The organism is Nocardioides kongjuensis (genome assembly GCF_013409625.1).
Lineage (GTDB): Bacteria > Actinomycetota > Actinomycetes > Propionibacteriales > Nocardioidaceae > Nocardioides > Nocardioides kongjuensis.
The window spans coordinates 1,022,607-1,080,277 of the sequence record NZ_JACCBF010000001.1; the positions used below are offsets into that span (position 1 = coordinate 1,022,607).

The following is a 57,671-nucleotide window of genomic DNA, read 5'->3' on the forward strand; positions in this document are numbered from 1 at the left end:
TGGTACTCCGGCAGCGCGTCGACCGTCGTGCGCAGGTTCTTCAGGCCCCGCTGCTCGGCCTCGGCGTGCCACTCCTCGGAGTAGCCGTTGCCGTTGAAGACGACCGCGCCGTGCTGCTCGACGACCTTGGCCAGGACGGACTGGACGGCGTCGTTGAACGCGGTGCCCTTGGCGACAGCGCCCTCGAGCTCGGTGGCCAGGTAGTCGAGCGCCTCGGCCATGATCGTGTTGATCACGACCATCGGGGCGGCGACCGTCTGGTTCGAGCCCGCGGCACGGAACTCGAAGCGGTTGCCGGTGAACGCCATCGGCGAGGTGCGGTTGCGGTCGCCGGCGTCCTTGGTGAGGTCGGGCAGGGTGTCGACGCCGACCGAGAGGACGCCCTTCTGCTTCGACGAGGTGGCGCCGCCCTTGGCGATCTGCTCGAAGACGTCCTGCAGCTGGTCGCCGAGGAAGATCGAGATGATGGCCGGCGGTGCCTCGTTGGCGCCGAGGCGGTGGTCGTTGCCGGCGCTGGCGATCGAGAGGCGCAGCAGGCCGCCGTACAGGTGCACGGCGCGGATGACCGCGGCGCAGAACACGAGGAACTGTGCGTTGTCGTGCGGGTTGTCGCCCGGGTTGAGGAAGTTGCCCTGGAGCTCGTTGCCGAACGAGAAGTTCACGTGCTTGCCGGAGCCGTTGACACCGGCGAACGGCTTCTCGTGGAAGAGGCACTCGAAGCCGTGCGTCTTCGCGATCGACTTGAACGTCGACATGATCAGCTGCTGGTGGTCCGAGGCGAGGTTGGCGCGCTCGAAGACGGGCGCGATCTCGAACTGGCCGGGCGCGACCTCGTTGTGGCGGGTCTTGGCCGGGACGCCGAGCTTGAACAGCGCACGCTCGGTGTCGTGCATGAAGCCCAGGACCCGCTCGGGGATGGCGCCGAAGTAGTGGTCGTCGAACTCCTGGCCCTTCGGCGGCTTCGCGCCGAACAGGGTGCGCCCGGCGTTGAGCAGGTCGGGGCGCGAGTTCACGAAGGCGGTGTCGACCAGGAAGTACTCCTGCTCGGGGCCGCAGTAGGACACGACGTTGTCGATGTCCTCGTGGCCGAACAGCGCCAGGACGCGCTTGGCCTGCTCCGACATCGCGTTCTGCGAGCGCAGCAGCGGGGTCTTGTGGTCCAGGGCCTCGCCGGTCATCGAGACGAAGATCGTCGGGATGCACAGGGTGTTGCCGTTGGGGTTCTCGAGGATGTACGCCGGCGACTGGACGTCCCAGCCGGTGTAGCCACGGGCCTCGAAGGTCGCCCGGATGCCACCGTTGGGGAAGGAGCTCGCGTCGGGCTCACCCTGGACCAGGGTCTTCCCGGAGAACTCCCAGACCGCCGTGCCGTCGCCGACCGGCTCCATGAACGAGTCGTGCTTCTCGGCGGTCAGGCCGGTCAGCGGGTAGAAGACGTGGGCGTAGTGCGTCACGCCCTTCTCCATCGCCCAGTCCTTCATCGCGGAGGCGACGATGTCGGCGACCGCGGGGTCCAGCTTCTGGCCGTTCTGGATGGTCGCGAAGACCGACTTGAACACCGACTTCGGCAGGCGCTTCTGCATCACCGAGAGGGAGAAGACGTTCTCGCCGTAGATGGCGCCCGTCTTCTCGTCGACGTCGAAGAACGCCGCCGGCGCCTCGTTCGCCTCGATGTTGCGGATCGCGCCCAAGCGGGTCGGGTTCGAAGTCATGTGAACTCCCTGGTGGTGTCAACGGATGCCGTCGCGCAGACGACGCACGAGTGACGTTAGGGGGTCCAGATTTCGCAGGGTTGCCCGAATGTTTCGCCCGTGTAACAGGTTCATCGGGCGCCCGGATAGCGTTGACGCGTGATCGAGAACGCTTCCTGGGGTCGCCGGATCCTCGCCCTGATCGTGGACTGGCTGCTGAGCACCCTGGTCGTCATCGCGATCTTCGGCCTCGACGAGTACTCCAAGCCCGGCTCGTTCGCCTCCGGCGCCGTCCTCATCGTCTTCGTCATCGAGTCCGGCCTGATGACCTGGCTGGGCGGCGGCTCGGCGGGCAAGCTCCTGACCGGCCTGTGCGTCGTACCGGCCGACGGGCACCTGCGCCGCCTCAACCCGATCAAGGCGATCGGTCGCCAGGTCCTCGTCGCGCTCGTCATCCCGCCGCTCGTGTTCCGTCCCGACGGCCGCGGCCTGCACGACCTGTTCGCCGGTACGTCGACCGTCACCTTCGCGACCCTGCGCACCCTGACCAAGTAGGTCAGGACCCGACCAGCCCGGGCTCGGCCTCGATCGCGCACAGGGATCGGCCCTCACCGCAAGTGCAGCGCCCGGACCGGGGACGCGTTCGCGACGCTGTCCCGATCCGGGCGGCAGGCGCCACCGGCAGGTGGCGAGGTGGGGCGAGAGGTCAGCGGCCGCGGAGGTTGCCGCGCATCCCCTTCATCGAGGTGGGCACGGGGCCACGGGGGAGCGGGACCTTCGGGCGCTGGGCGTCGAGGGCGCGCAGGCGCTGGCGGATCTCGGTGATCTCTGCGGGCTTGACCTGGCGGCCGAGCTTCTGGACGTGGCGGACCAGCTTGTTGAGCGGGACCTGGCCCTCGTCGTTGCCGACGAGCACGTCGTGGACCGGGTAGTCGCCGGCGACCCGCTCGTGCTTCTTGTGCTCGCTGGCCATCAGCGCCTTGAGGCGGCCGGGGTTGCCCTCGCCGACCAGGACGATGCCCGGGGGGCCGACGACGCGGTGGACCATGTCCTGCTGCTTGGTGAAGCCGACGACCTCCTCGATCACCCAGCCGCGGCGCAGCATGGTGAGGGCGCGGGCGGCGGCGCCGAGCTGGCCGTCGAGGCGGGCGAAGGCGGCCTTCTGGGCGCGGCGGCCGAACACGATCATCACGGCGAGCAGGCCGATGAGGAAGGTCGCGACGCCGGCGAGGATCCAGCTGAAGACCGAGTCGTTGTGGGGCAGGACCAGCCGGAACAGCGCCAGGCCGAGGCCGCCGAACACCAGGAACGAGCCGAGCATCCACCAGCGGATGGCCGGGTCGACCTCCCGGGACATCTTGTAGGTCTCGAGGATCTGCCGGCGGCGGCTCATCGTGGACGGGTCGAGTGGCGTGTTCGACATGGGGTGCTGCGGTCTCCTCAGGCAGTTGCTTCGGCGCGGGCGTCCCGCGCGGCCATCGCCTGACGATACAGACGACCCGCCCGGTACGACGAACGCACGAGCGGTCCCGAGAGCACGCCGGCGAAGCCGATCTCCTCGGCCTCGGTGGCGAGCTCGACGAACTCCTCGGGCTTGACCCATCGTTCGACGGGGTGGTGCCGCACGCTGGGGCGCAGGTACTGGGTGATGGTGACCAGCTCGCAGCCTGCGTCGTGGAGGTCGCGGAGGGCGACCGAGATCTCGTCTCGGGTCTCGCCCATGCCGAGGATCAGGTTGGACTTGGTGACCAGTCCGAACGTGCGGGCCTGGGTGAGGACGTCGAGGGAGCGTTCGTAGCGGAACGCGGGGCGGATCCGCTTGAAGATGCGTGGGACGGTCTCGACGTTGTGGGCCAGGACCTCGGGGCGGGACTCGAAGACCTCGGCGAGCAGGGAGGGGTCGCCGTTGAAGTCGGGGACCAGGTTCTCCACGCCGGTGTCGGGGTTGAGGTCGTGGATGGCGCGGACGGTCTCGGCGTAGAGCCAGGCGCCGCCGTCGGGCAGGTCGTCGCGGGCCACGCCGGTGATGGTGGCGTACTTGAGGCCCATGGTCTGCACGGACTCGGCGACGCGTCGGGGTTCGTCGCGGTCGAGGGGTTGGGGCTTGCCGGTGTCGATCTGGCAGAAGTCGCAGCGTCGGGTGCACTGGTCGCCGCCGATGAGGAAGGTGGCTTCCTTGTCCTCCCAGCACTCGAAGATGTTGGGGCAGCCGGCTTCCTCGCACACGGTGTGCAGGCCTTCGGAGTGGACCAGCTTCTTCAGGCCGCGGTACTCGGGGCCCATCACCGCCTTGGTGCGGATCCACGAGGGCTTGCGCTCGATCGGGGTCTCCGCGTTGCGGACCTCCAGGCGGAGGAGCTTGCGCCCCTCGGGTGTCGCACTCACCGGTTCAGCCTACTCGGGGATAGCTGACGACCGGCACGGCCACCTTCGCCGGGTCCGGCCGCGGCTCGTAGTCGGGCGTCAGGACGTAGTCCTTCCACTCCAGCAGCTCGCTGAGGTGGCGTCGTACGGACTCCAGGACCTCGCGCACGGGTACGTCGCGTCCGAGCTCGGCGCTCAGCGAGGTGACACCGGCGTCGGAGATGCCGCAGGGCACGAACCGGTCGTACCAGCTCAGGTCGACGTCGCAGTTGAGGGCGAAGCCGTGCATCGCGACGCCGTTGCGTACCCGGATGCCGATGGCGGCGATCTTGCGCTCGCCGCCCTTCTCGTCGGCCTTGAGCCACACGCCGGTGCGACCGGGGATCCGTGCGGTCGTGACGCCGAGCTCGGCGCAGACCGCGATGATCGCCTCCTCGAGGCGTCGGACGTAGTCGAGGATCCTGACGTGGTCGGGCAGCCGGACGATGGGGTAGGCCACCAGCTGGCCGGGGCCGTGGAACGTGATCTTGCCGCCGCGGTCGACCTCGATGACCGGCGCGCCGCCGGGGTCGGCGGGGCGTTCGTGGGCCTCGGTACGGCGGCTGGCGGTGAAGACCGGCGGGTGCTCGACGAGGAGCACGGTGTCGGTCAGCTCGCCGGCGACGACCTGCGCGTGCAGATGGCGCTGCAGGTCCCACGCCGTGACGTAGTCGATGTAGTCCGGTCCCAGTCCGTCCTCGCGGAAGGTCAGCGTCACGCGTCGAGCCTACTCCGGGGCCTGTGGATGAGCTCACCCACCTGTCGGACGTCCGGTCCAAGATCGTTCCATGCGGATCTCGGGCCCTCGGGCGGTTCTCCTGGGGACCGCCGCGGTCGTCCTCACGGTCGTCGCGGTGGTCGCCGGCCTGGTGCTGCGCGCGGGCGACCGACCCCCGTTGGGCGCCCCGACCACCGGTCCGCGCGCAGCCGCCGCTCCCGTCGCGGGGCGGGTCGACGTGGCCCGCGCCGTGGGCTCGCTGGCGGTGCTCCGCGACTGGGACCGGTCCCGCGCGCGGGCCTGGGCCGAGGGCGACGTGCGCGCGCTCCGGGCGCTCTACGTGCGCGGGTCGCCCGTGGGAGCGCGTGACGTGGCCATGCTCCGGGCGTGGCTGCGGCGCGGCCTGCGGGTCGAGGGGATGGCGATGCAGGTGCTCGCGGTCGAGCTGCGGCGGCGCACCGATCGGCGGATCGTGCTCGTCGTGACCGACCGGCTCTCCGGCGCGGTCGGAGTGCGTCCGAGGTCGGGGGAGCGGGTCGCGCTGCCGCGGGACGGGCCGTCGACCCGGCGCCTGGTGCTCGTCCGCCCGGGCGGCGCGTGGCTGCTCGCGTCGGCTCAGGCGGCGGAGCCGCGCAACCCGGTCGCCAGCACCGATGCGACGTCCCGGTCCGCGAACCCGTAGCCGAGGTCGAGCAGCGCGGCCGGGCGCAGGTTGAGCGAGCCCAGCAGCTCGTCGGCCATCGGTCCGGCCGCCAGCCGGATCGCGGCCGCGGGCGCCGGCAGCACCGCCGGGCGGTGCACCAGGTCCGACAGCGCCCGGGTGAACTCCGCGTTGGTCGGCGTGACCGGCGCGCACAGGTTGAAGGGCCCCGACGCCGTCGGGTGCTCGACGAGGAAGGCTGCGGCGCCGATCCAGTCACGCAGCGAGATGAGGGGGTAGTACTGACGGCCGTTGCCCAGGCGACCGCCGAGACCGGCGAGGAACTGGAGGCGCTGCTGCTGCAGGGGCGCGTGGCTCCGGTCCTGGACGGGAGCGGTGCGCAGGCGTACGACGCGCGCCCCGGCCCGGGCCGCGGGTTGGGTCGCGGCCTCCCACTCCCGGGCGACGCGGGTGAGCAGGGCGTGCCCCCGGGTGTCGGAGGCCTCGGTCAGCTCGGCCGGTCCGTGGTCGCCGTACCAGCTGACGCCGGAGGCGTTGACCAGTGCCGGCGGGTTCGGGGCTGCGGCGATCGTGGCCGCGAGCAGGCCCGTGGTGGCCCGGCGGCTGGCCATCACGTCGCGCGCCCACTTCTTCGAGTGGGGGTTGCCGATCAGGGGTGAGCCGGCGAGGTTGACGACGACGTCGGCAGCCTGGACCAGCTCGGCGTCGACGACGCCGGCCTGCGGGTCCCAGCGCGATTCGCTCGCGGCCCGACCCGGTGCCGGGTCACGACGGACCAGGCAGGTGACGTCGTGGCCCCGGCCGCGCAGCTCGGTGACGAGCTGGCGGCCGAGGAAGCCGGACGAGCCGGCGACCACGACGTGCACGGCTGGCTCAGACCTCGAACTGACCGGCCTCGAGGCGCTTCTTGAGGTCACGCAGGAAGCGACCGGCGTCGGCGCCGTCGACCACCCGGTGGTCGTAGGTGAGCGCGAAGTAGACCATGTGGCGCACCGCGATGGTCTCGCCGAGGTCCTCGTCGTCGATCACCACGGGACGCTTGACCACGGCACCGGGCCCGAGGATGGCGACCTGCGGCTGGTTGATGATCGGCGTGTCCCACAGCGCGCCGAAGCTGCCGAGGTTGGTGATGGTGAAGGTGCCGCCGGAGAGCTCGTCGGGACCGATCTTGTTGGTCCGGGTTCGCTCGGCGACGTCGGAGATCTTCTTGGCCAGGCCGGAGATCGACAGGTCACCCGCGTCCTTGACGACCGGGGTGAGCAGGCCCTTGTCGGTGTCGACGGCGAACGCGACGTTCTCGCGGTCGTAGTAGGTGATCTCGCCCTTCTCGAGGTCGAGGTTGGCGTTGAGCGACGGGTGCTGCTTGAGGGTGTCGATCGCGGCCTTGGTGAAGAACGGCAGGTACGTCAGCTTGACGCCTTCGCGCGCCAGGAACTCCGCCTTCACGCTCTCGCGCAGCCGGGCGATGTTGGTGACGTCGACCTCGACCACCTGGGTGAGCTGGGCGGAGACGTGCAGCGACTCGACCATCCGCTCGGCGATGATCTTGCGCAGCCGGCTGACCTTGACCGTCTGGCCGCGCAGCGGGGACGGCGTGGCCGGAGCGGCGGCCGACGCCGCGGGGGCAGCGGGAGCAGCGGCGGCGGGAGCCTTCGCCGCAGCGGCGGCGTCGAGGACGTCCTGCTTGCGGATCCGGCCACCCACACCCGAGCCGTTGACCTGGCCGAGGTCGACACCGTGCTGGGCGGCGAGCTTGCGCACCAGCGGGGTGACGTAGCCGGGACCCTCGGTGGCGTCGGCCGCGTGGGCCGGAGCGGTCGCGGTCGCTGCAGCCGGAGCCGGAGGAGCGGCCGGGGCCGGAGGAGCGGCCGGGGCGGGAGCAGCGGCGGCGGGCGCCGGAGCGGCGGGCGCGGGAGCCGGCGCGGGCTCGGCCGGAGCCGGGGCGGCGGGCGCAGCCGGGGCAGCGGCCGGCGTACCCGACCCGATGATGGCGAGCTCGGCCCCGACCTCGACGGTCTCGTCCTCGGCGGCCTTGATCTCGAGCAGCGTGCCGGCGACGGGCGAGGGGATCTCGGTGTCGACCTTGTCGGTGGAGACCTCGAGCAGCGGCTCGTCGACGGCGACGGCGTCGCCGACCTGCTTGAGCCAGCGGGTGACGGTGCCCTCGGTGACCGACTCGCCCAGGGCGGGCAGGGTGACGGCGGTGCCCTCGGCGGCGCCCGACGCGGCCGGCTCGGGGGCGGCGGGAGCCGACGGCGTCTCCGGAGCAGCGGGCGTCGGGGGAGCCTCGGCGGCGGGAGCAGGCTCGGGCTCGGCAGGAGCTGCCGGAGCCTCGGCAGCCGGAGCCTCGGCGGCGGGTGCGGCGGCGGCCTCACCGGCCTCGCCGACGACGGCCAGCACGGCGCCGACCTCGACCGTGTCGTCCTCGTTCGCGCGGATCTCGACCAGCGTGCCGGCCACCGGAGACGGGATCTCCGTGTCCACCTTGTCGGTGCTGACCTCGAGCAGGGGCTCGTCGATCGCGATCTGGTCGCCGACCTGCTTGAGCCAGCGAGTGACGGTGCCTTCGGTGACGGACTCACCGAGCGCGGGGAGAGTGACTTCGGTCGCCATGGGTCTCATCCTTGCACCACGAGCGAAGCAACTTGCAACGGCCCACCCGCGGTTCGGGCAAACTGGAACCATGGGTTTGTTCGACCGGTTCCGCGGGCGCTCGAAGGTACGCATGAGTAACCCCGCACGGGACGCCGCACGCACCGGCTCCACGCGGGTCCGGGCGGCAGACCGCGCCGACGAGGAGCACCTGACCACCTGGCTCCAGGAGCGCCGTGGCGTCGAGGGATTCGTCGAGCCGCGCACGGCCGTCAGCGAGGTCACCCTGCTGCTGGTCGCCCACGACGGTGAGTGGACCCGCCGCCGGGTGCCGTCGATCAACTGGGCCCACGACTTCTGCAACCGCCACCAGGTCCCGTCCTACGACGCCGCCGTGGTCGGCATCCCGCAGCGGATGCGGGACTACAACTCCCGGGTCAGGCAGGCACAGAAGCAGCGGGAGCAGCAGCGCCGCCAGCAGTCGCCCGACTCCTGAGGTACTCCAGCAGGGTCGCCACGCCGTAGCCCGTCGCCCCTGCCGCGAGGTGACCGGCCGGGCCGCCCTTGTTGAAGGTCGGCCCGGCGATGTCGAGGTGCGCCCACGGCAGGCCGCCGGTGAACTCGCGCAGGAACGCCGCGGCGAACAGGCCGCCGCCCCAGCGGATGCCGTCGTACTGGGCGAGGTCGGCGATGGTCGAGCCGTGGATGCGCTCGTCCATGAACTCCGGGATCGGCATCGGCCAGGCGTCCTCGCCGACTGCGGCTCCGGCCGCGAGCACGGTCGCGACGACGTCGTCGTCGCCCATCACGCCGGCCATCTTCTCGCCGAGTGCCATCACCATGTGGCCCGTGAGGGTGGCGATGTCGAGGACCACGTCGGGCTCGGCCTCGACCGCACGGCCGAGCGCGTCGGCGAGCACGAGACGGCCCTCGGCGTCGGTGTTGGTCACCTCCACGGTGGTGCCGTCGTAGGTCGTGAGCACGTCGCCAGGACGCATCGACGCCTCGCCGACCATGTTCTCGGCCAGCGCGGCGTACGCCGAGACCCGCACCGGCAGGCCCAGCCGGGCGGCGGCGAGGGTGGCCTGGACGACGGCCGCGGCGCCGGCCATGTCCTCCTTCATCGTCGCCATGCTGGCGGCCGGCTTGATCCACAGGCCGCCGGAGTCGAAGGTGATGCCCTTGCCGACCAGGGCGACGTGTGCGACCGCGTCCTTGGGGGCGTAGCTGAGCTCGACCAGGCGCGGGGGAGCAGCCGACCCGGCGCCGACGGCGAGCAGGCCGCCGCAGCCGAGCTCGGCGAGGCGGTCCTCGTCGAGGACGGTGACCTTCACCTGGGTGGCGCCCTTGTCGAGTCCCTTGTTGGTCGACCTCACTGCGGCGGCGATGGCGTCGGCGAAGGCCGGCGGCGTCAGGTCACCCGGGGGAGTGTTCACCCAGTCGCGCGCGGCGACGACGGCGTCGACGAGGACCTGGGCGGGCCCGAGGGCCGACACGACGTCGGCACGACGCGCCGCCGGGGTCAGGACCACGACCTCCGCGGGCGTCGTCGGCGTACCGGGCTTGCTCTTGTAGCTCGTGAACGCGTACCCGCCGAGCCGGTAGCCCTCGACGACCGCACGGACCAGCTCGGGGGTGTCGGCGGGCAGGGCCAGGGCGACCGAGGCCGCGTTGGTGACGGCGCGGGCGGCATTCCCGGCGGCACGGCGTACGGCGGCCGCGTCGGGGTCGGGGCCCAGGCCGACCAGCACGAGCAGCGGAGAGGCGATGGTGCCGCCCGTGGGCACCTTGGCGACCTCGCCGGCCCCGCCCTTGACACCGAGCGTGGCGAGCAGGCCGCTGAGCTTGCGCCCGTACGCGGACGCCACGTCCTCGGCCCCCGGAGCCAGCTTCCCGTCGGGCAGCACCCCGACGACGACCGCTTCGGCGCGGGTCTTGGCGGGGCTGGCCGTGCGGAGGGCGAAGGTCGTCACCCGCGAAGGATATCGAGCGATAGATTGCCGACCATGGCCGACGCGACCCCGTCCCCACTGACCAGCCCGCTGCACGACCGGCACGAGGCGCTCGGCGCCAAGTTCTCGGAGTTCGGCGGCTGGCTGATGCCCCTGGAGTACCCGACGGGCGTCGTCAAGGAGCACGCCGCGGTCCGTGGCGGTGTCGGCATCTTCGACGTCAGCCACCTCGGCAAGCTCGTGGTGCGCGGGCCCGGCGCGGTCGAGTTCCTCAACGCCACGCTCACCAACGACCTGCACCGGATCGGGCCGGGCCGGGCGCAGTACAGCCTGGTCGTCGACGACGCCACCGGCGGGATCGTCGACGACGTGTTCACCTACTACCGCGACGACGACCACGTGCTCGTCGTGCCGAACGCCGCCAACAACGACGAGGTGCGCCGCCGGCTGGTCGAGGCCGCGCCCGAGGGCATCGAGGTCCTCGACCACCACCGCGACTACGTCATCCTGGCCGTCCAGGGCACGAGGTCCGACGAGGTCGTCGCAGGGGTCGGCCTGCCCGTCGGCCACGACTACCTGACCTTCGTCGAGGCGCCGTTCGAGGGCGCCGAGGTCGTCGTGTGCCGCACCGGCTACACCGGCGAGCGCGGCTACGAGCTGATCGCGCCGTCCACGGTCGCCCCCGCCCTGTGGGACGCGCTGATGAGGGCCGGCGAGCCGTACGGTCTGGTGCCGGCCGGCCTCGGCGCCCGCGACACGCTGCGCACCGAGATGGGCTACCCGCTGCACGGCCAGGACATCTCGCCCGACATCACGCCCAACGAGGCCCGCCTCGGCTGGGCGGTCGGCTGGAAGAAGCCCGCCTTCTGGGGCCGCGACAAGCTGCTCGCCGAGCGCGAGGAGGGCCCGCGCCGCAAGCTGGTCGGCCTGGTCTCCACGGGACGCGCGATCCCGCGACCGCACATGAGCGTGCGCCTCCTGCGCGACGTCCCGCTCGGCGAGGTCACCTCCGGCACCTTCTCGCCGACCATGAAGAAGGGCATCGCCCTCGCGCTGGTCTCGACCGTCGTCGACGACGGGGCCGAGGTGATGGTCGACGTACGCGGCCGGCCCGAGGTCTTCCAGATCACCAAGCCGCCGTTCGTGCAGCCGTCCGTGCGAGAGTCGTAGACATGAGCCTTCCCGAGCAGCCTGCTCCGTACCGCCCCTCCGCCCCGGCCGAGAACCCCTGGCACTGGCGCCTCGAGGACGCCTCGGGCGCCGAGGTGAGGTTGAGCGGCGCCGACGCGACGGAGTACGCCGACGTCGCGTTCCCCAACCAGGGCGACGCCGAGTCGTGGATCGGGGAGACCTGGTCCGCACTCGCCGACCTCGGCGTCACCCACGTGACCCTGTTCGAGGTCGACCGCGAGGTCTACGGCCCCATGTCGCTGTCCGCATGAGCGCAGGTACGACGACCCGCGCCTTCCGGCAGGTCGACGTCTTCACCGCCGAGCCGCTGCTCGGCAACCCGGTCGCGGTGGTGCACGGCGCCGACGGGATGAGCGAGGAGGAGATGCAGCGCTTCGCCCGCTGGACCAACCTCAGCGAGACGACCTTCCTGCTGGAGCCGACCGAGCCGGGCGCCGACTACCGGCTGCGGATCTTCACGACCGAGACCGAGCTGCCGTTCGCCGGCCACCCGACGCTGGGCTCGGCGCACGCGTGGCTCGAGCACGGCGGCGTGCCGGCGGGGGAGCGGATCGTGCAGCAGTGCGGCGTCGGGCTCGTCGAGCTGCGCCGCGACAGCGGCCGCCTCGCCTTCGCCGCCCCGGACCTGATCCGTTCCGGTCCGGTCGAGGACGCCCTGATCGGTGAGATCGCCGAGGCTCTGCGCATCGCGCGCACCGACATCCTCGACATCGCCTGGGCCGACAACGGTCCCGGCTGGGTCGGCGTCCGGGTCGCCTCGGCCGAGCAGGTCCTCGCGCTCACGCCCGACCACGCGCGGCTGCCGGTCGACGTCGGCGTCGTCGGGCCCTACCCCGACGGAGCCGAGTGCGCGGTGGAGGTGCGCGCGTTCGTGCCGCACGCGGCGGGCATCGCCGAGGACCCGGTCACCGGGTCCCTCAACGCCTCGCTCGCGCAGTGGCTGACCGCCGACGGCACCCTGCCGCCGTCGTACGTCGCCGCACAGGGCACCGTGATCGGACGCCGCGGCCGGATCCACGTCGACACCGACGACGCCGGCACGATCTGGATCGGCGGCGACACCCTGACGACCATCCAGGGGACGGTCACGCTGTGACGACCGCCCGCCGACTAGCCTGACCACGTGCGCGCGTACCTCGACCTCGTCCAGCGGATCCTCGACGAGGGCACCGAGAAGGGGGACCGCACCGGCACCGGCACGCTGAGCGTGTTCGGGCACCAGATGCGCTTCGACCTCACCGAGGGCTTCCCGCTGGTGACCACCAAGAGGATCCACACCCGGTCGGTCTTCGGCGAGCTGCTCTGGTTCCTGCGCGGCGACACCAACGTGCGCTGGCTGCAGGAGCGCGGCATCACGATCTGGGACGAGTGGGCCGACGAGAACGGCGACCTCGGCCCCGTCTACGGTGCCCAGTGGCGCTCGTGGCCCACCCCCGACGGCGGTCACATCGACCAGCTCGCGCAGGTCATCGACCAGGTCCGGGCCAACCCCGACAGCCGCCGTCACATCGTCTCGGCGTGGAACCCCAGCCAGGTCGACGACATGGCGCTGCCGCCGTGCCACAGCCTGTTCCAGTTCTACGTCGCCGAGGGCCGCCTCAGCTGCCAGCTCTACCAGCGCTCGGCCGACGTCTTCCTCGGGGTGCCGTTCAACATCGCGTCGTACGCCCTGCTCACCCACATGGTCGCCCAGGTCGCCGGCCTCGGTGTCGGCGACTTCGTGCACACGCTCGGCGACGCGCACCTGTACTCCAACCACCTCGAGCAGGCTCGGCTCCAGCTGTCCCGGGAGCCGCGGCCGCTGCCCAAGCTGGTCCTCAACCCGGCCGTGACCGAGATCGACGCCTTCGAGCTCGAGGACATCACGGTCGAGGGCTACGACCCGCACCCCGCGATCAAGGCGCCGATCGCCGTATGAGCACCCCAGCCGGACGTCGGGTCACGATGGTGGCCGCCGTCGCCGAGAACGGTGTCATCGGTGCCGACGCCGACATCCCGTGGAAGATCAGCGAGGACTTCCAGCACTTCAAGGCCACCACGACGGGCCACGTGCTGATCCTGGGCCGGACGACCCACGAGGGCATCGGCCGTCCTTTGCCGGGCCGCACCACGGTCGTGCTGACCCGCGATCGCGACTACGCCGCCGAGGGCGTCGAGGTCGCCCACTCGATCACCGACGCCCTCGAGCTCGCCGACCGGATCCTCGAGGACCAGCCGGACGACCGGCAGGTGATGATCGGCGGGGGAGCGCACGTCTACGCCGCGGCGATGCCGTACGCCGACGAGCAGGTCATCTCCGAGATCCCGATGTCCCCCGAGGGCGACACGCACTACCCCGAGTTCAGCCCGAAGCGCTGGGCCGAGGTGCGCCGGGAGCCGCGCGACGGGTTCACCATCGTGTGGTGGGAGCGGGTCTTCGCCTGCGGCGGCTGACCAGGCGGCTGACCAGGCGGCTGGCAGGGTAGGAGCCATGGAGCTCCGTGTCTTCACCGAACCGCAGCAGGGTGCGACGTACGACGACCTGCTGGCCGTCGCCCTCGAGGCCGAGAGGCTCGGCTTCGCAGCGTTCTTCCGCAGCGACCACTACCTGCACATGAGCGGCGACGGGCTGCCCGGCTCGACCGACGCGTGGACCACGCTGGCGGGACTCGCTCGCGACACGAGGACCATCCGGCTCGGCACGATGATGACGAGTGCGACCTTCCGGTACCCGGGCGTGCTGGCGATCCAGGTCGCCCAGGTCGACCAGATGAGCGGCGGCCGGGTCGAGCTCGGCATCGGCGCCGGCTGGTTCACCCAGGAGCACACCGCCTACGGCATCCCGTTCCCCGACACCCGCGAGCGCTTCGAGCGGTACGCCGAGCAGCTCGAGCTGATCACCGGGCTGTGGTCGACGCCGCTCGGCGAGCGCTACGCCTTCGACGGTGTCCACTACCAGCTCAGCGAGAGCCCGGCGCTGCCCAAGCCGGTGCAGACGAGCGGCCTGCGCGGCGGCGTACCCCTCCTCGTCGGGGGCAAGGGCGCCCGCAGGACACCGGCACTCGCGGCGGCGTACGCCGACGAGTTCAACCTGCCGTTCGTCGACGAGGAGTTCACCGCGCTCCAGTTCGGCCGCGTCCGCCGCGCCGCCGAGGAGATCGGCCGCGACCCCGACTCGATCACCTGGTCCAACGCACTGGTCCTGTGCGTCGGCGAGGACGAGGCGGCCATCGCCCGCCGGGCCGCCGCCATCGGCCGCGAGGTCGACGAGCTGCGGGAGAACGGGCTCGCCGGCACGCCCGAGGAGGTGGTCGCCAAGATCCGCCGGTACGGCGACCTCGGCGCCCAGCGCATCTACCTCCAGGTCCTGGACCTGGGCGACCTCGACCACCTGCGGCTGGTCGCGGCGGAGGTCATGCCGCACGTGTGAAGTCGGTGACCGCGGCCAGCAGGCCTGCGGGATCGGCGAGCATCGGCAGGTGGCCGGTCGCCAGCTCGCGGCGGAAGTCTCCGCCGAGGGCTGCGGCGCTGGTGCGCTGGAGCGCCGGTGGCACGTCCCGGTCGGCGGTGGTGTGCACGTAGCCGGCGCGTCCGGGCACGCCGCCCGAGGGTGCGGGCGTCACGAACAGCCGGCGCGCCTCGGGGGTGAAGTCGGCGACCAGCCGGTCGACGGTCGCGGCCGGCAGACCGGCGCCCAGCCCGGTCCGCAGCTGCTTCTCCGGTGGCCGGGTGCCGGCCAGCCGCAGGATCACGGGCAGCAGCCACCGCTGCGGAGCGGGCAGCGCACCCGTGAACGATCGGCCGGGGCTCGGCCAGACGGCGGCCACGCCGAGGACGCCAGTGACCCGATCGGCCGCCGCGGCGAGCAGCGCCTGGGCGACCACGCCGCCGACGGAGTGCGCGACCACGGTGAACCGGGGCCACTCGACGGCGGCGAGCGCCGCTGCGGCGTACTCGACCGGTCCGGCTGTCGGGGCGTCCGGACGGGGTGCGACGCAGGACTCGCCGAGGCCGGCACGCACCTCGTCCCAGATCCAGGCCGGCAGGCCGGAGCCGCTGAGGAAGAGCACGGGTTCGGTCATGCCCACGACCCTGTCACCGGCCACCGACAGCGGCGGGGTGACGGCGACGTGAGGGAAACCGGCCGGGGACGATAGCCTTGACCCATGACTTCTGCACCCTTCGGCACCATGCTGACCGCGATGGTCACGCCGTTCCTCGAGGACGGCTCGGTCGACCTGGACGGGGTTCAGAAGGTCGCCAAGCACCTGGTCGACAACGGCAACGACGGCATCGTCGTGTCCGGCACGACCGGCGAGTCCCCGACCACCACGGGCGCCGAGGACGGCGAGACGCTCGCCGCCGTCAAGGACGCGGTCGGCGACCGCGCCAAGGTCGTCGCCGGTGTGGGCACCAACGACACCCGCCACTCCGTCGAGCTCGCGAAGCAGGCCGAGAAGGTCGGCGCCGACGGGCTGCTGCTCGTCACGCCCTACTACAACAAGCCCAGCCAGCCCGGCGTGCTCAACCACTTCCGCCAGGTCGTCGACGCGACCGCCGTGCCCGTCATGCTCTACGACGTCCCCGGCCGCACCGGCACCAAGATCGCGCTCGAGACCTACGCCGCAGCGTCGGGCTGGGAGAGCGTCGTGGCAATCAAGGAGGCGACCGGCGACATCTCCCGGACCGCCCAGCTGGTCGACCTCGGCTACGCCGTCTACTCCGGCGACGACGTCAACACGCTCGGCTACCTCGCCTACGGCGCCACCGGCCTGGTCTCGGTCGTCGGGCACGTGGCCGGCACCCAGCTGCGCACGATGATCGACACCTTCCTCGCCGGAGACCACGCCGAGGCCCTGCGCATCCACACCGGGCTGATCCCGGCGTTCGAGGCGATCATGGGCGTGCCCAACTACGGCGCGACGACCGCCAAGGCGGCGCTCGAGCTGGTCGGGGTCCTCACCAACCGTGCGGTGCGAGCCCCACTCATGGCGCTCGACGACGCCGAGGTCGCCGACCTCCGCGCCGGCCTGGCCGCAGCGGGCCTGCTCTGATGAGCCACCCGCACCCCGAGCTCTCCGCCCCGCCGAAGCTGCCCAAGGGCGGCCTGCGCGTCATCCCGCTGGGCGGCCTGGGCGAGGTCGGTCGCAACATGACCGTCTTCGAGTACGACGGCCGGCTGCTGATCGTCGACTGCGGCGTGCTCTTCCCCGACGACCACCACCCGGGCGTCGACCTGATCCTCCCCGACTTCGCGCCGATCCGGGACCGGCTCGATGCCGTTGAGGCGCTGGTGCTCACCCACGGGCACGAGGACCACATCGGCGCCACGCCGTACCTGCTGCGGGAGCGCGAGGACATCCCGCTCGTCGGCTCCCAGCTCACCTTGGCCCTGGTCAACTCCAAGCTGCGCGAGCACCGGCTGCGCAACACGCCGTTCCACACGGTCAAGGAGGGCGACCGGATCTCCTTCGGTCCCTTCGACCTGGAGTTCGTGGCGGTCAACCACTCGATCCCCGACGCGCTCGCGGTCGCGATCCGCACCGGTGCCGGCATGGTGCTCCACACCGGCGACTTCAAGATGGACCAGCTCCCGCTCGACGGCCGGATCACCGACCTGCGTGCGTTCGCCCGGCTGGGCGAGGAGGGCGTCGACCTCTTCCTGACCGACTCCACCAACGCCGACGTCCCCGGCTTCACCACCGCCGAGCGCAGGATCACCCCGGTGCTGGAGCAGGCCTTCGCCGAGTCGAAGCAGCGGATCATCGTCGCCTGCTTCGCCTCCCACGTGCACCGCGTCCAGCAGGTGCTCGACGCCGCGGTGAAGTACGACCGCAAGGTCGCCTACGTCGGTCGCTCGATGGTCCGCAACATGGCCATCGCCCGCGACCTGGGCTACCTCCACGTCCCGCCGGGCGTGATGGTCGAGGCCAAGGAGCTCGCCGACCTCGCCCCTGAGCGGCAGGTCCTCATCTCGACCGGGTCGCAGGGCGAGCCGCTCAGCGCCCTGGCCCGGATCGCGCAGCGCAGCCACAACTTCGTGCACCTCGAGGAGGGCGACACCGTCGTCCTCGCCTCGAGCCTGATCCCCGGCAACGAGAACGCCGTCTACCGGGTGATCAACGGCCTGTCCCGCCTCGGCGCCAACGTCGTCCACAAGGGCAACGCGCTGGTCCACGTCAGCGGCCACGCCAGCGCCGGCGAGCTGCTCTACTGCTACAACATCGTCAAGCCGAGGAACGTGCTGCCCGTCCACGGCGAGGTCCGCCACATGCTCGCCAACGGCGACCTGGCCAAGGCCACCGGTGTCGAGAACGTCGTCTACGCCGAGGACGGCGTCGTGGTCGACCTCGTCGACGGCGTGGCCTCCGTGGTCGGCAAGGTCGAGTGCGGCTACGTCTTCGTGGACGGACAGTCGGTCGGCGACGTCACCGAGTCCGAGCTCAAGGACCGCCGGATCCTCGGCGAGGAGGGCTTCATCTCGGTCATCGTGGTCGTCGACTCCGTCGCCGGGAAGGTCTCCGCCGGACCCGAGATCCACGCCCGCGGCCACGCCTGGGCCGACTCCGACTTCGAGTCGATCAAGCAGCCGATCATCGACGCGGTCAACCGCTCGCTGACCGAGGGCAGCACCGACACCTACCAGCTGCAGCAGGTGATCCGCCGGACCATCGGCCGCTGGGTGAGCAACACCCACAAGCGCCGGCCGATGATCATCCCGGTCGTGGTCGAGGCGTAGCGGCCAGCGCGAACAACGCCCGAACGCCAAGACGCCCCGCCCCTCCTTGCGGAGGGACGGGGCGTCTGTCGTTGCTGGGGACTACTGCTTGCCCTTCAGCTTGATCGTCACCGTCGCGGTGAAGGCGGCGATCTTGGCGTCACCGGGGTAGCTCACGGTCGCCTTGACCTTGCGCACGCCCTGCTTCCACAGCTTCCTGAGCTGCTTCTTCGCCTTGATCGTCAGCACGCCGTTGACCACGGTCCCGGTGTACTGCTTGCCCTTGATCGTGACGGTCACCGGACCGGCCAGCGCGACGCCACCGGCGGTGGCGATGCTGATCGTGACGGTGCCCTTCTTGGCGCTCGCCTTCGGGGAGACGGTCGCGGTGCCGGGTGTCGGGGGAGCGGGCACGACCACGGTCGTGCTGACCGGATCAGACTTTCCGGCAGCGTTGACCGCGATCACGGAGACCTGGTGCGAGCCCGGTCCGACGGGAGCGGAGTCGAACGACGTCGTAGCCGCGCCCACCGCCGTCGGTGCTGCGCCGTCGACGCTGACCTCGTATCCGGTCACCGGCGTGCCGCCGTCGCTGGCCGGCGCGTGCCAGCCCGCCTGGATCTTGCCGGTGCCGGCCTGCCAGGTCGCGGTGAGGTTCGTGGCCGGGCCCGGACGGTCGGGGACCACGACCGTCACCGTCAGCGGCGCGGAGTCGCCCGTGGCGTTGGTCGCCATGACCGACACCGTGTGCGATCCCTTGACCAGGTCCATGCCGTCGAGCGAGGTCGTGCCTGCCGGGACCGTGGTCGGGGCCCCGCCATCGACGGTCACCTTGTAGCCGGTGATCGATGAGCTGCCGCCGTCGGCCGGCTCGTCCCAGGTCGCCTTCACCTTGCGGGTGTTCGGCTGCCAGGCCGCCTCGAGGTTCTGCACGATCGTGGGCGTCGCGCCCGGGGTCGAACAGACACTCACGGCGATGTTGTCGATGTACCAGCCGTCGTTGCCGTTGCAGCCGTCCATGCCGAAGTCGAACCGGAACTGGACGGTGTCACCGGCGTCGGCGACCTGGCTGAGGTCGATCACCGACGAGCCCCACGATCCGGTCGGCTGGCCGCCGTCGGCACCGGTGAACGCCACCTCGTCCGCCATCGGGTTGGTGTTGCCCGCCGCGACTGACTGCAGGTGGCCACCCGGCGCGTTGTGGATCCAGGCGGCGTCAGGAACCAGCTCGTACGCCGCTCCGTTGACGCTGACCTTGACGTTGCCGCCGTCGAACTCGACCTCCGAGGCCACGTAGTGGTCGAAGGAGAGCCGGGGCGTCGTGCCGTCGGGGACGGTCAGCTCGGGTGTGGCCATCCCGACCCGGGAGGAGTAGTCGTCCTCGCCGAGGTTGCAGTGTCCGAAGCTGCCGGCGTTTCCCTTGTCGTTGAAGTAGAGGACGTTCGGGTCGCCCTGGTGCGCGGCGCCGCCGTCGGTAACGGTCGGAAGGTCTGCCGTCACGGACGCGTCGAAGTGCTTGGCGCCGCTACCGTCCTCGCCGAAGTCGGCGTACTCCACGTCCTGCGTCCAGTCGGCGGGCAGGCCGGCCTCGAAGTCCTCGGACCAGACCGTGCTGGTCACCGTCCCTGCGCCACAGCTGATCGTGCCGGGGTCGAACATCGGCTGGAAGTTGCACTGGGTCGGCTCCGTGCGGAGCTGGGTGGCCAGTGCGGCCTTGGCGACATCCGCGCAGTCGCCGGCAGTGATGGGCGCGATCACACCCTTGTCGTCCGCGCTGCCGCCCGTTGCACTCTCACCCAGGGTGAGCTTCTTCAGGGTGGCGTTGCCGGTCAGGACCGCGCAGGACTGCTCCAGTCCGTCGGCGAGCTCGGCGAAGCCGGACGTGGGCGTGAGGTAGTTCGTCTGCGTGTGCCAGAAGATGTTGGCTGCCTTGTCGAGGCCGATACCGCCGATGGTCTGGCCGTTGTAGGTGCCACCGTCGACGAGCAGCGCGTAGGTGTGGTTGACCACGCCGGAGTTGGTGTGGACCCCGCCGCTGTCGCCGGTGTCGCAGGCGTACTCCTCGTCCGACACCTTGCCCGGGTCGCCGTAGCAGGTCGGGTTCCACATGTCGCGGATCGCACCACCGAAGGCGGGGTCGTCCTCACCGGAGAGCCAGCGGAAGCTGGTGTCGCGCGAGCCGGGCACCTCGTCGTCGGCCAGCGTGATCGTCAGCGGAACGGCGGCAGCCTTGATCTCGGAGCCGTCGGCCTGGCTGACCATGGCGCCGTAGAGGTCGGAGAAGCCGGCCACGGACGAGACACCGGGGCGGTTGTTGCCGAAGATGATGCCGGTCGCGCCGGCGTCCTCGGCATGGGCGATCTTGTCGGCGAAGGCGCACAGCCCGCGATCGACGTACACGAACTTGCCGGAGATGGCGGCGCCGTTGTCGAACGGGGAGCAGCCGTCGGTGTCGGTGCCCACCACGTCGCCGTCCTCCTCCTCGACCGCGTCCGTTCCGACCACCAGGTCGTCGGTGACGTTGTCGATGATCGGGCCGAACGCGGCCGGCGCGCCGGTGCAGGTGCCGACCGGGGCGCTGACCTCGACGGAGATCGCGCCACGGGTGCCCTCGGAGCACTTGCCGTCGGTGCGGTGCGTCGCCTCGTCCGGCGAGTTGAAGCGGTCGTTGAGCATGTCGACCGTCTCGCCCCAGATGTCCGAGTACGCCTCGTTCATCGCACCCGGCTGCCACTGGTAGAGCAGGCCCGAGGTCTTCTCGGTGTAGGCGTGGCCCCACTCGTGCGCCACGGTGTCGTCGGAGGACACGCCGGAGCAGTAGTTGGTCGAGGCTCCGTTCCAGTTCGCGTTCGGGCAGTCGATGTCGGGGTCGTTGTTGACCGTGATCATCTTGCTGCCCGCGCCGTCCCAGGCGTCGCGACCGAACGAGTTCTTGAAGAACCAGTACGCCTCGCCGGTTCCCTGGACCTCGCTCTTCTGGTCGTCGTCCAGGGCGCCGGGGAAGTCGTCGCCCTCCTTCCACACGATCGGTTCGTTGATCGAGGTCTCGTGCAACTCGCGATCGAGGTTGTGCGCGATCATCGTGTAGCGGTTGACCGGCTTGCCGGTGATGGCGTCGAGCACGCTGGTCTCACGGACCTGCTTGCCGTCGGTCACCTCGACGACCCAGGCCAGCAGGTTGCGGCCCTCGACGCCCTGGATGGCGCCCATCCGGTAGACCATCAGGTCCGCCTTGGTGGCGCTCAGGTCGCCCGCCTTCGGCTTCCTCGTCGCGGCGTCGCCCTGGCCGGCCGGTGCGTCGGCGGCGAGCTTGATCGCCTTCGCGACCGCCGCGTCCTTGTCGAGGCGCGGGGTGACGTCGACGTCGATCTTCGGCACGACGTACCCGGTCACCGAGGTCAGGTCGCCCTGTGCGTCGACGTGCGCGCGCAGCTTCGCGCCGAACACCGGCACTCCCTGGTAGGACTGCGCGAAGTCGACGGTGAAGCCGGCGGGCGTCTTGGTGGTGGTGGACCGCTGCAGCTGCGCGGCGGTGGCGCCGAACGCGCGGGCGTACTTGTCGACGTAGCCGGTGGCCTTGGCCTCGGCGCCGCTGCGGGTCCTGCCCGACTGCTCGGACGGGTAGAGGTCCTCGGTCGCGCTGATGAAGCTGAGCTTGTCCGTGGCCGGCGAGGTCGTCACGGCCACGTTGCCACTGGCCTCGCCGCGCATCTGCTGCACGACCGACGGGTCCTTCGGAGCGGCCGCCGTCGGCGTCGACGGGATGGCCACGAGGGCCGCCCCGACGAGAGAGAGTCCGACGCCCTTCCTCAGGGCGTCAGGAAGGTTGAGTCTCACGAAATGTTCTCCTCGAGATAGAACGTGCCCTCGGCAGGCCTAGGGGGTGCCAGCTCCCGAAACACGTGGACGAGACCCTAGGGGGCAGGAATGCGGGCGGTCCAGAGGTTCGGAGCAAACTCTGCGTCAGGTGGGGCGCCGAGCCGCAGGAACTTCGGGGGGAGCACCGGGGCGGGCCCGGTCGAGACACACCGCCCTGTGGTCCCTGTGACTGGTGGGGCCATCGCCTAGGTTTGGTGTCATGGCGACCCGTACGTCTTCCCCGCCGGCGTCGCGCAGCAGGACCAGCTCTTCCTCCCGCTCGGGCGTGAAGAAGACAGCCAGCTCGCGTACCCGGAGTACGACCACCAAGAAGCGACCGCCGGCGAAGAAGTCGGCGGCGAAGCGGCCTGCCCCGCGGGCGGTGCGCAGCGGCCCGGGGCCGGTGCTGCGCGCGTTCACCGCGCTCGGCAGGGGAGTGGTCGCGCTGTGGCTCGCCTTCGCCCACGGCATCGGAGCGGTCACCCGGGGCGTCGGCCACGGCGCCCGCGACATCGACCCCGAGCAGCGGCGCGACGGCTTCGGCCTGCTGCTGGTCGCCGTCGCGCTGATCATCACCGGCGCGGTCTGGTTCGAGGTGCCCGGTGGGGTCATGGACTTCACCCGCGCCGCGGTGTCCGGATCGGTCGGCAAGATCGGCTGGTTCGTGCCGCTGCTCGTGCTGGCCGCCGGCTGGCGGGTCATGCGCGACCCGGTCGGCAACGGCCCGGCCGGTCGCCAGGTCATCGGCTGGACCGCGTTCTCCTTCGGCCTGCTCGGCATCGTCCACATCGCCAACGGCAGCCCCGAGCCCGTGCAGGGCGACACCACGCCACTGCGCGAGGGCGGCGGCGCGGTCGGGTACGTCGTCTCGGCCCTGCTGCTCGACCTGCTCCGCGCGCCGGCGGTCGTCGTACCGCTGCTGGCGCTGCTGGCCTTCTTCGGCATCCTCGTGATCACCGCGACGCCGCTGTACCGCGTGCCCGACCGGCTGCGCGAGATCGGCGACCTGCTGCTGGGCCGGCACCACGAGTACGGCGACGCGCAGCCGCTCAGCATCGACGACACCTTCGAGCGGATGGGCGACCCGGCGTACGACTCCCCGGTCCTCGCCGAGCCGAAGAAGCGGCGCCGCAAGAAGGACGAGGAGCCGAACCCCGTCGAGGAGTCGATGGAGCTGCTCACGCCCATCGACGTGCCGCTCGTCGACGACGAGCCGATCGACCCCGAGGCGGGCTCCAACGCCCTCATCGCCCGCCGGCTGGCGCAGGCGACGACCGCCGACGACGAGACCGGCGAGCTCGAGCCGCCGCCGCACGCCGACCTGCCGCAGCGCGTCGAGCAGCTCGCCCTGTCCGGCGACATCGTCTACACGCTGCCCGACGCCTCGGCGCTCAAGCCGGGCGACCCGCACCGCGCCCGGTCGAAGGCCAGCGACGACGTCGTCTCGCGCCTGCAGGGCGTGCTCGACGAGTTCAACGTCGACGCCCAGGTCGTCGGCTACACGCGTGGTCCGACGGTCACCCGCTACGAGATCGAGCTCGGCACCGGCGTCAAGGTCGAGAAGATCCTCGGCGTCCAGCGCAACATCTCCTACGCCGTCGGCTCGGAGGACGTGCGGATCCTCAGCCCGATCCCGGGCAAGTCCGCGGTCGGTGTCGAGATCCCCAACACCGACAAGGAGATCGTCTCCCTCGGCGACGTGCTCCGCTCCAACGTCGCGCGCACCGATCACCACCCGTTGGTGGCAGGTCTCGGCAAGGACGTCGAGGGCGGCTTCGTGGTCGCGAACCTCGCGAAGATGCCGCACCTGCTGGTCGCCGGCGCCACCGGCTCCGGAAAGTCGAGCTTCATCAACTCGATGATCACCTCGGTGCTGATGCGCTCCACGCCCGACGAGGTGCGGATGATCATGGTCGACCCCAAGCGGGTCGAGCTGAACGCCTACGAGGGCGTCCCGCACCTGATCACGCCGATCATCACCAACCCCAAGAAGGCCGCCGAGGCGCTCGAGTGGGTCTGCCGCGAGATGGACATGCGGTACGACGACCTGGCCAACTTCGGCTTCCGGCACATCAACGACTTCAACAAGGCCGTCCGTGAGGGCAAGGTCGAGGTCCCGCCGGGCAGCGAGCGCACGCTGACGCCGTACCCGTACCTGCTGGTGATCGTCGACGAGCTCGCCGACCTGATGATGGTCGCGCCGCGCGACGTCGAGAGCTCGATCGTGCGCATCACCCAGCTCGCGCGAGCCGCCGGCATCCACCTGGTGCTCGCGACGCAGCGCCCGTCGGTCGACGTCGTCACCGGTCTGATCAAGGCGAACGTCCCGTCCCGACTCGCGTTCGCGACCTCCAGCCTCGCCGACAGCCGGGTCATCCTCGACACCCCGGGTGCCGAGAAGCTGGTGGGCCAAGGTGACGGACTGTTCCTGCCGATGGGTGCCTCCAAGCCGATCCGCGTGCAGGGCTCGTGGGTCAGCGAGCCCGAGATCCAGCAGGTCGTCAAGCACTGCAAGGGCCAGCTCGAGCCGAGCTACCGCGAGGACGTCACCGCGCCGGCGGCGTCCAGCAAGGTGCTCGACGACGACATCGGCGACGACATGGACCTGGTCATCCAGGCGATCGAGCTCGTGGTCTCCACGCAGTTCGGCTCCACGTCGATGCTGCAGCGCAAGCTCCGCGTCGGCTTCGCCAAGGCCGGCCGGCTGATGGACATCCTCGAGAGCCGTGGCGTGGTCGGACCCAGCGAGGGATCCAAGGCGCGCGACGTGCTGGTCAAGCCCGACGAGATCGATGCCGTGATCATGACCATCCAGGGGGAGGCGTGAGCGAGATCACCGAGAACACCGACACCACCGAGGCTGCCGGCACCAACCCCCGGATCGAGGTCCGCCGCAACGTCGCCCTGTCGGCGTCCGTCGGCGGGTTCTCGGCGTTGCTCACGGTCGCGTTCGCGGTCCGCGCGTTCAGCGGCGGCAGCACCCTGGACTGGCTGTCCTTCGGCGTCCTGGTGCTGGTGACGATCGCCCACGCCGCCTCGCTCGTCGACGGTCGCGCGCCGCTGCTGGTCGCCGACGACCACGGCGTGCGACTGCGCCACGGGGCCAAGTGGCGGGGGATCGCCTGGCCCGAGATCGACTGCCTCGAGCACCTGCCGCGACGCGGCGTGGTCCGCGACGGGCACATCCTGGTCGACGGGTACGACGACCAGCAGCTCGTCGTCCCCCTGACGCTGGCGACGCGCATCGTCGGCGTCGAGTCCGGCTCCCTGAGCGACGCTCTCGCCGACCTCGCCGACGGGCGCGCCGACGTGGTCGAGGTCGTGCCCGGCCTCTCCGAGGAGGGCACCGCGCCGCGCAGCGAGTCGGTGCCCAAGCTGAGCGACCTGTACGCCGACGAGGAGCCCGTCGTGCCCGAGGCCCGGCGCGGCATCGCGGCCCGGGTCGCCGCCGGCCTGTCGGGACGCGCGGGCGAGGACGTGGTCGAGGAGGTGGTCGAGGAGACCGCCGACGAGGCCGACTACGAGGACACCGGTGAGGTGATCCTCGCCGAGGACACCGAGACCACCGACGAGTTCGCCGCCGTGGAGCAGGAGCCGCCTGCTCCCGAGCGGATGACCGTGCTCCCCGCGCGGGTCGAGCTGGACCGGCCGACCCCGGAGCGGCCGACGCTGGTCCAGGCGCCGGTCGACCCACCGCGCCCGGTGGATCTCGAGGACACCGGTGCGGTCACCGTCGTCCTCGACGACCTGGCCGTGCGTCCGGCGGCCCAGCCCGTGATCGGTCCCGAGCTGACCGCGGCCCGCGACCGCCTGCGCCTCACGATCGACCAGCTCTCCGAGCGCACCCGGATCCGTCCCCACGTGATCGAGGCGATCGAGGTCGACGACTTCGCGCCCTGCGGTGGCGACTTCTACGCCCGCGGCCACCTGCGCACCCTCGCCCGGGTCCTCGGCATCGACGCCGGGCCGCTCGTGGCGTCGTACGACGAGACCTACGCCGACGCCCCGGTCGACCCGCGCCGCGTGTTCGAGGCCGAGCTCGCCACCGGCACCGGCGGCTCGATCCGCAGCACCCGGGGCGGTCGCAACTGGTCGGTCCTCATCGCCGCGGTGATGGGTGCGGTGCTGATCTGGTCGGTCGCCAAGCTGGTGATGGGCGGTCCCGTCGCCGTCGGCGAGACCCCGGTGCTCAACCAGAGCGGCGGCATCTCCAAGGCTGCCGCCGCGAAGGGCGACCCGGTCAAGCTGACCCTGGTGGCGGCCGGCGGGGGAGCCCAGCTGGTCATCCGCGACGCTGCCGGCGAGATCGTCTTCGACGGCAACCTGGCGTTCGGGCAGACCTCGGAGCTCAAGGTCGTCCCGCCGGTGCGGATCTGGAGCTCCGACGGCTCGGTGACCTACGCCATCGGCGGCAAGAAGCCGCAGGCGCTCGGCGACACCGGTGCCGAGGCGTCCAAGACCGTCGCCGGCTCCTGATCACACGAGCGAGGAATGCCGGCGGCCCGCGGTCCGCCGGTAGCCTTGGCCCGACATGACCAGCACACCCACGAACCCCGTCTCGGTCGCGCTGCTCACCCTCGGGTGCGCACGCAACGACGTCGACTCCGAGGAGCTGGCCGGCCGCCTCGCCGCGGACGGCTTCACGCTCGTCGACGACCCGGAGGACGCCGACACGGTCGTGGTCAACACCTGCGGCTTCGTCGACGCGGCCAAGAAGGACTCGATCGACACCCTGCTCGCCGCCGCCGACCTCAAGGAGTCCGGCCGGCCGCAGGCGGTCGTCGCGGTGGGCTGCCTGGCGGAGCGCTACGGCGAGGAGCTCGCCGACTCGCTGCCCGAGGCCGATGCCGTGCTGGGCTTCGACGACTACCAGGACATCTCCGGGCGGCTGCGCTCGATCCTCGCCGGCGAGCGTCCGCACCCGCACACCCCGCGCGACAGGCGGCTGCTGCTGCCGATCAGTCCGGCCGAGCGGCAGGTGGCCGTCGAGACCGCCGAGTCTGCCGGGTTCGGCGCCGACTTCGACATCGCCATCCCCGGCCGCTCCGCGATCCGGCGACGCCTCGACGGCGGACCGATGGCTCCGCTGAAGCTGGCCAGCGGCTGCGACCGGCGGTGCACCTTCTGCGCGATCCCGATGTTCCGCGGCTCGTTCGTCAGCCGCCGGCCCTCCGACGTGCTGCAGGAGGCCCACTGGCTGGCCGAGCAGGGTGTCAAGGAGCTCTTCCTCGTCTCGGAGAACTCCACCTCCTACGGCAAGGACCTCGGCGACCTCGGCCTGCTCGAGACGCTGCTGCCCGAGCTGACCGCGATCGACGGCATCGAGCGGGTCCGGGTCTCCTACCTGCAGCCCGCCGAGACCCGCCCCGGACTGGTCCGCGCCATCGCGTCCACGCCCGGCGTGGCGCCGTACTTCGACCTGTCCTTCCAGCACGCCAGCGCCACGGTGCTGCGCCGGATGCGCCGCTTCGGCGACCCGGAGAGCTTCCTCGGCCTGCTCGACCAGGTGCGCTCGCTCGCGCCCGAGGCCGGCGTGCGCTCCAACGTGATCGTCGGCTTCCCTGGCGAGACCGAGGAGGAGTTCCAGACGCTGTGCGACTTCCTGGTCGCCGCGCGGATGGACGTCACCGGCGTGTTCGGCTACTCCGACGAGGACGGCACCGAGGCCGAGAAGCTCGACGGCAAGCTCGACGAGGACGAGATCAACGCCCGCGTCCAGCACCTCAACGACCTCGTCTCCGAGCTCACCGCGCAGCGCGCCGAGGAGCGGATCGGCAGCACCGTCGAGGTTCTCGTCGAGGAGCTCGACCCCGACGGGACCGGCGACGGCACCGTCGAGGGCCGCGCCGCCCAGCAAGGGCCCGAGGTCGACGGCACCACCCGGGTGCTCGGCGTACCCGGTGCGCGCCTGGGCGACCTCGTCACCGCGGTCGTCGTCGCCACCGACGGCGTCGACCTGATCGCCGAACCGGCAGGAGGACAGGGATGAGCGAGACCAGCACGGGGCAGACCCCGGCCCCGGCCAAGCCGAGCAACTGGAACCTCCCCAACGCGCTGACGACGCTGCGGATCGTGCTGGTGCCCTTCTACGGCTGGGCGCTGCTGTACGACGGCGGCGACTCGATCACCTGGCGCACCGTCGCCTGGGCGATCTTCTTCGTCGCGATGGTCACCGACAAGATCGACGGCGACATCGCGCGCGCCCGCAACCTGGTGACCGACTTCGGCAAGATCGCCGACCCCATCGCCGACAAGGCGATCACCGGCATGGCCTTCATCGGCTTGTCGATCATCATGGACACCTGGTGGATGTGGACGATCACGATCGTCGTCCTGGTCCGCGAGTGGGCCGTCACCCTGCTGCGCCTGTCGGTGCTCAAGTCGGTCGTCATCGCCGCCGCCCGCAGCGGCAAGTGGAAGACCGCCGCCCAGGCCCTCGCCCTCGGCTTCCTCACGCTCCCGCTGCTCGAGGTCGACGGCTGGCTCGACGTCCCCGGTGAGATCACCTACGGCGTCGCGATCGCGCTGCTGCTCGTCGCCTTCGTGCTGACGATCTGGTCGGGCTACGAGTTCTTCCGCGACGTGTGGAAGCAGCGCGACTCGATCCGCCGGCCGTCCGCGGCCTGAGCTCGCTCGTCTGCCCGCGCCTGTCCGGCGGGGGCGGTCACTGAGATCGTCCGGTCCACGGGATCGCAAGGGCAACATCTGACGGCAGCACGTCGCCTTTTCGTCACTTGATTTTCCTCAACCCCTTGCCACCCTGACCGAGGGCGCGCCTAGGTTAAGGACCCTTCCCCCCGTTCTCGCTGGCATCTCTCTCGGGCGCGCGTGATCGGCTGTCCCCTGCCGCTTTGACGACCTCGGAAGTAGTTCATGCGATCAGTGAAACAGCTCGTTTTCGGCTCCCTCAGCGCGGCGATCGCCGTCACGGGAATGACAGCCCTCCAGGCCGCACCGGCCCGGGCGAACACCGCAGGCACCGGCCTGGTGATCTCCGAGGTGTACGGCGGTGGCGGGTTGCCCGCCGGCGGCGGCTTCCCGGTGTCCGCCTTCACCCATGACTTCATCGAGCTCTACAACCCGACGAACGCGGCGGTCGACCTGACCGGGTGGGCCGTCTTCTACGGGAGCGCGGGGCGCGCCAACCCCTCCGGCGTCACGAACAAGACGGACCTCACCGGCTCGATCCCCGCCCACGGTCACTACCTCGTCCAGGGCGCGGGCAACGTGGCGAACGGCGCACCGATGCCGGCCGCCGACGTGACGGGCGGCCTCACCATGAGCACCACGTCGGGCCTGGTCATCCTCAGCAACCAGAACGCCGCGCTCACCCTGCCCACCGGTGACATCAAGAACGCGGCAGGCGTCGTCGACGCCGTCGGCTACGGCACGGCCAACACGTTCGAGACCGCTGCCCAGGGCACCGCTCTCTCCGGCACGACCGCGGCCGCGCGCAGCGGCACCGGCGGCGACAACGACGACAACAGCGCAGACCTCTCGGTGGGCACCCCGACCCCGACCAACAGCCACGAGAACGCGGTCCAGCCACTCGACGCCGCGAGCCAGGCAGACGTGGTCGGCTACGACGGCGTCGCGCTCACGCAGGTCAACCTGTCCGCGACGGGCGGTCAGCCGCCCTACACCTGGTCGCTGAGCAGCGGCACGCTGCCCTCCGGCGTGACGCTGAGCTCCGCCGGCACCCTCGGTGGCACACCGACGGCGACCGGCACCTTCCCGATCACCGCGACCGTCACCGACAGCACGCCCGGCACGCCGGCCACCGACACGGTCACGTTCACGATCACCGTGTCTGCGGCGCCCCCGACGCTGACGATCGCCGAGATCCAGGGCACCGGCGCCGCGTCGCCCAAGGTCGACCAGGTCGTGACCACGACCGGCGTCGTGACCGCGATGTACAAGGACCCGGCGTTCGCCGACTCGAGCTTCGACGGCATGTACGTCCAGACGGGCGGAACCGGGACCACGGACACCACCCCGGGCGCCTCGGACGCGATCTTCGTCTACGGCAGCAACGCGATGCCGGCCGGTGTGGCCATCGGTGACTCCGTGCAGGTCACGGGCACCGTGAGCGAGGCATTCGGCGCGCTCACCGAGATCACGCCCGGTGCCGGAGGCGTCACGGAGATCGCCGCGCTCGACCCGGTCACCCCGCTCGCGATCGCCTACCCGACGACCGAGGCGGGCCGCGAGGCACAGGAGGGCATGCTGCTCGCCCCGACCGACGACCTCACGGTGACGAACTCCTACAACATCAACACGTTCGGCGAGATCGGCCTCGCCACCGGGGACCGTCCGCTGCGACAGCCGACCGAGCACGTCGCCGACACGGACACCACGGGGCTCGCTGAGATCAAGGCCGACAACGCGGCCCGGTCCGTGGCGCTCGACGACGGCACGTCGCTCAACTACATGACCAATGCCGCGGCGAAGAACCAGCCGATGCCCTGGCTGACCAAGACCAACGCCGTCCGTGTGGGCGCCGCGGTCACGCTCACCGGTCCGGTCATCCTCGACTACCGCAACAGCACGTGGAAGTTCCAGCCGCGGTCGCCGATCTTCGACGACGGGGCCGCGACCGCGACGTTCGAGGACACCCGGGCCGGCAACCTGGCACCGGGCGCCGTCGGCGGTGACCTCAAGATCGCGACGTTCAACGTCTTGAACTACTTCAACACCACCGGCGAGCAGTACGTCGCCACCGGCGCCGCCCAGAACCCGCCCGTCAACACGCAGTGCACCTGGTACGACGACCGGCAGGGCAACCACATCGCCGACAACCGCTGTGGCGTCGTCACGAACGGCGTGAACGCCGGCAACGGCCCGCGGGGCGCCGCCACCCAGGCCAGCCTCGAGCGGCAGAAAGCCAAGATCGTCACCGCCATCAACGCGCTCAACGCCGATGTCGTGGGTCTGCAGGAGGTGGAGAACTCCATCAAGCTGCTCGGTGAGACCGACCGCGACGACGCCCTCCGCTCGCTGGTCACCGCGCTCAACGACGCTGCCGGCTCGCCGGTGTGGAAGTTCGTGCACAGCCCGGGTGAGGCCACGCTCGCGGCGGCGGTCGCCGAGCAGGACGTGATCCGTCCGGCCTTCATCTACCGGGCCGCCAGCGTCGAGGCGGTCGGCAGCTCCGACATCCTCTTCGGCACGACGGAGTTCGCCAACGCTCGCGAGCCCCTGGCGCAGGCCTTCAAGGCCAAGGGCGCCCTCGACAGCGACGCGTTCGCGGTGATCCTCAACCACTTCAAGTCGAAGGGCGACAGCGACCCGGCGGCGACCGGCGACAACGCCAACAGCCCCGACACGGGCGCCTTCAACGGAGACCGGACCCGGCAGGCCTACCGCCTGCGCCAGTTCGCCGACGACTTCGCCGCCGCTCGTGGCATCGACGCCGTGTTCCTCGCGGGAGACTTCAACTCCTACTCGCAGGAGGACCCGATCCGGGTGCTCACCAAGCGCGGCTACCACCTCGTCGACTCGACGATTGATCCCGAGGAGGAGAGCTACTCGTTCTCCGGCCTCTCGGGCTCGCTGGACCACGTGCTCGCCAATGACGCCGCGCTGGCGATGGTGACGGGTGCGGACGTGTGGGACATCAACGCGGCGGAGTCGCCGGCGTACCAGTACAGCCGCTACAACTACAACCTCACCGACCTGTGGCAGCCGGACCTCCCGTTCGCGGCGTCCGACCACAACCCGGAGGTCGTGGGCATCGACGTCCCGGACGTCGGCGGGCCCTTCAAGCGGGTCCAGGTCCTGGGCACCAACGACTTCCACGGCCGGATCCTGCCGTCGGGCGGTGACAGCGCCGGCGCGTCGGTGCTCTCGGGTGCGGTGAAGTCGCTGCGCGCGGAGAACCCCAACACGGTGTTCGCGGCAGCGGGCGACCTGGTGGGTGCGTCGACGTTCGAGTCCTTCATCCAGGACGACAACCCGACCATCGACGCCCTCAACAAGGCCGGCCTGGACGTCTCCGCCGCCGGGAACCACGAGTTCGACCGCGGGTACGCCGACTTCGTCGACCGCATCCAGGACCGTGCGAACTGGACCTACATCGCGGCGAACGTCGAGGAGCCGGCCGGTGCGCCGGACAAGCTGGCCGAGACGTGGACCAAGACGGTCGACGGCGTGAAGATCGGCTTCGTCGGTGCGGTCACCGAGGACCTGCCGTCCCTGGTCAGCCCCGCCGGCATCCAGGGCGTGAGCGTCACCGACATCGTCGAGGCCACCAACAAGGCCGCGAAGAAGCTCAAGGCCGGCGGTGCCGACCTGGTGATCCTGCTGGTGCACGAGGGGTCGCCGACGACCGACTGCTCCTCGCCGAGCTTCACCGACCCGTCGACCGTGTGGGGCAACATCACCCAGAACACCTCGGCCGACGTCGACGCGATCATCTCGGGCCACACCCACCTGCTCTACAACTGCTCCTACACCGTGGACGCGTGGGCGAGCGAGGGCCGCGACGTCACGAAGCGCCCGGTGGTCTCGGCTGGTCAGTACGGGCAGAACCTCAACCAGCTGGTCTTCACCTACTCCGGTGACGAGCTGGTCGCCGTCGCGCAGGACGTGATCGGCATCGCCGGTACCGGCTACCCGACCGACCCGCAGGTGGACCCGATCGTGTCGTCCGCGGTGGCCCAGGCCGACGTCCTCGGCGCCAAGGTCCTCGGCAAGATCGAGGGCCCGTTCAACCGGGCCAAGCTGCAGAACGGCACCACCGAGAACCGCGGCGGCGAGTCGACCCTGGGCAACCTGGTCGCCGAGGTGCAGCGCTGGGCCACCGAGCAGCCGGAGTCGGGGAGCGCGCAGATCGCGTTCATGAACCCCGGCGGTCTGCGCCAGGACATGGCCGGGACGGGATCCGGGTCCCCACGCGACCTGACCTACAAGCAGGCCGCGGTGGTCCAGCCGTTCGCCAACACCCTGGTCAACATGAGGCTGACCGGCGCCCAGATCGAGACCGTGCTCGAGCAGCAGTGGCAGCGGACCACGTCCGGCGCCGTGCCCTCGCGTCCCTTCCTCCGACTCGGCGTGTCGAGCGGCTTCACCTACACCTACGTCGAGACGCCGGTGACGGTGAACGGCACGCAGACCTTCCAGGGTGAGGTCACGGGCATGTGGCTCGACGGTGTCGCCGTCGACGCCGCCCAGGTGTACTCGGTGACGGTCAACTCCTTCCTCGCCTCCGGCGGTGACAACTTCTTCGAGCTGGCCAACGGCGCGAACAAGAAGGACACCGGCAAGATCGACCTGCAGGCCATGGTCGACTACATGGCAGCGAAGGCCTCGGGCACGCCGCTGCCGGTCGACGGGAGCCAGCACGCCGTGGAGGTGGAGTTCCCGAGCGATGCGCCGGCCTCCTACTCCCCGGGCAGCCACGTCCGGTTCGCCGTGGGATCCCTGGCGATGTCCACGGCAGCCGACGCCAAGGACGCCGAGCTGCAGGTCAAGCTCGGGGACCAGGTCCTCGGCAGCGTGCCGGTGGACAACACGATCGGGACGGCCGTCTACGACCAGTACGGCACAGCCACGGTCGACGTGGTCCTGCCGGCCGGGACGCCCGGCGGTGTCGTGACGCTGAGCCTGGTCGGTGCCCAGAGCGGCACGCAGGTGCGGGTCCCGATCACGGTGACCGGTGGCGGCGTCGTCACCCCGCCGGCAACCCCGCAGTCGGTCTCGGTCGCCGTCACCGTCAAGCCGAAGAAGGTCGTGGTCGGCAAGACCCGCGCCAAGGTGCTCGTGGACGTCGTCGACGCGGCCGGCAAGCCCGTCACCGGCCAGGTGGAGATCAAGGTCAAGGGCCAGAAGGCGAGGACGGTCGCGCTCGTCGGTGGTTCGGCCAGGCTCAAGCTCAAGTCCTTCGCCACCACCGGACGCAAACGGGTCAAGGTCACGTTCCTGGGCACGGCGACGCACCTGTCGAACGAGACGGTGACGACCTTCTGGGTGGTGCGTCGCTGACCCGACACGCCTGAGCTGACCGAGGGCCTCGGTCGGTGCCCCGTGACACGATGCGGTCATGGAGTCACCGGCCGAGGCCCTCGTCACTGCTCTGCGGGACGCGAACGCCAGCGTCGCGACCGCCGAGTCCCTCACGGGCGGCCGGCTGGCGTCCCGGCTGACCGAGGTCCCCGGATCGTCGGTGGTGTACGCCGGCGGCGTCGTCAGCTACCAGACCCACATCAAGGTCGAGGTGCTCGGCGTTCCCCAGGAGGTGATCGACACCCACGGCGTCGTCTCCGCGCAGTGCGCGGAGGCCATGGCCGACGGGGCACGGCGACTGCTCGGGACGGCGTACGCGCTGAGCACGACCGGCGTCGCGGGCCCCGACCGCCAGGAGGACAAGCCCGTCGGGACGGTCTTCGTGGGCCTGGCCGGGCCGGGTGGCACCGAGGTGGTGGCGCTCGACCTGGAGGGTGACCGGTCGCAGATCCAGGCCGCGACCGTCGACGCGGCGGTGTCCGCCCTCGCCGACGAGCTGGCCGCGGCGCGCTCAAGGGCTGGGCAGCCAGCGGAAGATTCGGGGCTCGGGTAGCGTTGGGCACAAGACCTGACCACACCCACCCCCCAACCCACGGAGAGGAGTTCGCGATGGTGCTCTTCCGCCGATCGCTCGGTGACATCCTGCGGAGTCGCCGTACCGAGCTCGGACTGACCCTCCGTGAGGTCTCCGGGGCGGCTCGGGTGAGCCTGGGCTACATCTCCGAGATCGAGCGCGGCCAGAAGGAAGCGTCGTCCGAGCTGCTGGCGTCGCTGTGCGACGCGCTCGAGATGCCGCTGTCCGACGTGCTGCGCGAGGTCGCCGACGCGGTCGCCCTCGAGGAGGCCGCGGCCCTGGTCGCCGCCGCGCCGACCCCGATCGCGCCCCGCCGCGCGCCGGTCGTCGCCTCCGCCGCCTGATCTTCGGCGTCGTGCGAGTTTCACCGGCCGACCGGTGAAACTGGCGCTGGGACGAGGAAGCATCCTCGTCCCAGCGACAGTTTTGTCGTCCAACCTCGCGTGGTCAGCCGATCAGCGGCGCGCCATCGCCTCCAGGCGCGCGATCCGGTCGGCCATCGGCGGGTGGGTGGAGAACATCTTCTGAACGTCGGCGGCCCGGAACGGGTTGGCGATCATCATGTGGCTGGCGTTCTGCAGCTGCGGCGTGGGGGCGAGGGGAGCGCGGGCAGTGCCGGTCTCCAGCTTGCGCAGCGCCGAGGCCAGGGCCAGCGGGTCCTCGGTGAGGCGGGCCCCGTCCTCGTCGGCGTCGTACTCGCGGGTCCGGCTGATCGCCATCTGGATCACCGCGGCCGCGAACGGCGCGAGCAGCGCCGTGCCGATCATGACCAGCGGGTTCGGCCGGTCCTCGTCGTTGCCGCCGCCGAAGAAGGACGAGAACGCCAGGAACTGCGCCACCGAGCTGATCACGCCCGCCACCGCGGCGGCGACCGAGCCGGTGAGGATGTCACGGTTGTAGACGTGCATCAGCTCGTGGCCGAGCACGCCGCGCAGCTCGCGCTCGTCGAGCAGGCCGAGGATGCCCTCGGTGCAGCAGACCGCGGCGTGCTGTGGGTTGCGGCCGGTCGCGAACGCGTTCGGCGCCTGGGTGGGGGAGACGTAGAGCTGCGGCATCGGCTGGCCGGCGCGCTCGGACAGCTCGCGCACGATCCGGTACATCGCGGGCTGCTGCGACTCCGAGACCGGGTAGGCGTGCATCGCCCTGATGGCGAGCTTGTCGGAGTTCCAGTAGCCGTAGGCCGTCGTACCGACGCCGATCAGCGCGAAGATCCAGATGAACGCCGAGCTGCCGGTGGCGGCGGCGATCAGGCCGCCCACCATGAGCAGCAGCGCGAAGATGGCGCCGAACAGACCGGCGGTCTTGAGGCCGTTGAAATGGCGGTGCATGCCAGGTCAACGAACGACGCCCGGTGTCGCGTTCCGCACGTCGGGGGAGACCCGGGTCACGTGTCCGGCGCTGGAACGGATGCGGGTCGTGGTCAGGCCGGCTGGCAGCGGGGACACCAGTAGGTGGTCCGCTCCCGGCCGGCCTCGCCGACCGGACCCGCCTCGATCGTCGTACGACACCGCAGGCACGGCTGCCGCTGGCGCCGGTAGACCCAGACCGGGTTGCGCCGGTCGCCGGTGGTCAGCGGCTGGCCGTGCTCGAGCCCGGAGCGCAGCATCTGCCGCGCCCGGCGCAGCAGGCGGAGCGGATCCCTGACGCTCGCGACGGGGGACCGGGGGTGCGCGCCCTGGACGAAGCAGACCTCGGAGAGCCAGATGGTGCCGAGGCCGGCGACGACGGTCTGGTCGAGCAGCGTGCTGCCGAGCACGCGGTCGGGTGCGGCGGTGAGCCGCGCCAGCGCGGTGGCTTCGTCGTCGGCGGTCCACGGGCCGAGCAGGTCCGGGCCGAGGTGGCCGACCACCGACTGCTCGTCGGCCGTCGGCAGCAGCTCGACCAGGCCGAGCAGGAACCCGATCGCCTCGGCCCGCTCGGTCCGGAGCACGACGCGAGCGTCGGCGGCCGGGCCCGGCCAGCGCGCGCCGGGGGCGATCACCCGCCAGCTGCCCTCCATCTTGAGGTGGGTGTGCAGGGTGAGCGGCGTGCCGCCGGGTGGGAGCAGCCGGGTGAGCAGGTGCTTGCCGTGGGTGGCGGTCCGCTCGACGCTGGCTCCGGTGAGGACCGTGGTGGCCAGCTGGGGGACCCGCAGGTCGGAGCCGGTGAGGACCTGGCCGGCGAGCGCCCGGTCCAGCCGGTCGGCGGTACGACGGACCGCATCGCCCTCAGGCACGGACCCGCAGCCCTCGTGGGGTGGCCACGAACCCCGCCGCCGCGAGCGCGTCGCGCAGCGGCCCGCCGTTGCCCAGCAGGGCGGTGCCGTCGGCCTTCTCGACCGTGAGCTGCCCGAGCGTGCCGCGGCGTACGGCGGTCGAGAGCGCCTCGGCGGCCGGGGTCAGCTGGTCGGGGTCCTCGGTCCAGGTGAGCAGGGTGCGTCCGCCGCGCTCGACGTAGAGCACCAGCGCGCCGTCGACCAGCACCACCAGGGCGCCCGCCTTGCGGCCGGGCCGGTGCCCCGCGCCTTCCTGCTCCCTCTCGGCCGTCGGCCACGGGAGGGCGGCGCCGTAGGGGTTGGCCGGGTCGGTGGCCGCCAGCGCGACGGCGACCGGCTTGGCGTCGCCCCCCTCGCCGACCGGCGTCGAGAACGACCGCAGCCGGTCGACGGCACCCGCGGTGCCGAACTGGGCGGCGCCGAGGCCCTCGACGAAGTACCCGCGCCGGCAGCGGCCGGCGTCCTCGAACGCGCTCAGCACCTTGTAGACCGCGGCGAACCCTCCCGGGACCCGCTCGTTGACGACCGCACCGCGGGTCACGACGCCGTGGCGCTCGAGGAGCTGCTCGGCGGCGGCGTGGGCGCGTCGGGTCGGGTCGGCGTCGATCGGGGGCAGCAGCGCCCAGCGGCCGGCGGTCTCGGGCGGACCGGTGCGGGAGAGGCGTCCGGGCCGGGCCGGCGCACGGCGGGTGCGGTGGGCAGCGCGCCCGGAGCGGGTGAGCGCACGCAGCGGGGTGAGTGTGTCGTTGGTGAGGTGGCCGCTCCACACCAGCGCCCAGAGCGCCGCGCTGACCGCCTCGTCGAGCGGTGCGGCCTCGCCGGCGTCGACGCAGGCGCGCGCCACCTGGTCGGCGACCTGCCGGAAGAACCAGGCACCGCCCGGCGCGAGCACGTCGAGCACTCGCTGGTGGAGCGGGTCCTCGACCGGGCCGGGCTCGGGGAGGGTGAGGTGGGCGCGGTCGGCGAGGTGGAGCGAGACCCAGCCGTCGCTGCCCGGAAGGGCGCCGTGCCCGGACCAGACGACCTCACCGGTCGCGGTCAGCTCGTCGAGCAGCGCCGGCTCGTAGTCGCGCACCCGCGCAGGCAGGACCAGGGACTCCAGCGCGCTCGCGGGCATCGGAGCCCCGGCGAGCTGCTCGATGGTGTGGAGCAGGCCGTCGATGCCGCGCGGTCCCTTGCCGCCTCCGGCGGTCGAGCCTGTCGAGACCTGGTGCCACGCCGTCGAGAACCGCGACAGCGTGGTCGGCTCCACCGGCTCGATCTCGTGGCGCAGCCGGGCCAGCGAGCGGCGCCGCAGCCGCCGCAGCACCTCGACGTCGCACCACTCCTCGCCCGCGCCGACCGGCCGGAACTCGCCGGACAGCACCCGACCCTGCGCCTCCAGCCGCTGCAGCGTGTGACGGACCACCGCGACGCCCAGGCCGAGCCGGGCCGCCACCTGCTCGACGGTGAACGGCCCGTGGGTGCGGGCGTAGCGGCCCACCAGGTCGGCGAGCGGGTCGTCGACCGGCTCGGTGAAGGCGGCCGGTGTGCCGGGCGGCGCCGGGACGCCGAGTCCGTCGCGCAGCCGGGCGACGTCCTCGACGACGGCCCACGCGTCGCCGTACGCCATCCGGACCTCCACCACCCGGCGTGACGAGACCAGGTCGGCCAGCCATTCGGTGACCGGGGCGTCGTCGCGGGCGCGCGCAGCGACCTCGGTGACCGTCAGCGGGCCGAGCAGCCGGAGCAGGTCGACCAGGCCCTCGGCGTCGCGGGCGCGGCGCTCGGGGGTCGTGCGCTGGAGCTCGGCCTCGACCTCGGCGAGCACGTCGGGGTCGAGCAGCTCGCGCAGCTCGGCGCGGCCGAGGAGCTCGGCGAGCAGGCCCTGGTCGAGGGTGAGCGCGGCCGCCCGGCGCTCGGCGAGGGGAGAGTCGCCCTCGTAGACGAACTGGGCGACGTACCCGAACATCAGCGTGCGGGAGTAGGGCGAGGGCTGGGGCGTCTCGACCTCGGTGACGGTGACCTCGCGCTGGTCGACGCGGCGCAGCAGGGTGGTCAGGCCGGGTAGGTCGTAGACGTCGTTGAGCACCTCGCGGACCGTCTCGAGCACGATCGGGAACGCGGGGTAGCGGGCCGCGACCTCGAGGAGCGCGGCCGCACGCTGGCGCTGCTGCCACAGTGGCGAGCGGCGGCCGGGATCGCGACGGGGCAACAGCAGGGCGCGGGCCGCGCACTCGCGGAACCGGGCGGCGAAGAGCGCGGAGCCGCCGACCTCGCGGGTGACGATCTCCTCGATCTCGTCGGGCTCGAACGCGATCAGCTCGGCGCCCGGCGGCTCCGCGTCGGTGTCGGGGATGCGGATCACGATGCCGTCGTCGGACGCCAGCGCCTGCCCGTCGACGCCGTGGCGCTCGCGCAGCCGGGCGTTGATCGCCAGTGCCCACGGCGCGTGGACGGCCGTGCCGTAGGGGGAGTGGACGGCCAGGCGCCAGTCGCCGAGCTCGTCGCGGAACCGCTCGACCAGGACGGTCGTGTCGCTGGGCAGCACGCGCGTCGCCTCGACCTGCTCGCGGAGGTAGGCGACGAGGTTGTGGGCCGCGTTGTCGTCGAGCCCGACCTCGCGGGCGCGCGCCTCTGCCGCCGTGTCGGGCAGGCCGGCGAGCTCGCGGGTGAAGGCGCCGATCGCCTGACCGAGCTCGGTGGGGCGTCCGGCGGTGTCGCCCTTCCAGAACGGCAGGCGCCCCGGCACGCCGGGTGCCGGGGTGACGATCACCCGGTCGTGGGTGATGTCCTCGATGCGCCAGCTGGTCGCGCCGAGCGCGAACACGTCGCCGACCCGGCTCTCGTAGACCATCTCCTCGTCGAGCTCGCCGACGCGCCGGTTGGTGCCCTCCCCGGCCAGGAAGACGCCGTACAACCCGCGGTCGGGGATGGTGCCGCCGCTGGTGACCGCCAGCCGCTGCGCGCCGGGGCGCCCGCTGATCAGGCCGGTGACCCGGTCCCAGGTGATCCGGGGGCGCAGCTCGGCGAACTCGTCGGACGGGTAGCGCCCGGCGAGCAGGTCGAGCACGGCGTCGTACGCCGACCGCGGCAGGTGGGCGTAGGGAGCGCTGCGCCGGACGAGCGCGAACAGCTCGTCGACGTCCCACTCGTCGGCGGCGGTCGCGGCGACGACCTGCTGGGCGAGCACGTCGAGCGGGTTGGCCGGGACGCGCAGCGCCTCGATGCCGCCGCTGCGCATCCGGGCGACGGCGACGGCGGCCGGGGCGAGGTCGCCCCGGTGCTGGGGGAAGAAGACGCCGACCGAGGTCTCGCCGACCTGGTGACCCGCGCGACCGACCCGTTGCAGCGCGCTGGCGACGCTGGGAGGTGAGGCGATCTGGAGGACCAGGTCGACCGCGCCCATGTCGATGCCGAGCTCGAGGCTGCTGGTGGCGACCACCGCCGGCAGCCGGCCGGACTTGAGGTCGTCCTCGACCAGCGCGCGCTGCTCCTTGGACACCGAGCCGTGGTGGGTGCGCGCGAGCACCGGAGGGGCGCCGGCCGCCGCCCCGGACTGCGCCATCACCTGGGCCGGCGGGGTGATGCCCTCGGTCGACATCTCGGCGGCGATCTCGTTGAGCCGAGCGGTCAGCCTCTCCGCCGTGCGCCGGCCGTTGGTGAACACGATCGTCGAGCGGTGCTCGCCGATCAGCTCGGCCACCCGCTGCTCGACGTGGGGCCAGATGCTGGCCCGTTGCGGAGGCGCGGTCGGGTCGTCGTCCTCGACCACCTGCCCGAGCTCGGTCATGTCCTCGACGGGCACCTCGACCCGCAGGTCCCACTCCTTGTGGGTGGGTGGCGCGACGATCTCGACCGGGGCGGTGCCGCCCAGGAAGCGGGCGACCTCCTCGGTGGGCCGGACCGTCGCGGACAGGCCGATCCGCTGGGCCGGCTCCGGGAGCAGGGCGTCCAGGCGTTCGAGGCTGAGCGCGAGGTGGGCGCCCCGCTTGGTGCCGGCGACGGCGTGCACCTCGTCGATGATCACGGTCTCGATGCCGCGCAGGGTCTCGCGGGCCTGGCTGGTGAGGACGAGGAACAGCGACTCGGGCGTCGTGATGAGCACGTCGGGTGGTCGGGTCGCGAGCCGGCGGCGCTCGTTGGCGGGGGTGTCACCGGAGCGGATGCCGACGCTGACCTCGGGGAACGGCTGGCCGGGGTGGAGCCGCTCGGCGGTCTGCCGGATGCCCGTCAGCGGGGCACGCAGGTTGCGCTCCACGTCGACCGCGAGCGCCTTGAGCGGCGAGACGTAGAGGACCCGGGTGCGGTGCAACCTGTCGTCGGGCGCCGGCGTGGTGAGGAGCCGGTCGAGGCCGGCGAGGAAGGCACTGAGCGTCTTGCCGGACCCGGTCGGCGCGACGACGAGGGTGTGCTGGCCGCGCGCGATCGCGTCCCACGCGCCGGCCTGGGCGGCGGTGGGCTCGGCGAAGGCCGCGCGGAACCACGTCCGCGTCGCCTCGCTGAACCGGGCCAGGGGGTCCTCCATTCCGTCATCTTCCCGCACGGCACCGACACTGCCGCGACAATGGGCGGGTGGCTGTGGAGGAGGGGAACCGGCGGCGCGACCTGGCGCTGGTCGCAGGCGTCGTCGGCGTCGTGCTCGCCGTGCTGCTCGCGTGGCTGCTGCTGCGAGGTGGCGACGAGCCGTCGCGGCCGGCCGCCGTACCTCCTGCCGCGACGCCGACGTCCACCCCGACCCCGGCACCGCCCGCCGACCCGTGCGCGCGACCGGCGACGACCGGGTTCGTGCCGAGGACCCTCACGGTCCCCGGGATCGCGCGCAGGGCACGGGTGCTGGCCCTCCCGCGGGACGCGGCCGGGGTGCCCGGCGTCCCCCCGGTGTCCGACAAGCTGTCCTTCGCCTGGGACCGCGGCGGGATCGAGCCCGGTTCAGCCGTCGGGCACGTGCTGCTCAACACCCACACCTGGCCCGACGGGACCGCCATGGGCAACAAGCTGCTCGCCGGGCTGCAGGTCGGTGGCCGGATCGTGCTGCGGGCCGGGCCCCGGGCCGCGTGCTACACGGTCACCGAGCGGACCGAGGTCCTCGCGAGCGACGGGTTCCCGGGCTGGGACGCCGTCGACGGGCCGCCGGAGGTCGTGATCGTGGTCTGCTCGGGCAAGCGGCTCGGGCCGGGGAACTGGACGCACCGGACGTTGTGGTTCGCCAGCCCGGCGACAGCTACCTGACCGCTTCCGGTACGACGACCGGCCGCCCGTTCACCACGGCCGGCAGGTGCCGCTCGAGCACGCCCGTCACCGCCGCGATCGCTCCGCACCCGACCACCATCAGCGCGATCAGCGCTGCTCCCTGACCACGCTCGAGCAAGAACCCGGCGACGACCGGCCCGGCGACGGTGCCTGCCTGGACGGCTGCGGCGTTGAGGGCGTTGTAGCGCCCGCGCAGGTGGTCGGCGGCGAGGTCGTTGTTGATCGCGGGGAGCGTGGGCTGGAGGAGGGTCTCCCCGATGCCGAAGACGATGCCGAAGCCGAGCAGGCCGGTGAGTGCCAGGGCGCTGCCGGGTGCGAGCGCACCGGCACCCATCAGCAGCCAGGCGGCGGCCCACAGCACTGCCATCACGGACAGCACCCGGGTGCGGCGGTGGCCGCGGATCCGGCCCATCACCGTGAACTGGAAGGCCACGATGACGAAGGTGTTGAGGGCGAAGCCGAGTCCGATCATCTCGGTCGACATGCCGGCGTCGCCGCGGGCGAAGGCGGGCAGGCCGACCTCGAACTGTCCGTAGCCGATGAAGGTGGCGACGAAGGTGAGCAGCGTCAGCCACCGCACGGCCGGGCTGCGCAGGATGGTGCGGTACCCGGGCGCCCGGCCCGTCTCCAGGCCGGCCTCCAGGTTGCGCGGCGGGTGGAGCACGCGGCCGTGCAGGTGGCGCAGCGGGCCGAGGAAGAGCGCCAGCGGGATCAGGCCGGAGGCCGCGTCGGCGAGGTAGATCGCCGTGAACGTCTCGGGCCGGGCGACGTCGGCGAACAGGCCGCCGACGATGCCGCCGACCCCGAGGCCGAGGTTGGTCAGCGCGAAGTTCACGCCGAAGTACTGCTGTCGGACCTCGCCCTCGACCACGGTCGCGATGAGTGAGTTGAAGGCCGGCCAGGAGGCGCCGAAGTTGATGCCGATGAGCAGCAGCGCGACCGCGGCTGCGGCCGGGGTGGTCGCGAAGGCGAGCAGGATCGTGCCGACCACCATCGCGGACTGGCCGCCGAGCATGACCACGCGGGCGCCGTACCGGTCGGTCAGGGCACCGCTCGGACCGGTCACCACGAAGGCCGACAGGGCGATCACGGCCATGAGCACGCCGGACAGTCCGAGCCCGAAGCCGCGCACCTCGTGGAGGTAGATCAGGGTGAAGGGCAGCACCAGGCCGCGGCCGAGCGTGGAGACCGCCACCGTGGACAGCAGCCACCGGCCCTCGGTGGGAAGTGCGGTCCAGAACGACTTCAACGAGATCATGCGTGGACCGAGGGCTTCACGCAGGAAATCGTACGGAGGTTGCCCGCCGGCAACCGAATCGTGTGGGGTCAAACGACCTCGGTTGTGGGGGACCTCACCTCGCCGCCTCCGTTGGCGCTCGCCGGGACGTGCCGCTCGAGCGCCAGTGCCATCGCCGCGATCGCCACGCAGCCGGCGACCATGATCGCGATGTAGACCGCCGCGAGGTCGTGCTGGAGCAGGAAGCCGGCCACGACGGGCCCGGCGATCGCACCGCCCTGGAAGGCTGCCGCGGTGATCGCGTTGTAGCGGCCGCGGGTGTGGTCGGTCGCGAGGTCGTTGGCCATCGCTGGCACGGTCGGTTGGAGCAGCGTCTCGCCGAGCGCGAACACCGCCATGTAGGCGAGCACGCCGGCGATCGCGAGGCTGCTGCCCGGCACGATCCCGGCCGCGCCGAGCAGCCCCCAGGCCAGTGCCCAGATGAAGGCCATGACGACCATCACCCGGGTGCGCAGGTGCCGCTTGATCCGGTTCAGCACCGAGAACTGCAGGACCACGATGACCACCGTGTTGACCGCGAAGGCCAGGCCGACGGTGCGGGTCGACACCTCGGCGGCCTGGCGGGCGAAGCCCGGGAAGCCGGCCTCGTGCTGTCCGTAGCCGATGAAGGTGGCGACGAAGGTGAGCAGGGTCAGCCAGCGCACCGCGGGCTGCCCGAGGATCGCGAGGTAGCCGACGGCTGCCGGCGTGCTGCCGTCCTCGGGTGCGGACGCACGGCCGTGGACGTGGCGCAGCGGCGCGAGCAGCAGCGCGAGCGGGACCAGTCCGGTCACTGCATCGCCCACGAAGATCGCGGTGAAGGTGCCGGGGCGGTCGACGTCGGCGAGCAGGCCGCCGACCACGCCGCCGACGCCGATGCCGAGGTTGACCAGTGCGAAGTTGATCCCGAAGTACTGCTGGCGCAGCTCGCCGCTCACCACTGCCGCGATGAGTGCGTTGAACGCCGGCCACGAGACCCCGAAGTTGAAGCCGACCAGCACCAGCGCCGCGGCTGCCACCGCCGGCGTCGTCGCGAAGGCGAGCGTCAGGTTGCCGACGATCATGGCCGCGAGGCCGACGAGCAGCACGGCGCGGGCGCCGTACCTGTCCACCATGGCCCCGCCCGGCCCGGTCACCAGGAACCCGACGACGGCGATCAGCGCCATCAGCGTGCCGGACAGCCCGAGCTCGAACCCGCGGACCTCGTGCAGGTAGATCAGTGTGAACGGCAGGGTCAGGCCGCGGCCCAGGGTCTGGATCGCGACCGTCGAGAGCAGCCAGCGGCCCTCCGTGGGCAGGGCCGCCCAGAACGTCCTCACTTCGGGGGCAGGGTCGCGGCGTACGTCGCGCCGCGGTGCACCCACGCGCCCAGCGCCTCGTCGGTGGCGACGTCGGCCAGGTCGATCCGCAGCCAACCGCTCATCGAACGTCCGCGCATCTCCATCGGGTACGCCGGGGTCGTGGCGACCAGCTCGTCGCCCTCGGCCGGGTCGACACGCACCATCAGGCCGCCCTGCCCGCTGGCGGCGACCGCCATGTTGCCGCCGACCATGAAGCCCAGCCCGCCGAACATCTTCTTCTCGGTCAGCTCCCGGCCGGCCGCGCCGGGCTCGTCGGCGAGGAGGTCGCGGACCCGCCCGGCCAGCTCTTCGTCGTACGCCATGGCAACGACACTAGGTGCGGGCACCGACACCCGGCACGCAGGTGGCGCGTGTGCGGTCGACATCCCTCGGGCACGATGGCGCCCATGACCGCGCACTTCGTCGAGCACGGCACCCCCGCCGAGATCCTCGACGTCATCGCCCAGCTCCCCGCCCTGCCGTACGCCGCCCCCGGCGAGCAGCTGGACTGGAGCGTGGCCGGTCACGAGGGGGAGTCGTTCGACCGGGTGCACATGTTCGGCCTGGCCTCGCACCCCGACACGGCACGGGTCCGGGAGCTCGCGACCGGCGTGGCCGTCGCGGCCGACCGACGCTGGGGGAAGAGGCACCGGTTCGACTGCGCGGCGGTGACGCCGAAGAACGACCCGGCGCACATCCTCGACCCGCGCGCCGTACCCGCCGCAGCGCTGCAGGCGATGGGTGCGACCCAGGCGGAGGTCTGGCGTTTCGGGGACAGCGCTCTCCTCCTCGCGGTGAACTCCCGCCATGCGTCGGGCGCCGCCCTCTGCGTGGCGCTGGTGCTGGAGGCGTCGTACCTCGAGGAGCCGGTGGACCGGCTCGCGGTCGCAGACGCCGAGATGGACGCACGGATCCGCAGGGCGGGCAAGGGCGGCAGCCGGAGGCGGAGGGCGGCCGGTGTGAGCTCCGAGCTGCTGCAGGACTTCCTGAGTCGCGATCGGACCCGGATCAGCTCCGCCATCGACGTCGTCAACGGCTCGGGTGACCCGGCCCTGCTGGCTCCGGTGGCCGCCGAGCTCCGTGCGGTCCTGGCCGCGCTCCAGGCAGCCGACTTCGTCATCGTCGACGGCAACCCTGTGGAGCTTGCGGTGGACCGGTTGGAGATCGTGCGCTCGGGCGGCTGCCTGTGCGCGACGTACCCTCGCCGCAGCGCCGACCCGCAACGGGAGGCGGACGCGGGCTGGGTCGGGATCGAGAGCGAGACCAGGAGCGCGCCCGGTGCCCGCCCGCAGCGCGTGGTCGTCTGCACCTCGTGCGGGGCGCTCTTCGACGTGGAGGAGGGGGAGTACCACGCGACGTGGTGGAAGTGGGTGCCGCGCGCCTGAGGCTGACCTCAGCGTGCCGGAGGACGGGGGTCCCGCCCTCCCCATGCGGCCGCCCGGTCCCAGAAGAAGTCCGTCAGGCTGGGGGCGACGGCGACATCGTCGACGCCGTCGCGCCGCAGGACCACGCGACCTCCACCGAGCGCGACCAGGTAGCCGCCCCGGTCATCGGTCATGACCTGCGTGGCGACCTCGTGGAGGTGCTGGGCGTCCCACTGCGGGAACTTCTCCGGGGAAGCCTCGACCGCGGCATCCATCGCCTGGATCTCCGCGGACGTCATCAGGCGGAAGTCGCCGTCCAGGCCCCACACCGCACCGGCGCCGACGTCCTGGCCGTCGTGCCAGGCCAGTACCTTGCGCTCGCCACCGGTCTCCGCGAGGGTCTTCCTGCCGGCGGGAGGTCGCAGGGTGCCCTTCAGGGCCGCGGGCATCGTCTCGTCCAGCGCCGCGAGCGCGTCGGACAGGCCGAAGCCGAGCTGCTGGGCCCGGAGCTCGTCCCACAGGGGTGTGAAGAACCCGCGGCGGTGCAGGTCGTCGAGGGTGGTGCCGGTCTGCTCGGCGGCTCTCCGGAACGTGGCGACCATGTCGAGCAGGCTCGCGACCATGCCCCCGTCGTCCTCCCAGCTGCGCAGGCGCCCGAGGTCCTCGGCCTCGTCGAAGCGTCCCTGGTAGGCGTAGGACCACAGCAGCGGCACCGTCAGGTCCTCGTCGTCCGGACCCGCCCGGTGCGCCTCCTCGACCGCGGCGACGAAGCGGTCGGTCGGCGCGCAGGACATCAGCAGGCCGATGGCGCGATGCACGAGCACGGACGGCAGCATCCGGGCATCGGCGCGCTCACACTGCTCGACCGCCTCGTCGATCATCTGCCAACCCGTCTCCTGCTCGCCGGCGAGCGCGGTCGCCGTACCGAGCTCGATGAGGTCGAGCCAGTCCTCCTCGGGATGGCGAAGGACCTCCTCGGCCCACCGGCGCGCCTGCGCGTAGTCGTGCCGGGCGAACGCGTCGTCACGTCGCTCACGGGCTGCGGCGAGGTCGGGGTCGACGTCCTCGTCCGGGCTGACCTCGGCGGCCTCACGGCGACGCGCCGTGACGAGGAGGCCCAGGGCCACGCCGGCCACGACGACGATCCATGGGTTGTCGACGACCTGGTCGAGCAGTGGCACCGGTGATCCCCCCCGAGAGACGCGCGTGTCCGTCGACCCTAGCGGTCGACGGCTCGCACCGCGTGGCTCAGGGGCGCCACGCGGGGTCGCGACCGATGAACCCGATCAACCGGTCCTGCCAGCGCGCGTCCTCGGCGACGGGCACCTTGGCGCCGTACTGGCCGCTCTGGCGCAGCATCTCGTCGAGTGGGGCCATCCCCTCGACCATCACCCGGCAGCGTTCGGCGTCGAGGGTGTCGTCCTGGCCGGTCGCGCGGGCGAGGTCCCAGGTGTGCATGAAGACGTCGCCGGTGTAGAACTCAGAGATCGCGCGGGGGAGCGGCATCTGCGTGAGGCGCGGGTGCGCGAAGGTCACGTCCGCGCTGGCCGGGTCGTCGAGGACCGCCTGGACCGCGGCGGCGTGGTGGTCCCACGCCGCGACCGGGTCCGCGTCGACGTCCGGACCTGTCGGCAGCTCGATGTCCGAGCCGTCGGCCAGGAAGGCGGGGAACCACTCCACGAGGTGGCGTACGACGTCGCGCGCCTGCCACTCCGCCACGGGTGTCGGGGCGTCCCACCCGTCCGCGGCCACGCCGCGGACGCGATCGCCGAAGGTGGCCGCGATGGTGCGGTGCTCCTCCGCGGGGCTGTCCGGGATCACTTCTCGGCTCCCGTCAGCGAGGCGAGGAGGCGGTCGAGGGCGGCGTACCCCTCGTTGATGCCGACCTCCATGCCGCTGGCCAGCATGCCCGCGCGCGACTCGAAGTCGTAGACGACCGAGAGCGCCTCGAGCCGGGTGCGGCCCCCGGGGAGCTCGACGAAGACCAGGGTGTCGAGGCTGACCGCGTCGGGCATCTCCTCGAAGCCGAAGGTCTGCACGATCTTCTCGTTCTCGTTGACCCGGTGCACGGCGCCGTAGAAGTGGGCGATCTCCGCGCCGTCACGGGTCGCGGTGTAGCGGTACTCGCCGCCGGTGCGCAGGTCCCACACGTCGATCTCCATGCCGATCGAGTCCGGGCCCATCCACTGCTTGACCAGCTCGGGGTCGACGTGGGCACGGAACACGAGCTCGCGCGGGGCGTCGAACTCGCGGACGATCCGGACCGTGGGGACGTCGGGGTCCGCCTCGATCAGGACCTCGGGTGTGGTGCTCGTGGTCATCCTGCTGCTCCTTCTTCTCGCTGCTCGTCGGTTGCGGTGCCGGCGTCCCTGCCCTGCATGCGGGCCAGGACCTGGTCCAGTCGTCGGTAGCGCTCCTCGGCCTGCTGCCGGTAGCGCTCGATCCACTTCGTCATCAGGTCGAACACCTCCGCGTCCAGGTGGACCGGGCGCCGCTGGGCGTCGCGGCTGCGCCGCACCAGGCCCGCCTCCTCGAGCACCTTGAGGTGCTTGGACACAGCCTGGAGCGAGACGTCGTACGGCGCCGCGAGCTCGCCCACCGTCGCGTCGCCCGCAGCGAGGCGGGCGACCATGTCGCGCCGGGTCGGGTCGGCGAGGGCGCCGAAGACCCGCGACAGTCGGTCGTCTTGCTCAACCATGTGGTTGATTAGATGCCTGGTGAGCGTTGGTTGTCAACCGTTGGGTTGAGGAAGATGTTGCGGTTTGGTCCCAAGCCGCAGCATTTCTCGGCGTGTCGCTGCGGTTTGGGACCAAACCGCAGCAAATACGGCCGCCGGTCAGCCCCGCACCATCGGCGGCGTGACCAGCGTGGCGGGACCCCGCCGGTAGAGCAGCGCCCGGCGCCCACCGGCCTCGGTGGCCTCGCCCCGCACGTCGGTGGGTACGACGAAGCCGTCGGTGCCGAGGACCTTGCGGCGGAAGTTGCCCAGGTCGGGCGGGGAGCCCCAGACGGCGGCGTACACGCGACGCAGCTCGGGCAGCGTGAACGGCTCGGCGACGAACTCGGTGGCGAGTGTCGTGTACTCGAGCTTGGCGCGGACCCGCTCGCGCGCGTCGAGCAGGATCTGGCGGTGGTCGAAGGCGAGGGTGGGGCCGTCGAGGTCGTCGGGACCCTCGAGCAGGTCGTCGACGACCCACCAGCGGGCGTCGGCGGCGTCGGTTCCGGCCTGCGGCTCCGGAAGGTCGGGTGCCAGGGCGACGTGGGCGATCGAGACCACGCGCTGGCGCGGGTCGCGGTCGGGGGCCGAGTAGGTCCGCAGCTGCTCGAGGTGCCCGGGGAACCGATCCATGCCGGTCTCCTCGCGCAGCTCGCGCCAGGCGGCCTGCTCGGCGTCCTCGTCCGGCTCGACGAACCCGCCGGGCAGGGCCCACGAGCCCCGGAACGGCTCCTCGCCGCGCTCGACCAGGAGGACGGCGAGCGCGCCGTCGCGGATCGTGAAGACGGCCAGGTCGACGGCGACCGCGAACGGCGGGTGCTCGGAGGTGAAGGTCATCGGGCCACCTCCACGCCAGCCGCGGCCAGCTCCTCGAGCGCCGCCTTCGACGAGTCGGGCGCGACCCCGGCGTGCAGGCCGTCGAGCAGCCGGACCCGGAACCCCGCCCTCACTGCGTCGAGGGCGGTGGCCCGCACGCAGTAGTCGGTGGCGATGCCGGTGACGTCGACCTCCGAGACGCCGGCCGACCGCAGCACGTCGACCAGCCGTTCGCCGTCGGCCGTGACTCCCTCGAACGCGGAGTACGCCGGCTCGCCCATGCCCTTGACGACGTGGTGCGTCACGGCCGCGGTCGCCAGCTCAGGCGCGTACTCCGAGCCGGCCTCGCCCTGGACGCAGTGCACGGGCCACGTGGTCACGTAGTCCGGCTCCTCGCCGGGCGCGTGGAAGTGGCCTCCGTTGGTCTCGCCCGCGTGGTGCCAGTCGCGGGAGGCCGCCACGACCGCGTAGTCGCCGGCGTGGTCGGCGAGGTGCCGGCTGATCCGCTCGGCGACCTCCCGGCCGCCGCTCACGCCGAGCGAGCCTCCCTCGACGAAGTCGTTCTGGACGTCGACGACGACCAGGGCACGGGTGGTGTCCATCGCTGTCTCCTCTCGTGGTTCGTCGCGCAGGCTGGTGGTGAGGTACGCCGGACCGGCGGCGACCGTGCGCGCGTCGGCCGGGAGGGTGGCCAGGGTCCGCGCCGCGAACGACCGGACCTCGGCGAGCGTGGGCCGGTGCACGACCTCGCCGGCACGGACCAGGGCAACCTGGACCGGTCGGGCGCCGGGCCCGGGTGCGGGGGCGTCCTGGCCGGTGAACCACTCGGCGACGAGGGTGCCGTTGTCGTCGTACTCCCGGAAGGCGTGCTTGCGCCCGCCGACCGAGCCCTTGTCCTTGGACTTCTTCGCGACCGAGCGCAGCGGCTCGCCCGGGGCGTCGGCGATCGCGACCAGCTTGTAGACCATGCTCGCGGTCGGGTGGCCCGAGCCGGTGGCGACGCGGGTGCCGACGCCGTACCCGTCGATCGGGGCGTCGGCGAGCGCCGTGATCACGAACTCGTCGAGGTCGCTGGTCACGACGATCCGGGTCGAGGTCGCGCCGAGCGAGTCGAGCAGCTGTCGCGCCTTGTGCGACTCCTCGGCCAGGTCGCCCGAGTCGATCCGGACCGCGCCGAGGCCGGGGCCCGCGACCTCGACGGCGGTGCGGATGCCCTCGGCGATGTCGTAGGTGTCGACGAGCAGCGTGGTCGCGACGCCGAGCGCCTCGACCTGGCTGCGGAAGGCGTCGGCCTCGGTGTCGTGGGCCAGGGTGAACGCGTGGGCGGCGGTGCCGGCGGTCGGCACGCCGAAACGGCGACCGGCCGCGAGGTTGCTCGTCGTCGCGAAGCCCGCGAGGTAGGCGGCCCGGGCGGTGGCGACCGCCGCCTCCTCGTGCGTACGACGCCCGCCCATCTCGATGATCGGCCGGCCACCGGCCGCGTCGACCATCCGCGCGGCGGCGCTGGCGATCGCCGTGTCGTGGTTGAGGATGCTGAGCGCCAGCGTCTCCAGCAGCAGGCACTCGCCGAGCGTGCCGGTGACCGTGAGGATCGGGCTGCCGGGGAAGTAGAGGTCGCCCTCGCGGTAGCCGTCGACGTCGCCGGAGAACCGGAAGTCAGCCAGCCACCGCGCGGTCTCGGCGCCGATGACGCCCTGCTCCTGCAGCCAGGCGAGCTCGTCGGCGTCGTAGGTGAAGTGCTCGATCGCCTCGAGCAACCGGCCGAGCCCGGCGAGCATCCCGTACCGCCTGCCCTCGGGCAGGCGGCGCGCGAAGGCCTCGAACACCGCCGGGCGACCGGCGCTGCCGTCGCGCACGAACGAGTCGAGCATGGTCAGCTCATAGCGGTCGGTGAGCAGTCCGGTGCGGTCCATCCCAGCTCCTCGATGTTGTAGTCAAAATGACTATAACATGGCTCCTCTAGTCTCCCCAGCATGGCGCGCAGCACCGAGGCGGACGAGGCCGCCGACGCCTACGAGCGCCACCTCGCGATCCACGAGCGTGACCGGCGTCGCGCGCAGGGCTCCTTCTACACACCCGCCGAGCTGGTCGAGTGGGTGCTCGACCACGCGCTCCCGGAGCGGGGGAGGGTGCTCGACCCGGCCTGTGGCACCGGGCACTTCCTGGTCGCCGCCGCACGCCGTCTCGGCGTCCGTGCGGTGCACGGTTCCGACCTCGATCCCGACGCGGTGCGGATCGCCCGTGAGCGGTTGCACGCCCTCGACCCGACCGTGCCCCCGGCGGAGATCGCCGACCGGGTGCGGGTCGCCGACGGCCTGGTCGCGTGGGAGGACGGCAGCTTCGACGCCGTCGTGGGCAACCCGCCCTTCCTCGGCCAGCTGCGCCGCCACTCCGCCGGGCAGAGCGAGGCGCACCGGCGCGGGCTGGGCGCCTACACCGACACCAGCGCGGTGTTCCTGCGCCGCGCGCTCGACCTCGTCGTACCCGGCGGCACGGTGGCCCTCGTCCAGCCGATCTCCGTCCTCGCCGCCCGCGACGCCGGGCCGGTCCGTGCTGCCGTCGCCGAGCGCGGCGCCGTCACCGACTTCTGGTGCAGCGACCGGCCAGTCTTCGACGGCACCACCGTGCTCACCTGCGTCCCCGTCGTGCGCGCCGGCGCCACACCGCCCACCGACCCGGACGCCTGGGGCACGCTCGCGGCGCCCGGCTTCGGGATCCCGGGGGTCGTGCTGCCGGCCGGTACCGGCGCCCTCGGCGACCTGGCCACCTGCACCGCCGACTTCCGCGAGCAGTACTACGGCCTCGCGCCCTTCGTCCACGACCACCTGCCCGGCGGCACCCCGCTGGTCACCACCGGACTGATCGACCCTGCCGAGTCGCGCTGGGGGAGCGCGCCGACCCGCTTCGCCCGTCGGCAGTACGACGCCCCGGCGGTCGACCTCGCCGCGCTCCGTGCCGACGGTGCCTTCGCGCGGTGGGCCGAGGCCCGTCTCGTGCCCAAGGTGCTGGTCGCCGGGCAGGGCCGGGTGATCGAGGCGGTGGTCGACGAGGCGGGGGCCTGGTTGCCGTCGGTGCCGGTGGTGAGCGTCGTGCCGCACGACCGGGGCGACCTGTGGCGGCTGCTGGCCGTGCTGCTCGCTCCGCCGGTGGTCGCGCACGCCGCCGCGCGCTACCTCGGCACCGGCTTGGCGCCCGGGTCGGTCAAGGTCAGCGCCCGCCAGCTCGCGGCACTCCCGCTGCCCGCCGACGTCGACGCCTGGGGCGAGGGAGCTGAGCTGGCGCAACGGGCCCAGGCGGCGGGGGCGAGCGAGCGGGCCGGTCTGCTCGTGGCTGCCGGACGGGTGATGACTGCCGCCTATGCGGGCGGTGACGACGTCCATGCCTGGTGGGCCGCCCGCGTCCGTCGTACCGATGATTCCGGCGGCACCGACCGGTCGGCCCCTGCATGAGCGATTTCCTGGCCGACGGCGTCGAGCTGTTCGCGGGCATCTGTGTGCGCGACCACGCGCGGGCCAGGCCGTGGTACGACGCGCTGCTCGGCGCGCCACCCAGCTTCCTGGCGCACGAGAAGGAGTCGGTCTGGGAGGTGGCGCCCCACCGGTGGCTGGTCGTCGAGGAACGGCCCGAGCGCGCCGGGTACGCCACGCAGACCCTCTTCGTCGAGGACCTCGAGGCCCGGGTCGCGGCGATCGCGGAGCGAGGCATCCGTCCGGCCGCCGAGGAGGTCTACGGCGACGGTGTGCGCAAGGTGCTCTTCCGGGACCCGGACGGCAACGAGGTCGGCTTCGGGGGCAACCCCGGAGCCGACCTCGTCGACTGATCGCGGATGGGACCTACTTCGCCGACGTGCAGTAGATCTCCGGGTCGGCGGCGACGGCGATCGCGTTCGGCACCGGCGTCACGTTCCCCGGGTTCTCGACGGTGGAGGTGATCCCGACCCGGAACGGGCTGGAGAGCGGGACCGTCACCAGCTCGGACTCGGTCAGGCCGAAGGACTTCGAGTAGACGGCCGTGCCGTCGCTGACGACGGAGATCGTCGCGCGCGCGGTGGCGTCGGAGTTGTCGCTGAGGCCGAAGCGGGCCCGCAGGGAGATGCAGCTGCGGTTGACGTTGAAGTCGATCAGCGGCGCGGTCGGGCCCCAGTTGTAGCTGGCGAACGCGGGCCCGTACGCGGTTCCGTTGACCTGGACCGTCTTCTGCGGGCCCCAGCCCATGCTGGTGCGGGCCTTCAGCTTGGTCAGGTCCTGCCAGTCGTAGACGCCGACGGTGACCTTCGCGGACTTCTTCCTGGGGCCGGTCGCGCTGACCACGCGGTACTTGCGGACCACGGCGGTGGTCGTCTTGTCCTTGACCTTGAAGCTGCCGTCGGCCCTCACCGCGACGGTGGCCTGGCTCTTCCAGGCCGTGCCCGAGCGCTTCTGCTGGAGGGTCACCTTCGTGATCCTCTTGCTCGTCACGGTGCCGGTGACGACGACCTTCTTGCCCCGCTGCACGACGGTGCTCCTCGCGGCGATGGTGATCGCCGTGGCGGCGGCCCGGTCGGTGGCCCGGTCGGCGGTCGACGCGGTCTGCGGAGTGGTCGGCGTGGTGGTCGGCGCGGTGGTGGCGACAGCAGGGGTGGCCAGGGTGAGCGCGGCGGTCAGCAGCAGTGCTGACGGCCCGGCGGTGAGGATCTTCATGGACCATCGATCCCCGGGCCTCGGCGCGTCGAAACCCCACCCGTCACACCGGTCCCTCCCGCTGCGCCGCCCTACCGGCCCCGCAGCCGCCGGCTGAGCGTCCCGGCCGTGGCGACGACCGCCCCGGCCAGCCGCTCCCGCTGCCGCTCGTCCAGCTCCTCGGTCGGGTACGTGATCGCGACGCCTGCGACCGGCATCTCGTTGTGGTCGAGGACCGCGGCCGCGACGCTGGCCATCCCCGCGGTGACCTCGCTGTCCTCGATCGCGTACCCCCGCTGACGGGTTTCCGAGAGCACCGAGCGCAGGGCGGTGGGGGAGCCGGGGCCGACGCCGGTGCGGTCGACGAACGCTGCCCTGTCGGGGTAGAGCGCCCGGACCTGGCTCTGGGGGAGGTGGGCGAGGATCGCGCGCCCACTCGCGGTCAGGTGCGAGGGCAGCCGGACGCCGACGTCGGTGACCAGTGGTGGGCGACCCGGGGCGCGCTCCTCGACGACGTAGAGCACGTCGCGGCCGTGGGGCACGGCGAGGTGCGCGCTGTGACCGGTGCGGTCGACGAGGGTCGCCAGCGGGCGCCGCGCCAGGCGCTGCAGCGGTGCCTGGCGCTGGTAGCCGGAACCCACCTCGAAGGCGGCGACGCCCAGGCCGTAGCGGCGGTCGTCGGCGAGATGGACGACGAAGCCCTCCTCGGCCATCGCCTGGAGCAGGTGGTACGTCGTGGAGCGCGGGATCCCGAGCTCTCGCGCGATGCGTTCCACGGCGACCGGCTCCGGCTGGCCGGCGAGGAAGCGCAGGACCCGCAGGGCCCGGGTCGCTGCGGGTACCTGTGCCACGTCGTACGTCCTTCCCGCCGCCGAGCGGCCGGCCAACAAGTCTCGGATCTGAGACTCATCATGCCGTGGGTGGGTGTTCGTCGCCACCCTCAGGGCCCAAGATCGAGGCATGGAGAAAGTGACTGTCGGAACGGGCGCGGTTTCGTTCGACGACGTGGTTGCGGTCGCCCGTGGCGGCGCCGCTGTTGTGCTCAGCGACGAGGCCCTCGCCGCGATCGACAAGGCGCGCGCGGTCATCGAGGACCTCGCCGCGTCCCCGACGCCCCACTACGGCGTCTCCACCGGGTTCGGCGCCCTCGCCACCCGCCACATCGCCCCCGAGCTGCGTGCCCAGCTCCAGCGCTCGCTGGTCCGCTCGCACGCCGCCGGCAGCGGCCCCGAGGTCGAGCGCGAGGTCGTGCGCGGCCTCATGCTGCTGCGCCTGTCCACGCTCGCGACCGGTCGCACCGGTGTGCGCCGCGAGACCGCCGAGCTGCTCGCCGGGCTGCTCACCCACGGCATCACCCCGGTCGTCCACGAGTACGGCTCGCTCGGCTGCTCCGGCGACCTCGCCCCGCTCGCGCACTGCGCGCTCGCCCTCATGGGCGAGGGCCCGGTCCGCGACGCGGCCGGCGAGCTCACCGACGCCGCCACCGCCCTCGCCGCCGCCGGCCTCACGCCGGTCGAGCTGCAGGAGAAGGAGGGCCTGGCGCTCATCAACGGCACCGACGGCATGCTCGGCATGCTGGTGCTCGCGATCGACGACCTGACCGACCTGCTCAAGGTCGCCGACATCTCGGCCGCCATGTCGGTGGAGGGCCAGCTCGGCACCGACCGGGTGTTCGCCCCCGAGCTGCAGGCCATCCGCCCGCACCCCGGCCAGGCGGCCTCCGCGGCCAACCTCACCGCGATCCTGCGGGACAGCGGCGTCGTCGCGTCCCACCGGGGCCCCGACTGCAACCGCGTCCAGGACGCGTACTCGCTGCGCTGCTCGCCGCAGGTCCACGGCGGTGTGCGTGACACCGTCGCCCACGCGGTCTCCGTCGCCTCGCGCGAGCTCGCCTCGGCCGTCGACAACCCGGTCGTCCTCGCCGACGAGAACCGGGTCGAGTCCAACGGCAACTTCCACGGTGCACCGGTCGCCTACGTGCTCGACTTCCTCGCGATCGTCACCGCCGACCTCGCCTCGATCGCGGAGCGTCGTACCGACCGCTTCCTCGACAAGGCCCGCAACCACGGCCTGCCGCCGTTCCTCGCCGACGACCCGGGCGTCGACTCGGGCCTGATGATCGCCCAGTACACCCAGGCCGCGATCGTCTCGGAGCTCAAGCGCCTGGCCAACCCGGCCAGCGTCGACTCCATCCCCAGCAGCGCGATGCAGGAGGACCACGTCTCGATGGGCTGGTCGTCCGCGCGCAAGCTGCGCAAGGCCGTCGACGGCCTGACCCGGGTGCTGGCCATCGAGCTGATGACCGCCGCCCGCGCGCTCGACCTGCGCGCCCCGCTGACCCCCAGCCCGGCCACCGGCGCCGTCGTGGAGCTGCTCCGCAACGCCGGCGTGGGCGGTCCCGGCATCGACCGGTTCCTCGCCCCCGAGATCGAAATCGCCCACCAGCTCGTCGCCGACCGGTCCGTCACCGGTGCCGTCGCCAACGTGATCGGAGAACTCGCATGACCGACCAGACCAGCCAGACCAACCCCCGCCTGCCCATCCACGCCGCGACCGGCACCGAGCTGACCGCGAAGTCGTGGCAGACCGAGGCCCCGCTGCGGATGCTGATGAACAACCTCGACCCCGAGAACGCGGAGCGACCCGAGGACCTCGTCGTCTACGGCGGCACCGGCAAGGCCGCCCGCAACTGGGAGGCGTACGACGCCCTCGTGCGCACCCTGCGTGACCTCGAGGACGACGAGACCATGCTCGTCCAGAGCGGCAAGCCGGTCGGCGTGTGGAAGACCAACAAGTGGGCCCCGCGCGTGCTCATCGCCAACTCCAACCTGGTCGGCGACTGGGCGAACTGGGAGGAGTTCCGCCGCCTGGAGGAGCTCGGCCTGACCATGTACGGCCAGATGACGGCCGGCTCGTGGATCTACATCGGCACCCAGGGCATCCTCCAGGGCACCTTCGAGACCTTCGCCGCCGTCGCCGACAAGCGCTTCAACGGCACCCTCGCCGGCACGATCACCCTCACCGCCGGCCTCGGCGGCATGGGTGGCGCCCAGCCGCTCGCCGTCACCATGAACGACGGTGTCGCGATCTGTGTCGACGTCGACCAGAGCCGGATCACCCGCCGCATCGAGCACCGCTACCTCGACGTCCAGGCCGACAACCTGGAGCACGCCCTCGAGCTGGCCGTCCAGGCCCGCGACGAGAGGCGCGGCCTGTCCATCGGCCTGCTCGGCAACGCCGCCGAGATCTTCCCCAAGCTGCTCGAGATGAAGGCCCCGATCGACATCGTGACCGACCAGACGTCGGCCCACGACCCGCTGTCCTACCTCCCCGTCGGCGTGGCCTTCGAGGACTGGCACGCCGCCGCCGAGCGTGACCCGGAGGGGTTCACCAAGGACGCCCAGGCGTCGATGGCCGCGCACGTGCGGGCGATGGTGGAGTTCCAGGACGCCGGCGCCGAGGTGTTCGACTACGGCAACTCGATCCGCGACGAGGCGCGCAAGGGCGGCTACGACCGCGCGTTCGAGTTCCCGGGCTTCGTCCCGGCGTACATCCGCCCGCTGTTCTGCGAGGGCAAGGGCCCCTTCCGCTGGGCCGCGCTCTCCGGCGACCCGGCCGACATCGCCGCCACCGACAAGGCGATCCTCGAGCTGTTCCCCGACAACGAGCGGCTCC

General features: G+C 72.0%; 47 protein-coding genes and 1 pseudogene (2 of these 48 cut by a window edge). 24 read left to right on the top strand and 24 right to left on the bottom strand.

Translation table 11 applies throughout. The features are described from left to right. Positions 1–1,712: the 5' portion of a glutamine synthetase III family protein gene (locus BJ958_RS04810; RefSeq protein ID WP_179725790.1), read on the bottom strand. 466 nt of this gene lie to the left of the window's left edge; 1,712 of the gene's 2,178 nt are visible here — the first part of the coding sequence; its start codon is at positions 1,710–1,712; its stop codon lies beyond the left edge, outside the window. Positions 1,713–1,850: 138 nt separating this feature from the next. Between BJ958_RS04810 and BJ958_RS04815 the strand changes: the two genes are divergently transcribed. Then, positions 1,851–2,246, top strand: a complete 396-nt coding sequence (locus BJ958_RS04815) for an RDD family protein (protein ID WP_179725791.1) — start codon at positions 1,851–1,853, stop codon at positions 2,244–2,246. 151 nt (positions 2,247–2,397) lie between these two features. On the opposite strand, the gene BJ958_RS04820 is transcribed toward BJ958_RS04815, so the two are convergent. The 3 genes from BJ958_RS04820 to lipB are packed head-to-tail and all read right to left on the bottom strand — an operon-like array spanning position 2,398 to position 4,812. Next, entirely contained in the window at positions 2,398–3,114 is a 717-nt protein-coding gene (locus tag BJ958_RS04820) for a DUF4191 domain-containing protein (protein WP_179725792.1), read from the bottom strand. A 17-nt stretch (positions 3,115–3,131) separates the two neighbouring features. Continuing rightward, complete coding sequence (gene lipA / locus BJ958_RS04825) at positions 3,132–4,076, bottom strand: lipoyl synthase (RefSeq protein WP_179725793.1); 945 nt, start codon at positions 4,074–4,076, stop codon at positions 3,132–3,134. A 4-nt stretch (positions 4,077–4,080) separates the two neighbouring features. Continuing rightward, entirely contained in the window at positions 4,081–4,812 is a 732-nt protein-coding gene (gene lipB, locus BJ958_RS04830) for a lipoyl(octanoyl) transferase LipB (RefSeq protein ID WP_343052569.1), read from the bottom strand. A 70-nt stretch (positions 4,813–4,882) separates the two neighbouring features. On the opposite strand from lipB, the gene BJ958_RS04835 reads away from it, so the two are divergent. Beyond that, positions 4,883–5,494 carry a hypothetical protein gene (locus BJ958_RS04835; RefSeq protein WP_179725794.1) on the top strand — a complete coding sequence of 204 codons (612 nt, stop codon included), beginning with the start codon at positions 4,883–4,885 and terminating at the stop codon, positions 5,492–5,494. Here the strand turns inward: BJ958_RS04835 and BJ958_RS04840 are convergent. Further along, positions 5,428–6,339, bottom strand: coding sequence for a TIGR01777 family oxidoreductase (locus BJ958_RS04840; RefSeq protein WP_179725795.1), 912 nt, complete (start codon positions 6,337–6,339; stop codon positions 5,428–5,430). The two genes, BJ958_RS04835 and BJ958_RS04840, sit on opposite strands and share 67 nt — an antisense overlap. 7 nt (positions 6,340–6,346) lie before the next feature. After that, positions 6,347–8,086 carry a 2-oxoglutarate dehydrogenase, E2 component, dihydrolipoamide succinyltransferase gene (gene sucB, locus BJ958_RS04845; RefSeq protein ID WP_179725796.1) on the bottom strand — a complete coding sequence of 580 codons (1,740 nt, stop codon included), beginning with the start codon at positions 8,084–8,086 and terminating at the stop codon, positions 6,347–6,349. Between the two features lie 112 nt (positions 8,087–8,198). On the opposite strand from sucB, the gene BJ958_RS04850 reads away from it, so the two are divergent. Then, on the top strand, positions 8,199–8,561 hold the full coding sequence (locus tag BJ958_RS04850; protein ID WP_179725797.1) for a hypothetical protein: 363 nt from the start codon (positions 8,199–8,201) through the stop codon (positions 8,559–8,561). Here BJ958_RS04850 and BJ958_RS04855 read toward each other — a convergent pair. Beyond that, a complete protein-coding gene (locus tag BJ958_RS04855) occupies positions 8,503–10,038 on the bottom strand; it encodes a leucyl aminopeptidase (protein WP_179725798.1) in 1,536 nt (511 codons plus the stop codon). The genes BJ958_RS04850 and BJ958_RS04855 overlap by 59 nt on opposite strands. A gap of 33 nt (positions 10,039–10,071) precedes the next feature. On the opposite strand from BJ958_RS04855, the gene gcvT reads away from it, so the two are divergent. The 6 genes from gcvT to BJ958_RS04885 are packed head-to-tail and all read left to right on the top strand — an operon-like array spanning position 10,072 to position 14,617. Continuing rightward, entirely contained in the window at positions 10,072–11,187 is a 1,116-nt protein-coding gene (gene gcvT, locus BJ958_RS04860) for a glycine cleavage system aminomethyltransferase GcvT (protein ID WP_179725799.1), read from the top strand. Positions 11,188–11,189: 2 nt separating this feature from the next. Further along, entirely contained in the window at positions 11,190–11,459 is a 270-nt protein-coding gene (locus BJ958_RS04865) for a hypothetical protein (protein WP_179724391.1), read from the top strand. Beyond that, complete coding sequence (locus tag BJ958_RS04870; protein WP_179725800.1) at positions 11,456–12,304, top strand: PhzF family phenazine biosynthesis protein; 849 nt, start codon at positions 11,456–11,458, stop codon at positions 12,302–12,304. Before BJ958_RS04865 ends, BJ958_RS04870 begins: the two co-directional genes overlap by 4 nt. A gap of 27 nt (positions 12,305–12,331) precedes the next feature. Next, on the top strand, positions 12,332–13,126 hold the full coding sequence (locus BJ958_RS04875) for a thymidylate synthase (RefSeq protein WP_179725801.1): 795 nt from the start codon (positions 12,332–12,334) through the stop codon (positions 13,124–13,126). Beyond that, positions 13,123–13,641 (top strand): dihydrofolate reductase, encoded by a 519-nt coding sequence (locus tag BJ958_RS04880; protein ID WP_179725802.1) that lies wholly within the window; start codon positions 13,123–13,125, stop codon positions 13,639–13,641. Before BJ958_RS04875 ends, BJ958_RS04880 begins: the two co-directional genes overlap by 4 nt. Before the next feature lie 37 nt (positions 13,642–13,678). Next, the gene (locus BJ958_RS04885; RefSeq protein ID WP_179725803.1) at positions 13,679–14,617 is read left to right on the top strand and encodes an LLM class F420-dependent oxidoreductase; all 939 of its coding nucleotides are present in this window, start codon (positions 13,679–13,681) and stop codon (positions 14,615–14,617) included. Here BJ958_RS04885 and BJ958_RS04890 read toward each other — a convergent pair. After that, a complete protein-coding gene (locus tag BJ958_RS04890; protein WP_179725804.1) occupies positions 14,601–15,269 on the bottom strand; it encodes an alpha/beta fold hydrolase in 669 nt (222 codons plus the stop codon). The two genes, BJ958_RS04885 and BJ958_RS04890, sit on opposite strands and share 17 nt — an antisense overlap. An 84-nt stretch (positions 15,270–15,353) precedes the next feature. Between BJ958_RS04890 and dapA the strand changes: the two genes are divergently transcribed. Both dapA and BJ958_RS04900 read left to right on the top strand, forming a co-directional pair. After that, on the top strand, positions 15,354–16,241 hold the full coding sequence (dapA, locus tag BJ958_RS04895; protein ID WP_179725805.1) for a 4-hydroxy-tetrahydrodipicolinate synthase: 888 nt from the start codon (positions 15,354–15,356) through the stop codon (positions 16,239–16,241). Continuing rightward, on the top strand, positions 16,241–17,926 hold the full coding sequence (locus BJ958_RS04900; protein WP_179725806.1) for a ribonuclease J: 1,686 nt from the start codon (positions 16,241–16,243) through the stop codon (positions 17,924–17,926). The genes dapA and BJ958_RS04900 overlap by 1 nt, the downstream gene beginning before the upstream one ends. 81 nt (positions 17,927–18,007) lie before the next feature. On the opposite strand, the gene BJ958_RS04905 is transcribed toward BJ958_RS04900, so the two are convergent. Next, positions 18,008–21,742: a M4 family metallopeptidase gene (locus BJ958_RS04905; RefSeq protein ID WP_179725807.1), complete on the bottom strand. Its 3,735-nt coding sequence runs from the start codon at positions 21,740–21,742 to the stop codon at positions 18,008–18,010. A gap of 241 nt (positions 21,743–21,983) precedes the next feature. On the opposite strand from BJ958_RS04905, the gene BJ958_RS04910 reads away from it, so the two are divergent. The 7 genes from BJ958_RS04910 (at position 21,984) to BJ958_RS04940 (ending at position 34,684) form a co-directional block, all read left to right on the top strand. Beyond that, entirely contained in the window at positions 21,984–24,590 is a 2,607-nt protein-coding gene (locus BJ958_RS04910) for an FtsK/SpoIIIE family DNA translocase (RefSeq protein ID WP_179725808.1), read from the top strand. Further along, positions 24,587–26,239 carry a helix-turn-helix domain-containing protein gene (locus BJ958_RS28950; protein ID WP_179725809.1) on the top strand — a complete coding sequence of 551 codons (1,653 nt, stop codon included), beginning with the start codon at positions 24,587–24,589 and terminating at the stop codon, positions 26,237–26,239. The genes BJ958_RS04910 and BJ958_RS28950 overlap by 4 nt, the downstream gene beginning before the upstream one ends. Before the next feature lie 55 nt (positions 26,240–26,294). Beyond that, positions 26,295–27,752: a 30S ribosomal protein S12 methylthiotransferase RimO gene (gene rimO, locus BJ958_RS04920; protein WP_179725810.1), complete on the top strand. Its 1,458-nt coding sequence runs from the start codon at positions 26,295–26,297 to the stop codon at positions 27,750–27,752. Then, positions 27,749–28,390, top strand: coding sequence for a CDP-diacylglycerol--glycerol-3-phosphate 3-phosphatidyltransferase (pgsA, locus tag BJ958_RS04925; RefSeq protein WP_179725811.1), 642 nt, complete (start codon positions 27,749–27,751; stop codon positions 28,388–28,390). Before rimO ends, pgsA begins: the two co-directional genes overlap by 4 nt. Positions 28,391–28,645: 255 nt before the next feature. Then, a complete protein-coding gene (locus BJ958_RS04930) occupies positions 28,646–33,745 on the top strand; it encodes an ExeM/NucH family extracellular endonuclease (RefSeq protein ID WP_179725812.1) in 5,100 nt (1,699 codons plus the stop codon). Positions 33,746–33,803: 58 nt separating this feature from the next. Continuing rightward, complete coding sequence (locus tag BJ958_RS04935; RefSeq protein WP_179725813.1) at positions 33,804–34,319, top strand: CinA family protein; 516 nt, start codon at positions 33,804–33,806, stop codon at positions 34,317–34,319. Positions 34,320–34,375: 56 nt separating this feature from the next. Further along, positions 34,376–34,684, top strand: coding sequence for a helix-turn-helix domain-containing protein (locus tag BJ958_RS04940; RefSeq protein ID WP_179725814.1), 309 nt, complete (start codon positions 34,376–34,378; stop codon positions 34,682–34,684). A 111-nt stretch (positions 34,685–34,795) separates the two neighbouring features. On the opposite strand, the gene htpX is transcribed toward BJ958_RS04940, so the two are convergent. The 3 genes from htpX to BJ958_RS04955 all read right to left on the bottom strand — a co-directional run bounded on the left by htpX (position 34,796) and on the right by BJ958_RS04955 (position 41,101). Beyond that, the gene (htpX, locus tag BJ958_RS04945; protein WP_179725815.1) at positions 34,796–35,668 is read right to left on the bottom strand and encodes a zinc metalloprotease HtpX; all 873 of its coding nucleotides are present in this window, start codon (positions 35,666–35,668) and stop codon (positions 34,796–34,798) included. Between the two features lie 92 nt (positions 35,669–35,760). Next, positions 35,761–36,555 carry a DNA-formamidopyrimidine glycosylase family protein gene (locus BJ958_RS04950; protein WP_179725816.1) on the bottom strand — a complete coding sequence of 265 codons (795 nt, stop codon included), beginning with the start codon at positions 36,553–36,555 and terminating at the stop codon, positions 35,761–35,763. After that, complete coding sequence (locus tag BJ958_RS04955) at positions 36,548–41,101, bottom strand: ATP-dependent helicase (protein ID WP_179725817.1); 4,554 nt, start codon at positions 41,099–41,101, stop codon at positions 36,548–36,550. Before BJ958_RS04955 ends, BJ958_RS04950 begins: the two co-directional genes overlap by 8 nt. 47 nt (positions 41,102–41,148) lie before the next feature. On the opposite strand from BJ958_RS04955, the gene BJ958_RS04960 reads away from it, so the two are divergent. Continuing rightward, complete coding sequence (locus BJ958_RS04960) at positions 41,149–41,805, top strand: class F sortase (RefSeq protein ID WP_179725818.1); 657 nt, start codon at positions 41,149–41,151, stop codon at positions 41,803–41,805. Here the strand turns inward: BJ958_RS04960 and BJ958_RS04965 are convergent. The 3 genes from BJ958_RS04965 to BJ958_RS04975 all read right to left on the bottom strand — a co-directional run bounded on the left by BJ958_RS04965 (position 41,798) and on the right by BJ958_RS04975 (position 44,765). Continuing rightward, positions 41,798–43,084 (bottom strand): MFS transporter, encoded by a 1,287-nt coding sequence (locus BJ958_RS04965; RefSeq protein WP_179725819.1) that lies wholly within the window; start codon positions 43,082–43,084, stop codon positions 41,798–41,800. The genes BJ958_RS04960 and BJ958_RS04965 overlap by 8 nt on opposite strands. Positions 43,085–43,152: 68 nt before the next feature. Further along, the gene (locus tag BJ958_RS04970) at positions 43,153–44,466 is read right to left on the bottom strand and encodes an MFS transporter (protein WP_179725820.1); all 1,314 of its coding nucleotides are present in this window, start codon (positions 44,464–44,466) and stop codon (positions 43,153–43,155) included. Next, a complete protein-coding gene (locus BJ958_RS04975) occupies positions 44,418–44,765 on the bottom strand; it encodes a TfoX/Sxy family protein (RefSeq protein ID WP_179725821.1) in 348 nt (115 codons plus the stop codon). Before BJ958_RS04975 ends, BJ958_RS04970 begins: the two co-directional genes overlap by 49 nt. 84 nt (positions 44,766–44,849) lie before the next feature. Between BJ958_RS04975 and BJ958_RS04980 the strand changes: the two genes are divergently transcribed. Then, entirely contained in the window at positions 44,850–45,827 is a 978-nt protein-coding gene (locus BJ958_RS04980) for a hypothetical protein (RefSeq protein ID WP_179725822.1), read from the top strand. 8 nt (positions 45,828–45,835) lie between these two features. Here BJ958_RS04980 and BJ958_RS04985 read toward each other — a convergent pair whose 3' ends face one another. From BJ958_RS04985 to BJ958_RS27615, 7 genes and pseudogenes are all read right to left on the bottom strand, one after another. Beyond that, positions 45,836–46,987 (bottom strand): hypothetical protein, encoded by a 1,152-nt coding sequence (locus BJ958_RS04985; RefSeq protein ID WP_179725823.1) that lies wholly within the window; start codon positions 46,985–46,987, stop codon positions 45,836–45,838. A 67-nt stretch (positions 46,988–47,054) separates the two neighbouring features. Further along, entirely contained in the window at positions 47,055–47,627 is a 573-nt protein-coding gene (locus BJ958_RS04990; protein WP_179725824.1) for a TIGR03086 family metal-binding protein, read from the bottom strand. Next, a complete protein-coding gene (locus BJ958_RS04995) occupies positions 47,624–48,127 on the bottom strand; it encodes an SRPBCC family protein (RefSeq protein WP_179725825.1) in 504 nt (167 codons plus the stop codon). The genes BJ958_RS04990 and BJ958_RS04995 overlap by 4 nt, the downstream gene beginning before the upstream one ends. Beyond that, complete coding sequence (locus tag BJ958_RS05000) at positions 48,124–48,504, bottom strand: ArsR/SmtB family transcription factor (protein ID WP_179725826.1); 381 nt, start codon at positions 48,502–48,504, stop codon at positions 48,124–48,126. The genes BJ958_RS04995 and BJ958_RS05000 overlap by 4 nt, the downstream gene beginning before the upstream one ends. A 138-nt stretch (positions 48,505–48,642) precedes the next feature. Then, a complete protein-coding gene (locus BJ958_RS05005) occupies positions 48,643–49,359 on the bottom strand; it encodes an NUDIX hydrolase (RefSeq protein ID WP_179725827.1) in 717 nt (238 codons plus the stop codon). Further along, entirely contained in the window at positions 49,356–49,940 is a 585-nt protein-coding gene (locus tag BJ958_RS29295) for an isochorismatase family protein (protein ID WP_179729990.1), read from the bottom strand. The genes BJ958_RS05005 and BJ958_RS29295 overlap by 4 nt, the downstream gene beginning before the upstream one ends. 3 nt (positions 49,941–49,943) lie before the next feature. Further along, positions 49,944–51,251: pseudogene (locus BJ958_RS27615) on the bottom strand (nicotinate phosphoribosyltransferase); the annotation flags it as partial. Positions 51,252–51,311: 60 nt separating this feature from the next. Between BJ958_RS27615 and BJ958_RS27310 the strand changes: the two are divergent. Next, on the top strand, positions 51,312–52,787 hold the full coding sequence (locus BJ958_RS27310; RefSeq protein WP_218865612.1) for an HsdM family class I SAM-dependent methyltransferase: 1,476 nt from the start codon (positions 51,312–51,314) through the stop codon (positions 52,785–52,787). Then, on the top strand, positions 52,784–53,158 hold the full coding sequence (locus BJ958_RS05025; protein WP_179725828.1) for a VOC family protein: 375 nt from the start codon (positions 52,784–52,786) through the stop codon (positions 53,156–53,158). The genes BJ958_RS27310 and BJ958_RS05025 overlap by 4 nt, the downstream gene beginning before the upstream one ends. 13 nt (positions 53,159–53,171) lie before the next feature. On the opposite strand, the gene BJ958_RS05030 is transcribed toward BJ958_RS05025, so the two are convergent. Further along, on the bottom strand, positions 53,172–54,017 hold the full coding sequence (locus BJ958_RS05030) for a hypothetical protein (protein WP_179725829.1): 846 nt from the start codon (positions 54,015–54,017) through the stop codon (positions 53,172–53,174). Between the two features lie 71 nt (positions 54,018–54,088). After that, entirely contained in the window at positions 54,089–54,847 is a 759-nt protein-coding gene (locus BJ958_RS05035; RefSeq protein ID WP_343052570.1) for an IclR family transcriptional regulator, read from the bottom strand. Positions 54,848–54,956: 109 nt separating this feature from the next. Between BJ958_RS05035 and hutH the strand changes: the two genes are divergently transcribed. Together hutH and hutU are read left to right on the top strand one after the other, a co-directional pair. After that, positions 54,957–56,501: a histidine ammonia-lyase gene (gene hutH / locus BJ958_RS05040; protein ID WP_179725831.1), complete on the top strand. Its 1,545-nt coding sequence runs from the start codon at positions 54,957–54,959 to the stop codon at positions 56,499–56,501. Further along, positions 56,498–57,671, top strand: the 5' portion of a protein-coding gene (gene hutU, locus BJ958_RS05045; protein WP_179725832.1) for a urocanate hydratase. 503 nt of this gene lie beyond the right edge of the window; only the first 1,174 of its 1,677 coding nucleotides appear in the window; its start codon is at positions 56,498–56,500; the stop codon falls past the right edge of the window. Before hutH ends, hutU begins: the two co-directional genes overlap by 4 nt.

Excerpts from the sequence above, each read along its gene's own strand:
- BJ958_RS29295 (WP_179729990.1), bottom strand. The coding sequence starts at position 49,940 with ATGGACACCACCCGTGCCCTGGTCGTCGTCGACGTCCAGAACGACTTC.
- BJ958_RS04835 (WP_179725794.1), top strand. The coding sequence starts at position 4,883 with ATGCGGATCTCGGGCCCTCGGGCGGTTCTCCTGGGGACCGCCGCGGTC.
- BJ958_RS04885 (WP_179725803.1), top strand. The coding sequence starts at position 13,679 with ATGGAGCTCCGTGTCTTCACCGAACCGCAGCAGGGTGCGACGTACGAC.
- BJ958_RS05030 (WP_179725829.1), bottom strand. The coding sequence starts at position 54,017 with ATGAAGATCCTCACCGCCGGGCCGTCAGCACTGCTGCTGACCGCCGCG.
- BJ958_RS04995 (WP_179725825.1), bottom strand. The coding sequence starts at position 48,127 with ATGACCACGAGCACCACACCCGAGGTCCTGATCGAGGCGGACCCCGAC.
- BJ958_RS04940 (WP_179725814.1), top strand. The coding sequence starts at position 34,376 with ATGGTGCTCTTCCGCCGATCGCTCGGTGACATCCTGCGGAGTCGCCGT.
- BJ958_RS04910 (WP_179725808.1), top strand. The coding sequence starts at position 21,984 with ATGGCGACCCGTACGTCTTCCCCGCCGGCGTCGCGCAGCAGGACCAGC.
- BJ958_RS05025 (WP_179725828.1), top strand. The coding sequence starts at position 52,784 with ATGAGCGATTTCCTGGCCGACGGCGTCGAGCTGTTCGCGGGCATCTGT.
- BJ958_RS05000 (WP_179725826.1), bottom strand. The coding sequence starts at position 48,504 with ATGGTTGAGCAAGACGACCGACTGTCGCGGGTCTTCGGCGCCCTCGCC.
- gcvT (WP_179725799.1), top strand. The coding sequence starts at position 10,072 with ATGGCCGACGCGACCCCGTCCCCACTGACCAGCCCGCTGCACGACCGG.
- BJ958_RS04880 (WP_179725802.1), top strand. The coding sequence starts at position 13,123 with ATGAGCACCCCAGCCGGACGTCGGGTCACGATGGTGGCCGCCGTCGCC.
- BJ958_RS04900 (WP_179725806.1), top strand. The coding sequence starts at position 16,241 with ATGAGCCACCCGCACCCCGAGCTCTCCGCCCCGCCGAAGCTGCCCAAG.
- BJ958_RS27310 (WP_218865612.1), top strand. The coding sequence starts at position 51,312 with ATGGCGCGCAGCACCGAGGCGGACGAGGCCGCCGACGCCTACGAGCGC.
- sucB (WP_179725796.1), bottom strand. The coding sequence starts at position 8,086 with ATGGCGACCGAAGTCACTCTCCCCGCGCTCGGTGAGTCCGTCACCGAA.
- BJ958_RS04850 (WP_179725797.1), top strand. The coding sequence starts at position 8,199 with ATGAGTAACCCCGCACGGGACGCCGCACGCACCGGCTCCACGCGGGTC.
- BJ958_RS04980 (WP_179725822.1), top strand. The coding sequence starts at position 44,850 with ATGACCGCGCACTTCGTCGAGCACGGCACCCCCGCCGAGATCCTCGAC.
- BJ958_RS04935 (WP_179725813.1), top strand. The coding sequence starts at position 33,804 with ATGGAGTCACCGGCCGAGGCCCTCGTCACTGCTCTGCGGGACGCGAAC.
- BJ958_RS04955 (WP_179725817.1), bottom strand. The coding sequence starts at position 41,101 with ATGGAGGACCCCCTGGCCCGGTTCAGCGAGGCGACGCGGACGTGGTTC.
- hutH (WP_179725831.1), top strand. The coding sequence starts at position 54,957 with ATGGAGAAAGTGACTGTCGGAACGGGCGCGGTTTCGTTCGACGACGTG.
- BJ958_RS04870 (WP_179725800.1), top strand. The coding sequence starts at position 11,456 with ATGAGCGCAGGTACGACGACCCGCGCCTTCCGGCAGGTCGACGTCTTC.
- BJ958_RS04965 (WP_179725819.1), bottom strand. The coding sequence starts at position 43,084 with ATGATCTCGTTGAAGTCGTTCTGGACCGCACTTCCCACCGAGGGCCGG.
- dapA (WP_179725805.1), top strand. The coding sequence starts at position 15,354 with ATGACTTCTGCACCCTTCGGCACCATGCTGACCGCGATGGTCACGCCG.
- BJ958_RS04975 (WP_179725821.1), bottom strand. The coding sequence starts at position 44,765 with ATGGCGTACGACGAAGAGCTGGCCGGGCGGGTCCGCGACCTCCTCGCC.
- BJ958_RS04820 (WP_179725792.1), bottom strand. The coding sequence starts at position 3,114 with ATGTCGAACACGCCACTCGACCCGTCCACGATGAGCCGCCGCCGGCAG.
- htpX (WP_179725815.1), bottom strand. The coding sequence starts at position 35,668 with ATGCACCGCCATTTCAACGGCCTCAAGACCGCCGGTCTGTTCGGCGCC.
- BJ958_RS04890 (WP_179725804.1), bottom strand. The coding sequence starts at position 15,269 with ATGACCGAACCCGTGCTCTTCCTCAGCGGCTCCGGCCTGCCGGCCTGG.
- BJ958_RS05005 (WP_179725827.1), bottom strand. The coding sequence starts at position 49,359 with ATGACCTTCACCTCCGAGCACCCGCCGTTCGCGGTCGCCGTCGACCTG.
- BJ958_RS04865 (WP_179724391.1), top strand. The coding sequence starts at position 11,190 with ATGAGCCTTCCCGAGCAGCCTGCTCCGTACCGCCCCTCCGCCCCGGCC.
- rimO (WP_179725810.1), top strand. The coding sequence starts at position 26,295 with ATGACCAGCACACCCACGAACCCCGTCTCGGTCGCGCTGCTCACCCTC.
- pgsA (WP_179725811.1), top strand. The coding sequence starts at position 27,749 with ATGAGCGAGACCAGCACGGGGCAGACCCCGGCCCCGGCCAAGCCGAGC.